Source organism: Frankia sp. Mgl5, from assembly GCF_023242985.1.
GTDB classification, from domain to species: domain Bacteria; phylum Actinomycetota; class Actinomycetes; order Frankiales; family Frankiaceae; genus Parafrankia; species Parafrankia soli.
On record NZ_JALKFY010000006.1, the window covers coordinates 1 to 57,671 of the forward strand.

Consider the following 57,671-nt stretch of genomic DNA (forward strand, 5'->3'; position numbering starts at 1 on the left):
ACCTACGTGTACCGGGCGGTTGACCAGCACGGCCAGGTCATCGACGTCCTGGCCAGCACCCGCCGCGACCAGGCCGCCGCCCGGCGGTTCTTCGTTCGGGCGCTGTCCCACGAGCGCCGGCCGGTCGAGGTCACCACCGACAAGGCACCTGTCTATCCGAGGATCCTTGACGAACTGCTCCCCGAGGCCTGCCACGTCGACGCTGCCCGGGAGAACAACCGGATCGAAGCCGACCACGGCCGGTTGAAAGCACGGCTCCGGCCGATGCGCGGACTGAAACGCCTCCGCTCCGTCCAGACCGTCAGCGCCGGGCACGCCCTGGTCCAGAACATCCGCCGCGGCCACTACGAACTCGCCGTCAACACCAACCCACAGCTGAGGCTGGCAGCCGCATTCACCGAACTCGCCGCCGCCGTCTGACCGCCGATCACCGAGGCCGCTGGCCTGCCCGTCTCCTCGGAACGCAACAGCGCCCAGCGGACCGCCAGCACGATCACCTCGGGTGGAACCGGAACCGGTGAACTCCGAGACCGGGACCGGCGGACGGGCAGCACGTCGATGCACCATCCGATCATGACTGCTCAGGCGCCCAGACCGCCAGACCTCGCCTATGCAACGGCCCCGGTGCACGGCCCGCGGGCATCGACCACCCCGGGCGGGCGGCGGCACCGGCCTGCTTCTTGCGTACCCCGCGCCTGGTCCGTCGCACCGCCACCGGAACGGCCGCCACCGGACGGGTGGCCGCAGCGGGCAAGGACTTGACCGAATGCGCAGAGACAGCCACGTGCCGACCTCGGATCATCGGAACGACGAGGAACGGTGGCGGGCGTGCCGGGGACAGAGACCTGCCTGTCCGGGAACATTCAGGAGAGCATCTCGGCCGGGCTCGGGCATGTTGGGACGGAAATGCGCCGGAGATTCCGCGGGAGAACGCGGCGCGACTGTACCGGATCAGCGAATCGCCGGGTGGACGAAAGGACGACGATGAGCGAGGACCCGAAGACAGTCTTAGCCGGGCTCCGGACGCGGACGATGTGGCAGGCCCTCGTCGCGTCGGCGGAGCGAGTCCCAGATCGCGCCGCACTCGTTGCCGCCGACGACGGTGGCCACGCGCAACGGCTGACCTACGCCACGGTGGTCGAGCGGGCGCGGGCGCTGTCCGCCGGCCTGGCGAGCATCGGAGTCCGGCGTGGAGACCGCGTCGTGCTGTGGCTCACGAACACGCCGGAGTGGGTCATCTCGCACTTCGCTTGCATGCGGCTCGGCGCGGCGACGGTACCCGTCAACACCTTCCTCAAGCCGGCCGAGGTCGAGTACGTCATCACCCAGTCCGGCGCCCGCCACGTGATCATGCTCGACGGCTTCCGGGCCCTACGCATGCCCACGATGCTCGCCGAGATCTGCCCGGAGTTCGCGACCGCGGACACGCCCGGGCACCTGCGCGGCTCAGGGACGCCGGACCTGCGCAACGTGGTGATTTTTCACCGCGGTGGCGGTCAGCACGGCGGGGCCTTCGACCTCGCGGCGCTGGAGGGGCTCGGCCGTGACCCGAGTGCCGCGGATGCACGGGCGCTCGCCGATCGCATGGAGCGGCAGGTGCTGGGCAGCGACCTCGCGATGGTGAAGTACACGTCCGGCAGCACCGGGTTCCCGAAGGGGGCGATGCTCGAACAGGGCGGCATCGTCGCCAATGCGACGCTCCACTCCCGCCGCATCGGCATCCAGGACTCGGACGTGTGGTTCAGCATGATGCCGTTCTTCCACGGCGGCGGCAGCATCTATGGCCTCATGACGATGCTGGTGAACGGCGGCACGCTCATCTTCACCGAGGCGTTCAACGCCCGCCTCGGCGCCGAGCTGATTGAGCGCGAGCGGGCGACGATCCTGTTCGGGGTGCTCGGAACGGAGGTGGCCAGGGCGGCGGTCGACGACGGCCGCGACCTGTCGTCCGTCCGCATGGCCCACGTCCCGGACGAGGAGACCCGTACGGCGATGCCCAACGCCAGCTGGACGTTCGTGCCGTTCGGGCTCACGGAGACGTACGGGCCGGCGTCGGTGACGGCTCCTGACGATCCGCCCGACAAGCAGCGCACGACGGGGGGCCGTCCTCTGCCGGGTAACGAGATCCGTGTCGTCGACCCCGAGACCGGCCTCGACGTCCCACCGGGGGCTGTCGGCGAGGCGTGGGTGCGCGGCAACGTCATGCGGGGCTACTGGAACAAGCCGGAGGAGACGGCGCGGGTGCTCGACCTCGACGGCTGGCTGCACAGCGAGGACCTCATCGCCATGGACGCCGACGGCTACATCACCTATGCCGGACGGTTGAAGCTGATGCTGAAGGTCGGCGGCGAGAACGTCTCGGTGGAGGAGGTCGAGAAGGTCGTCGCCAGCCACGAGGCCGTCGAGTACTGCGCTGCCGTCGGTGTGCCCGACCGGCGCAAGGGCGAGGTGGTGCGGGCCTACGTCGTCGTGCGCCGTGGTCATCACCTCGACGCCGACGCCCTGCGCTCGTGGCTCGAGACCCGGCTCGCGCGGTTCAAGATACCCAGGGACATCGTGTTCCTCGACGAGCTTCCACGGTTGGCGAACGGGAAGCTCGACCGGGTCGGCCTGGCCGAGCGCGCAAAAGAAGAGGTGACGGTGTGACCGGTACGACCGACCTCGCCGATGTGACCGAGGACGCCGTCTTCGCCGCGTTCCCCGCGGTGCTGATCGACCGGGACAACGTCGAGCACTACCGGGGCCTGCTGGCGCGAAAGCTACTGATCAATCGTTGCTCGGCCTGCGGCTACTGGGTGTACCCACACCGCCCGCTGTGCCCGGAGTGCTGGTCGTGGGACGTCGTGCCCACCGAGGTGAGCGGCGAGGGCTCCGTGTTCCTCTGCACGCTGATCCACCAGGAGCGGGATCCGAACGCCGCGCTGTCGGAGCCTGTGCCGGCCGCCGCCGTGGAGCTCGTCGAGCAGCCGGGGTTGCGTTATCTGGCGCCGATCGTGAACTGCCCGCTCGAGGCGATCCGGCTCGACATGCCGGTGCGCCTGACGTGGGTGGATCGCGACGGGCTCGCGTGGCCGGCGTTCGAGCCGGCGGACCCGGTCGAGAGCGGGAGGTGACAGGGCAATGGCACGCAACCCGTTGAAGGACACCCTGGCCGTGGTCGGCGTCGGGTCGACGCCCTACGGCCGTGACCTGAAGCGCACCGAACTGTCGCTCGCCCTCGAGGCGGCCGTCGGCGCCATCGAGGACGCCGGCATCGACCGGCAGGAGATCGACGGTGTCTGCGGCACGGGCATGGACCCGCTGTCCATGGGCGGAGCCGGGTTCCTGACGCTGCAGGGCGCGCTCGGGATCGAGAAGACCACCTGGCAGAAGAACGGGTGGCTCGGGTCGTGCTTCGTCTATGCGGCCGAAGCGGTGTTCTCCGGCCTGTGCGACACGGTACTGGTGGTACAGGCCTACACCCGCAGACCCGAGATGTCCCGGTCCGCCGCGAGCGACCCGTTCCGCCTCCGGGCGGCGCAACTGCGCGCGGCGAGCCACGCGCCCATAGGCCGGGACGACTTCGCTCGCCGCTGGCTGCACTCCGGTGAGCCGTATGCCGCCTGGATGGCGCGCTACCTGCATGACTACGGAGCGACGAAGGACGTCTTCGCCCGCATTGCCGTGAACAACCGCACCCACGCGACGAAGAACCCCAATGCAGCCATGCGAACCCCGATCACGATGGAGGACTACCACGCCTCTCGCGTGATCTGGGAGCCCATGCAGATGCTCGACATGGACGTGCCCGTCGACTGCGCGGAGGCGCTGATCATCACGACGGCCGAGCGGGCGAGAGATCTGCGCCACAAGCCTGTGTACGTCCACGCCATGTCGCTGGGCGGTTCACGGGTCGGGGAGTACTACGACAACAGCCTGGGTTGGACCGAGAACGCTCTGTGGACCTCCCTGGCCGGCCTGTGGGAGCGCAGCGACCTGACCGTCAACGACCTCGACCTCTTCTTCCCCTACGACGGCTACACCATCGACACCGTGGGGTGCATCGAGGCAGCCGGGTTCTGCAAGCCGGGCGAGGCCAGCGACCTGCTGGCGTCCTCCTGGGACGCCGAGGCGAACATCCTTCGCCTCGGCGGGCACACGCTCGTCACGACCAACGGGGGTGGGCTGTCGCAAGGACGGGCGGGGGGCTTCAACTTCTACACCGAGGCGGTGCGACAGCTGCGGGGCACCGAGGGTGAACGTCAGGTTCCCGGTGCCAGGACGGCGCTGCTCTGCCCTGGCGCCAGCTTCTTCCACGATCCCGCGTCGGTCCAGTTGCGCACAGACTGAGCGGAGGAGTCGAGCGAGCGGAGTCGTCCCGTGAGGAACGAGCGGGGCGAGTGAGCGACGGAGCTCAGCAGGGAAAAGGAGCACAGCGATGGAGACCCGCACGCTCGTCAGCTTCGACATCGACGGCACCCTGGAGACGGGCGACCCGGCCGGGCCGCTCCGACTGGCCTTCGTGCGGTGGGCGCAGGCACAGGGCTACGTGATCGGTAGCTGCTCCGACCGCACCCTCGGCGAGCAGTCGGTGATGTGGGAGCGCGCCGGGATCGTCCCCGACTTCGTCAGCCGCAAGCACGAGCTCGCGGGGGTCCGAGCGGCCTTCGGCTGCCGGCGGTTCGTGCACATCGGCGACACCCATGTCGACAGGCACTTCGCTGAACGGGCCGACTTCGAGTTCATCTTCGTGCTCGACCTCGCTCGTCGGCTCGCCGGCTCCTCGGCCCGCCGGGGGTCTCTCCCTCCGGCAGCCCGAGGGCCGGCCACGCGAACCGCACGACGTGCGCCCTCGCCGCCGCCCGCTGCTGGAAGTGGGCCTCGTGCCGATCCGCGGCGGCGCTGACGAGGGCGAACAGGCTGTTCGCGTCAGCCTCCGGGGTCAGTGAGCGCAGAAGACCTGCCTCGTGGCCCGCGCGCAGTGCGCCGACGAGCGGCCGGCAGAAGACCCGTCGCATGTCCTGTAGCACGTCGGCCAGCGGGTAGGAGCCGCGAACGGCGGGGGACGAGAACAGCGCCACGCGGGCAGCCCGCCGGGGTTCGTAGAAGACGTCGAGGAATCGCTCCAGCCAGGCCTCGATGGCGGCGACCGGATCGGAGGCCGCGGCCACGGCGCGCTCCAGCGAACGTGCCACCGCCGCGGCGTCGCGTTCGAGGAGGGCCAGCAGCAAGGCCTCCTTCGACTCGAAGTGGCGGTAGAACGACCGGGTCGACAGCCCGGCGTCGGCGAGGATCTCGCCGACGGACGTCTGGGCGTAGCCGTTGAGCGCCATGAGCCGCATCGCCGCGTCCATGATCATGCCCCGTTCCGTGTCGGCGTCGAAACGGCGGGGTCGCCCAACCCGTGGTGTCGTCGCGGGGGTCGGCTCGGTCACAGCTCCCTCCAGGGTCACCCATCACTCTAATTTGAAAACGGGTCTTGCATATTGACGAGTTGTCTCCCTAGGCTGGGAACGACCCCGAAGAGGTTCTGATGACATCTCGGATCCAGGACGGCTCGCCATGAGCACGCTGGGCGCACACCCGGCATCCTCCACGCCGGCCCGTCGACCGGGCTCAGTGCGACGGACCACGACCCACGACTCCCTACGGCCGGACGGGCTCCTCGGACCGGTCACCGTCGTGGCGCGGGGGCGAGATCTGCGCACCGCGCTCGACGGCGCAAGCACCGTCCTCGGCACGGCGCGCCTCGATCTCCAGGTGGACCACCCGGAGCGGCTCGTCCGCCGGATCACCGGCGACCCGTCCCATCCGGGTCTGGCGGCGCTCGTCGGTATGGCGGCGTCCGCCGGCTTCCGGAAGGCCGTCGATGACGCCATGCCGGGCGAGCGAGTGTCGCGCTCCGTGCGGTTCCAGCTCCTCGACGACCTGCCGACGGCTCTGCTCGTGGGCGGCTACGCGGTGCAGGTCGGCGGTGCGGTCCGGTCTCGTCCGAAGCTCACGCTGCAGCACCCGGACCTGTGCGCCGGGTGGGTGGCGGGAGGCACGCTCGTGTCGGGGTTCGCCCGGACGGGGATGCCACCCACCCACACCGGTCCCGAGGCGCCCTCCGTCGAGTCCACCGACGACCCGCTCGGCTGGCACGCGTTCGACTCGCTCCCGCCGCACGGGATGCGCCGACGTCGCCGGCTCGACGTGTGGAAGGACGGCGAGGTCGCCCTGGTGGAGTGCTTCTTCCGCGACAGCCACATGGACGGCGGCGGCGTCGAGACGATCGTGCACGAGTACACGGTCCACGCCACATTCGACCCTTCGACGCGGCGGTTCCTGTCGGGTGAGGCCGACATCGGTGCCCTCCCGTGGCCGGAGTGCCCCAACGCGGCGGCGAGCGCCGGCCGCCTGGCCGGCGCGCCGGCCGAGGGCCTGCGTGGCTGGGTGCGCGGCACCTTCGTCGGCCCGTCCACCTGCACACACCTCAACGACACCCTGCGCTCGCTCGAGGACGTGAGTGCCCTGGTGGAACGAGTGGACGAGGGGAAGCCGACCGTTCGATGACCACCACGAACCGTACGGCAACCGGTAGGTGTCGACGACGAGGTTGCGGCCCGTCGTCGACGAGAAGGAGGTAGGAACCGTGGCAATGATCTGGGCCAACTCGGGTGACTCACACCTCGTCGAGCCGGACGATCTCTTCGCCAGCAGCCTGCCCTCGTCGCTCGCGGCGCGGATGCCGCGCAGCGTCAAGGACACCGACGGCGGCTGGGAGACGATCCACGTTGACGGGCAGGAGTTCCGGCGTCGCCTGCCCCGGCCGGGCCGGCAGCTCACCGACGAGAACGGCCGCACGGTTCCCGAGCGGGCGCCCGGCGCCAACGACAAGGAGCTGCGCCTGCTCGATCTGGACACCGAGGGCATCTGGGCCGAGCTCATCTACCCGTCGCTGGGGATGTGGACCTCGTCGATCCGTGACCCGGAGCTGCTCGCCGCGGGCGCCCAGGCGATCAACGACTGGGCGATCGAGTACCAGCGGTTCTCGCCCCGCTACGTCTGCGCCGCGACGATCCCCTTCCTTACCGTCTCCACCGCCGTGGCCGAGGTCGAGCGGGCCGCCGGGCTCGGCTACCACGCCGCGTCCCTGCCAGTCACACCACTCGTCGACGGGGACGACTGGCATCGCGAGTCGTGGGAGCCGCTGTGGGCCGCCCTCGAGGAGACGGATCTCGTGATCGCGTTCCACATCGGCAGCGAGCCCCACGACGCGTCCACCCGCAACGGCGTCTACTACCGCGGCCCCGGCGGCGCGCTCCTGAACTACCTGGAGACGACCTACGGCGGCCAGCGGGCGGTGGCCAAACTGATCGCCGGCGGCGTGTTCGACCGGCACCCGTCCCTGCGGGCGATCGTGTCCGAGGGCGGCGCCACCTGGGGCCCGTTCATCGCCGACCGGCTCGACGAGGCGTACCGGCAGCACGCGTCAGCCGTCAGTCCCCGCCTGCGACGGCTCCCCAGCGAGTACCTGTACGAGAACGTCTACGCCTCCTTCCAGCACGACCGTTCGGCCGTCGCCGCGGTGACGGCCATGGGCTGGCGCAACGTGTGCTGGGGCAGCGACTACCCGCACATCGAAGGCACCTTCGGGCACACCCAGAAGACGCTCCAGGAGCTCGTCGGCGACCTCGATCCCGCCACCCGGCACCGCATCACTCAGGGAGCCTTCCGGGAGTTGTTCCCCCACGTGCCGCCGGCCCCGGACGGCGGGTCGTCGACCGAGTCGGTGACATACCGGGAGTAGATGTCGAGGATGACGTAGAGCTTGTACCAGATTCCTTTCTCCGGGCCTTTCAGATACGCGGCCGCCGCGCTGACCCACGCTCTGGGTGACCTGCCGGTCCGGACCCTCGTGCGCATCGGAGCCTGTCAAACGTGGTGAGACATCAGGCGGCTTGGTTCGTGTGTAGCGTCTCCTCGGTCTCGATGATCGCTGGGGGCTGGTTGATCCACGCCTTGGTCGGTAGCGCAGGCGGAGTTGGTCGGCGGTGGAACCGCTCGGGGCTGGCGATGTAGACGGCGTCGAGGACCTGGGCGCGTCGCGCCTGGATCTCGTGGGCGGTGCCGTCATGGACGCTGGCTGGGGTGTGTAGAGCGACGCCTGTACCGCCAACTCACCCCCCACCTCCTCGCCGCCGCTTCCTCGTCCTTCTCTATGGAGAGTGCCGCGTTCCGCGCCGCTCTGCATCGCCTTACTTCCTATCTGCACCGCTCCGGCCAAATTCGGCTTGCGCACAGATCGCCGCCCGCGCCCGCAGCCACCACCGTCAGCTCCTCCGCGACGACCACCCGGACACCCTCACCACCGTTAACGATCTCGCCAACACCATGCACCTACTCGGCGACTACCAGGCGGCCCGTGCTCTGGACGAGGACACCCACGCCCGCCGCCGGCGAGTCTTTGGCGACGACCACCCCGAAACCCTGCGCTCCGCCAACACCCTCGCCACTTACCTACGCCAGCTCGGGAACTGGCCGGAAGCACAAAGGCTCGAAATCGAGATTCGCAGCTCTGTTAGATCTGGCGGCGGCTGATGACTTTGACGGCAAACCTCGCCGGCCGCGAGGGGTCTGTTGCATAGGCCCGGGCGGTCTGTCCGTTTCGGCACCACCCCGCCAAACGAGCCATAGCAGCGAAACCACCGAGCTCCCGAAGAGCGGAATCCGTTGGATCACGGCAGGACCGGCAGTCAGATCCATCGCGATCGAGGACGATCGAAGATCCACAACCGTCCCGCACGTCCGCCCGGTGTGCACATCGTGAACCCATACGACGAAGCACTACCCGGCAGTACCCGACACCCCGCGACCCACAGAACCCGCCGCGACCTGCACAAACACACATAGGGCGGCACCACGCGGCACTCGCCGGCACGTCGACCCACCGGCTTTCAACCGCTGGCTCGAGGAGGACTGGGGCTTCGCCTACCGGAACCTGGGTCGGCCCCCTGCTCCACGGGCTCGAACTGCTGGCCGCGCAGAATCCGGGTACCTTCCGGACGTCACCGGTCGACCAGTTCGTCGAGCACTGCTGGGTCGCCCCCTTCGTCGAGGACAACGTCGAGGAACTGGCCGTCCACCTGCCCGCCGAACGGATCCTGTTCGGCTCGGACTGGCCCCACGCCGAGGGCCTCAGCCAGCCGAAGGACTTTCTCGCCGGTCTGGGCGGCTTCTCGGCGCAGGCCCAGCGGCGGATCATGCTCGAGAACGCCCGGGAGCTGACACTGCGCTGAATGCGCACCGGTCGCGGTGCCTGCCGACCCACGCTGCGCCGGATCGGGTGCCCCTGAAACCTGTAGAACGTGGTGGTGGACAGCACCAACCCTGCGACGCAGGACGTCGGCCAGACGCCCAGGCATGAGCGTCCCCGCCGCCGTCCTGGCCGGCCACCGCGCCTCAACCGGCAGATGGTCATCGACGCCGCGATCGCCCTCGATCCGGACAGCCTGACACTCCAGGCGGTCGCCGACCGTCTCGGAGCGGACCGTAAGGCAGTCAGTTACTACGTGTCCGGACGAGAGGAGCTCCTCGAGCTCGTCACCGCGCAGACCCTGGCAGCCGAGCTGGAGCACCTGCGTATCCCCGAGGACAGCTGGCAGGAGGCCGTCCGCGTCTACGCACGCGGGGTGCGCCGTGTGCTGCTGCGCGAGGCCTCGCTGTCGCTCCTGATCGACAGACTTCCCGGAGCCGGCGTCCTGGTTCCGGCCGACGCGCTGCTCGCCAGGCTGCTCGACGCCGGCTTCGACGAGACCGGTGCCAGCCATGCCCTCGCCCTGATCACCCGCGTGGTGTTCACCAACGCCAAGGACATTCTCTTCGCCGCACGCTTCGCCCGGCACCCCACGCTCACCGAGGTTCAGCGCATCCTCGCCGAGCTTCCCGACGACCGGCTTCCCCACCTGCGGCGGGTCCTCGCCCGGGAGCAGTCCCCGGACGACCCGCAGGAGTCACCCTTCGAGCTTGAACTCGAGTTCATCGTGGCCGGCCTGGAACGCCTTCTTGCCGGAACCCCGTCACCGGGCGGGAACTCCTGATCCGGGTGGCGAATCGGCGTCGCTGTCAGCTCCGGCGTCGGCGTCGGTAACAGGTCGGGCGGTCTCCTCGCCAGGACCATGATCGCTGTGGGATGGGCCGGGCGGGTCCGGTCCCGCTGGCCCTGGAAGGACGCCGGCCATGCCGACGGGGTGACTCGCGAGGAGGTCGGCCCGGGTTACCGCCGCCGCGGCCAGCGAACCACCGACCGCGTTCTCCATGCGGACCTCGCAGCCGCCTTCCACCAGCGTCACCCCAGGCCGGCAAGGGCAGCGCGTTCGACTCCCCGAGTCTCCGGACCTGCGGGAGCGAATCATCCCGGTCTGGCCGCTGGAGTGACTGCGGTTGACTGGCGCGGCACTCCGCCCGCAACCTCGTGTCCGGGACGGGCGCGGCCGGGAACTGCCGCTGCGGGCATCGGTGCCACGCGCCGGCGACTCTGTCGCCGTCGATCCGCTTCACGACCTCTCCGTGCTCCAGCACGGCCACTCGATGCGAAGCGTGCCGCACCACCGCGAGGTCGTGGGAGATGAACACGTAGGCGACGCCGGTGGTGTTCTGGAGCTCCACGAGCAGGTCGAGGACCGCCCACTGGGACGGCGGGTCGAGGGCCGACACCGGGTCGTCGCAGATGATCAGCTCGGGGGAGAGGGCCATCGCGCGGGCGACGGCGAGGCGCTGACGCTGGCCGCCCGAGAACTCGCGTGGTAGCCGTCGGCCAGCACTCGCCGGGAGGCCGACCTGGTCCAGCAGCTCCCGCACCCGTCGGGCAGCCGCGGCGACCGGGACCCGCTGGGCGCGCAGTGGCTCGGCAAGGGACGTCTCAACCGTCAGCGCCGGATCGAGCGAGCTGTACGGGTCATGGAGAACAGCCTGGATCTTGTCTGCGAGGCGCTGCCGCCTGCCCCGGGACAGCCGGACGATGTCCTGCCCTTTGAGGCGGATCGAACCCGAGGCCACCGGTGCGAGCCCCAGCACCGCACGGCTGAGCGTGGTCTTACCGGATCCGGACTCGCCCACGATGCCTAAACACTCGCCGGGGCGGACGTCGACCGACACGCCCCTCAGTGCTCGGACCGGGCTCTTGCGAAAACCTCTGACCGGATAGTCGACCACGAGGTCTTCGACATCGAGCAGTGTGCTCACGTCTCGGCCTTTCGGATGCGCGGATCTTAGGTCGTGGAGAGCGGGTTCCCGGGACCGCACTTATTCCCTGCCGGGAGAAATTAAGGTACACGCAGCCGTAGGTCAAGGGACACATCGGTACCCGAGGGCCTCGCCGGGAGGCCCCTCGGTGTGGATGCGTCGTTCAGTCGTCACCCTGTGCTGTGGATGGGGTGCGCGTGGGTCTGTCGTCGCGGTTACGCCCGGGGAAGGCTGAGGAGTTGCCGGCCGATGATGCCGCGGATGATTTCTGAGGCGCCACTGGAGATGGTCAGGGCGCGACCCCAGAGATGGTTGTGATACCAGCGGTCGGTGACCTCGTGGCCGCTGTCGTCGATGGACGTCGACGAGGTGAGAAGCTGCATCGCGAGCTCGGTCAGCGCTACGTTCGTCTCCGTGTAGGCGAGTTTCGCGACGGGACCGTCGCTCGGATGCTCGTTGTCGGCCAGAATCCGGTCGACGGTGTCGCGCACGATGAGCTTGACCTCCTCCACCCGCGCCAGGGCCGTCGCGAGCTGAGCCTGGACGTCTTCGTGCTCGAGGGCTGTTGTGCCGTCGGGCTGGCGGGCGGCGGCTGCCAGGGAGACCAGGTCGGAGAACATGCGCTCGAGCTGAACCGCGTTGGCGCCGACGAAGGCCCGCTCGGACGCCAGGCCCGAGGTCACGACCTTCCAGTCGCCGTTCACCTCGCCCAGCACGTGCTCGCGGCCGAGGCGGACACCGTCGAGGAACACCTCGCAGAACTGAGCGAAACCGGTCATCTCGCGGATAGGTCGGACCTCGATGCCGGGCAGGTTCATCGGGACGACGAACGCGGTGATCCCGGCGTGGCGCTCGACAGCCGGATCCGTGCGGGCGACGAGGATCCCCATGTCAGCCCACTGGGCGTCGGTGCTCCAGATCTTCTGGCCGGTCACGACGAACCCGTCGCCGTCGGGCTCGGCGCGCGTGCGCAGTGCGGCGAGGTCGCTGCCGGCGTCCGGCTCGCTGAACAGCTGGCACCAGATGTGCTCGGCGGACCGGATGCGGGGCAGCAGCTCCTGCTTCCGGTAGACCGTCGACCAGCAGCGCCACCCGACCGTCACGACTCAGGTGCCCGAAGGCGCAGACACGCTCACCGGCCAGAACGCCGGCCAGGACATCGTCGGCAACCGGATCATCAGCCAGTGCCAGGACGCGGGCACTCGCCGCCAGTCCGGCGTACGGGCTGCCGTGAAGCGCGGCTCCCAGCTCCATCGCCACGGCCACCGCCGCGTCGGGCCGCAGGCCGATTGGGCCCGGAACCTCAGTTTCGACGTCGACTTCGACATTCTGAGGCGATGTTGAGCCCACCGTCAAGCAGCGACCACGGACCCTGGACACGGGGTCGGTGCTGCCCGACGGTCAGACGCGTCGGCGAATTCCGAGCGCGTTCGTCCAGAGGATGGTGAGCTGTTGCACCGCCGTGTCGAGATCGAAACGGGAGCTGTTCTCCGTGTTGAACAGGAGGTCCGCGAAGTAGGCGACCATGCCGCCGAGCGCCTGCGCGGCGTACGCGGGGTCGACGTTGCGGTCGGCGAAGTCGGCGTCCTGGAGTATTCTCACCCGTCGCTCGATGGCGTGAGCGAAAACCTCGTGGCGTTGCAGGCGAATCTTGAGGACGTCGTTGTCGAAAGTGGCGACCTGCTGGATGACCTGCATTATCTTGGCATTTGCGGCATACGTTTCCAGATAATGGCGGTTGGCCGCGCGGATGCGTTCGATGGGATCGGTGGCGGAACCAGTCGGCTCGGGAGTGAGGAGATCGAGCTCGACAGAGTCGACCACTTCCCGGAAGATCTCCTCCTTGGAGACGAAGTACGTGTAGAACGACCCGTGGGAGAATCCGGCCAGATCACAGATGTCGGCCACCCTGGCATGGAGGAAGCCGTCGCGCTCGAACACGACGCGGGCCGCATCGACGAGCTGGCTCCGGCTCTGACGACCTCGGCGGGTGCGCCCGGTACCGCGACGTTTGCCTACTTCGACCTCTTCGCGTCGCGCACGAGGGGCATTGGGCAGCGCGGTCCCGTGTTGGGTACGTTCAGGCACGGTGGATCCTCTCGGCGCGTGTCAACCGGCTCTGCTGGCTCGCGCCGGAACCTGATGAGCGGTGACGGGTCTGAGGGGCACTGCCGGCACCTCGTGGCGCCGTCGGGCCCGGTCGCTGCCGCTCTCGCTCCAGCCGTGCAGGCCGGACGGCAAGTCTGCCACGCCTGCGGTCCCGCGCCACGCTCGCTCCACCTCCACGATGCCTGCGCTGTGTTCCACGCTCCGCCAACATCTAGCTTGACGTCGACCTCGACATCAACCTTGACATCGATATTTCCGATGTGACGATGTCGTGGATGTGATGCCTGCCATGGTGGGGGCTCGCCGGGCAGGTGATCGCGATGGTGTGAACCCTCGACCGCCAGAAGGCGGCATGCGGGTCGAGGGCGATGTGCACCGGTTGGGCCGCGGGGCTTTGTGACCCAACCGGCGGTCGTGGTGGTCAGTGATCCCGCAGCCGCGCTGCCAGGTCGCTGTCCTTCGCTGGTGACTCCATGACGAGCCGGGATCGGACGACCTTCCCGGATGCGGTGCGGGGGAGCGGGCCGTCCCAGCGCACGAGTTGCTCCGGCAGCTTGCGCCTGGCCATCCCCTGGGTGAGCAGATGCGCCACGACGTCGTCGAGCGTGACGATGCCGCCGTCCGCCGTCCGCCGTCCGCCGTCCGCCGCCGTCACCGCGACCGCGACCGCGACCGCGACCCGTTCGCCGGTCGACGGATCGGGGAGTCCGAACGCGGCGTGCTTGAGTGCTCCCGGCAACCCCGCCAGGGCGGTGTCGATCTCGCTCAGGGAGATCTTGAGGCCGTTGCGGTTGACGATCTCCTTGATCCGTCCGGCGACGGTCAGCCCGCCCTGGTGCGCCTCGATCTGATCCCCGCTGCGGTACCAGCCGTCCTGGAACGCGGCCTCGTCATCCGCCGGGTCCAGATACCCCAGGAACACGCTCGGCCCGCGCAGGAGGCCTTCCCGAGGGTGAGCGGTGGGGCCGGTTCGACGTCGAACAGTTCCAGCGGCAGAACCTCGGCGGCGGCCCGGTGACGGCGCCGGTGGCGGGAAACTCGAAATTGACATCGAAGTTGTATACGGGCTATGGTCCGCGCGTGCCAGTGCCGAAGGTCGCGCTCGGGCTCAGCCTTGCCGGAATCCACGGGGACGCGGCGTCACTCGCCGATGTCGCCCGGCGGGCCGAGCGGTCGGGATATGACTCCGTGTGGACGGGTGAGGCGTGGGGGAGCGACGCGTTCACGCCGCTGGCCTACGTCGCCGCGGTCACCAGTCGTCTCAGGCTCGGTACCGCCATCGCGCAGATGCCGGCGCGTACTCCGGCCACCACGGCGATGACGGTGCTGACGCTGCAGCAGCTTTCCCAGGGGCGCGTCCTGCTCGGGCTCGGTGCGTCCGGGCCACAGGTCGTCGAGGGGTGGCACGGCGTGCCCTACCGCCCTCCGGTGCGGATGACGCGTGAGTACCTCGCGGTGTTGCGCAAGGCCCTGGCCGCGACCGAGCGGCTCGAGTTCTCCGGCTCGGTCTACACCGTTCCCTACACCGGCCCGGACTCCACCGGGCAGGGGCGTCCGCTGCGCTCCACGATGCCGGCCGCCGCGGACACTCCCATCCTCATCGCCGCGCTGGGGCCGAAGAACGTCGCCATGGCCGTGGCGGAGGCCGACGGCCTGCTCCCGTACCTGTGGAGCGCGACGCGCTGGAGCGGTGCCTGGGGGGAGGCACTGGAGAAGGCACCCGAGGGATTCCAGGTGGCACCCACCGTCCTCGCCTGCGTCGGGGACGACCTCGACGACTGCCGCGACCAGGTACGCCCGCGTATCGCGCTGCACATCGGGGGCATGGGCTCCAGGTCCAGGAACTTCTATGCCTCGCTGGTCTCCCGCTACGGGTACGCCGACGAGGCCAGCCGCATCCAGGACCTCTACCTGGGCGGCGACCGCGCGGCGGCCTGCGCCGCCGTTCCCGACGAACTGGTCGACGATCTGGCGCTCGTGGGTCCGCTCACCCGGATCGCCGACCAGCTCGCCGCGTGGCGGGACAGCCCGATCACCACACTGATCGTGGAGCCGACCGACCTCGCCATGGTGGAGCCCATCGCCAGCCTGTGGTGACGGCCGAAGGAGCGAAGGGGAGCGCCATGGCCGACCTTGCGATGACGACTGTCGCCGACCCGCTGCGGCGGCGGTCGGAGGACGATGGGGCAGCTCTGCTCCTCGGCGACCAGCGGTGGAGCTACCGCCAGCTGGTCGAGGAGGCGTCCCACCGGGCGGCGCTGTTCGAGGAGCTCCGGGACGGGGACCGCCCACCGCACGTCGGTGTGCTGTTGGACAACGTGCCGGACTATCTGTTCTGGCTGGCCGCGACGGCTTTGTCGGGGGCCGTGGTCGTCGGCGTCAACGCGACGTACCGGGGTGATCAGCTCGGCCAGCTCATCCGGCACACCGACTGCCAGTTACTGGTCACCTCGTCCGGCTACCAGCCGCTGTTGGACGGGGTGGACACCGGTGTCGTCGCCGACCGGGTGCTGGTCGTCGACGGGCCGGACTACACGGCACGGGTGGCGCGGCAGCGGCCGCTGCCGCCCGACCGGCCGGTGCGGGCCGAGGACCTCTTCCTGCTGATCTTCACGTCGGGATCGACGGGCCTGCCGAAGGCGGTGCGCTGTACGCAGGGGCGGTTCGCGCGTACCGGCGCCCACGTGGCCCGGATCGCCGAGCTGGGCGACGGCGACGCGGTGTATTCGCCGCTGCCGTTCTTCCACTCCAGCTCGTTGTTCACCGGGTGGTCCTCCGCGCTGAACGCGGGGATCCCCATCGCGACCCGGCCGAAGTTCTCCGCTTCGAACACCCTGCCGGACATCCGCCGGTTCGGCGCCACGATGATCACCTACACCGGCAAGGTCCTCAACTACATCCTCGCCACGCCTGAGGGCCCCGACGACGCCGAAAGCCCGTTGCGGCTGGCGATCGGCAACGAGGCGTCGGTGCGCGACATCGGTGTGTTCGCCCGCCGGTTCGGCTGCACCGTCCGGGACAGCTACGGCTCCACCGAGGGCGTTGTCATCGTCCGCCGTGAGCCGTCGATGCCCGCGGGCGCCCTCGGCGCCGCCGATCCGACGGTCCGGGTGCTCGACGCGCAGACCGGGCTGGAATGCCCGCCGGTGACGTTCGGTCCGGACGGGCGCCCGACCAATCTGGACGAAGCCGTCGGTGAGATCGTGGAGACCGTCCCCACCGGCGGGTTCGAGGGCTACTACCGCAACGAGGAGGCGACCCGGTCCCGGTTCCGGGACGGCCGGTACTGGTCCGGGGATCTGGCCTACCGCGACGCCGACGGCTGGTTGTACTTCGCCGGCCGGTCGAACGAGTGGCTGCGGGTCGACGGCGAGAACTTCGCGGCGGCGCCGGTGGAGGCCATCGTCGCCCGCCATCCGGACGTGCGTTCCGTCGCGGTCTACGCCGTTCCCGACGATCCGGTCGGGGACCGGGTCATGGTCGCCCTCGAGCTGCGGGGCGATGCCGGGTTCGATCCCGCGGCGTTCGACGCCTTCCTCGCCGAGCAGCCTGACCTCGGTCCCAAATGGTGGCCGGCCTTCGTCCGGGTCACCGGGGAGCTGCCGAAGCTGGCCAGCATGAAGATCGACAAGATGCGGCTGCGGCGCGAGGCCTGGCGGGCGGACGCCGTCCTCTGGCGGCCCGCGAAGGGCGAGGCCCTGCGTCTGCTCGACGACGCCGACCGCACCCGACTCGACCCACTTCTCGGATGAGCGACGCACCGGTTCCCGAACAGGCAGGGAACTCATGGACGACCCTCCGGGTCCTCGTTCCTGGGGCCGGGCTGCCCTGAGGGCGCTCAGCGGGGGAGGCCGAGTCCCCGTTCGGCGATCGTGTTCCGCTGGATCTCGTCGGTGCCACCGCCGAGGCGCAGGCCCGGGGCGAACAGCAGCCGTTCGATCCATGGCGCGGCCTGCGGGTCGTCGACGAGCGTCACCGCCATCCCGAGGATGGTGGTCGCCGCGTCGGCGCTGAGCCGGGCGTGCTCGGAGTAGAGCAGCTTCGTCGTCGGTCCGGCCGCCGGGACGGCGTGCCCGGCGGCGATCCTGGCCCGGAGCAGGTCCAGCGTGCGCTCCCGGATGACCGCCTGGGCCAGCAGATCCCGAACGCCCGGGTCGTCGGAGCAGCCGAGCTGCCTGGCCAGCCCGACGAGCTGGGTGGCGGAGCGCGCGCTCGTGCCGCCGCCGATCGCGGCCCGCTCGCTGGCGAGCATCGTCCGCAACACGGCCCACCCTTCCCTCGGGCCGCCGATCAGCCCGTTCTCCGGCACGAAGGCGTTGTCGAGGAAGACCTCGTTGAAGTGGTAGGCCCCGGACATCTGACGGAGCGGGCGGATCTCGATCCCGGGCTGCTCCATCTTCATCGCGAAGCACGACAGGCCGGCCCGGCCCTCCTCCCGGCTCCCGGTCCGGGCGATGAGCAGGGCGTAGTCGCTGCAGCCCGCGTTGGAGGTCCACACCTTCTGACCGGTGACCGACCAGCCTCCGTCCACGGGGGTCGCCCTCGTCTGCGCGCTGGCCAGGTCGGAGCCGGCGCCCGGCTCGGACAGCAGCTGGCACCAGCCGTGCTCGCCCCGCAGGATGGGCGGCAGGTAGGCGACGCGCTGCTCCCGGGTGCCATGCCCGAACAGCACGGCGGGGACCATCTCCAGCGCGACGGCGAACATCTTCGTCGACACGCCCCACCTGGCTTGTTCCTCCGCGACGACCTCGTCCTGCCAGCCCGGGGCACCGTGGCCGCCGCACTCGGTCGGCCAGGACCGGCCGGCCAGGCCGGCGTCGAACAGCCGGCGCTGCCAGGCGCGCGTGACGGTGATCGCGTGCTGTTCCTGCTCGTGGTACTCCTGCGGGGTCCGCGCGCTGACGACGTGCACCGCGGAGAAGTCCTCCGGCGATCCCTTGCGCGGCGCGTTGGCCACGAACCACTCGCGGACCCGAGCCTCGAACCGCGCTCGTCCTTCGACCCGCGCTCGTCCTTCGCCGCTGCGCCCGGGTGCCGGTGCGGGTGAGTGCTGCATCGGGTCTTCGCCTCCACACACGTTCGTAGCGACTCGGTTCACGATCACTTCGGGATACCCGCGGCGGTCGGGCCGCCGGCCGGGCCGGCCCGCCGGTTCATTCGGACTGCTCGGCGAGCACGTACCGGGCGAGTCGCTGCCGGTGGTGGGCCGGGTGGCCGAAGAGCTGCCGCGAGCTGTGCGCCCGCTTCAGGTACAGGTGCGCCGGATGCTCCCAGGTGACACCGATGCCGCCGTGGACCTGGATGTTCTCGGTGGCAGCCGCGACGAAGGCGTCACCGCAGCACGCCTTCGCCAGACTTGCGGCCAGCGGCAGGTCGGGCAGGTTGTCGGCCGCCGCCCACAGGCCGTGGTAAGCGGCCGAGCGTGCGGACTCGACGCCGAGATGCATGTCGGCGAGCTTGTGCTTGACGGCCTGGAACGAGCCGATCGGTCTGCCGAACTGGACCCTGGTCCTGGCGTGGTCGACCGCCATGTCGAGTACCCGCGCCGCCCCGCCGACCTGCTCGGTGGCGATCGCGACCGCCGCGAGGTCGAGCACGTGCTCCAGCACCGGCCGGGCCGCGCCCGCCTCGCCGAGCAGCCGGGCCGGCGCCGCGGTGAAGGTGATGTCGGCCTGCCTGCGGGTCTGGTCGAGGGTGGCCCGCGGCACGCGGTGCACGCCCGGGGCTCCCGCGTCGACCGCGAGGACGCTGAGGCCGGCTCCGGTGCGGGCGACGACGAGCAGCAGCGACGCCGCGTGCCCGTCGAGCACGAACGCCTTCTTCCCCGAGACCGTCCACCCGTTGCCGTTGCCGTTGCCGTTGCTGTGGCCGTCGAGGGTGGCTGTGGTGGTGATGCCGTCGGCACCGGCCCAACGGCCCGCGGATTCGGTGAGCGCGAGCGTGGCGACGGTCGTGCCGGCGGCGATCCCGGGCAGGTAGTCGTGGCAGGCGGCGCCGTCACCCAGACCGAGCAGGGCCGAGGCGGCGAGAACCACGGTCGACAGCACCGGCGCGCACAGCAGCGAGCGTCCCGCCTCCTCGAGGACGACCCCGAGCTCGACGAATCCGCAGCCCGCGCCGCCGTATTCCTCCGGCAAGGTCAGACCGGCGATTCCGAGCTCGCCGGCGAGCTGGCGCCAGAGACCGGGGTCGTAGCCGTCGACCGTCTCCATGAGACGTCTGACCTCGGCTTCGGGCGAGGTCTTGTCGAGGAAGTCGCGAACCGTCCGCCGGAGTTCGTTCTGCTCTTGGGTGAAAGCTAGGTTCACGTGGCCTTCCTCAGGAGATGAAGACAGTCCGTGCGCGTGGACCGCTCGCCGGCTCGCGCGGGGATCAGCCTGCGGTGGCCAGGCTCAGTTCTTCTCGGCGAGACCGAGAACGCGGGCGGCGTTCTCCCGGAGGAACTTCGGCCACACGTCCTCCTTCAGCGGGAGCTGCGCCAGTTCTGTCATGATCCGGTCGAGGGACAGGCCCATGGGGAAGTAGCCGCCGTACAGGATCCGGTCCGCGCCGCGGGTGTTGGCGTAGTCGATGATGTTCGCCGGGTAATAGCGCGGCGAGAAGGCGCTGGTCGAGTAGTACAGGTTGGGCCATTTGATCATCAGTTTCACGGCGAGGTCGGTCCACGGCTCCGCACCGTGCCGCATGACGAACACCAGCTCGGGGAAGTCGTACATCACCCGGTCCACGAGCTCGACGTGCTGGACCATGGACGGCACCCGGGGGCCGGCGATCCCGACCGTCACGAACACGGGGATGCCCAGCTCGACGCACTTGGCATAGATCGGATACATCTGTGGTGCGTCGATGGCCACCTGCGGCAGCACTCCGTGCGGAAAGAGGGAGACAGCCCGGACGCCCCACTGTTCATGGACGCGGACGAGGGTGCGAATTCCCTCCATTCCCCGGTTGGGATCGCAGCTCCATGAGCCGACGAACCGGCCAGGGTGTTCGGTGAGCGCGCGCTCGGCGGCCTCCGTGTTCGCGCTCAGGCTGATCAGAGCGATCTCGACGCCGTATCGGTCCATCTCGCCGAGTACGAGCGCGACCGGATCGACGTCGTCGGCGAGGTGGCTGGCAGGCACGTCGTGGAACATGTACGCCGCCGGCATCACGAATTCGTCCCGCGACTCCTTGTCGCGTAACGAGGCCCTTATCTGTCTGTACAGTGCGGCCGGATCCTGGGGGAATCCCACCATTGTGTCGATCACACCGATGTCGAACGGCCGGAGTGGGCGGTCGGTCGTGGCGGGGGGTGGGAACGTGGGAGCCACCTTGGGTACCTTCCGTGACACTCGCGCCGCGACGCCGCCCCCACAACGGCGGTGGCGGTGTCCGGCCGGGATCGGCGGCGGTCGCCGTCGGTCGGACCGGGCCAACGATAGCCCGCGATTACCGTCGATGTCGACATCGATATCGACATGGGTTACGCTCGCCGCACGGCGGTGGATTCGCCATCAGGCCCAGGGTGATCCGGCCTCCGGGGAGTGGCCGGGCGGGGCCGGACCCGCCGACGAGGTCGGTATCGCAGCTCAAGGTCAAGATCCCATTCCGAGCTGGTCGCGTCCATGGCGACTGAGGACCCCGCGCGCGGTCCTGAGGCTGGAGGGCACATGTATCCCGGCACCCACGCGGCGTCCGCTCCGGACCGGCCCGCGGTCGTCATGGCCCGCAGCCGGAAGATCGTCACCTACGATGAGCTGGACAGTCGTTCCGCCCAGCTCGCACGCCTCCTCCACGCCCGCGGGCTGCGCGCCGGCGACGTCGTCGCCCTGTTGGCGGAGAACCATCCCCGCTTCCTGGAAGTGCTGTGGGCGGCGGTGCGCTCGGGCCTGTACCTGACGGCGATCAACCGCTACGCCACCGCGGACGAGATCGCCTACATCCTCCGCGACTCACAGGCGTCGGCGCTCGTGGCGACCGTGAAGCTCGCCCCCGCCGCCGGCACGGCGGTGGCGGACGTGGCGGGGTGCGAGACCCGCCTGATGATGGACGGGGCCGTCGAGGGTTTCGAGCCGTACGAGGAGGCGATCGCGTCGTTTCCGGCGCAGGCCCTTCCCAGGCAGCCGTGTGGTGAGCTCATGCTCTACTCCTCGGGCACGACCGGGCGTCCCAAGGGGATCAGGCGGCCGCTGCGCGGGATCGAGGTCGGGGACCCTGTGGCGGCGGGCGGCGCGCTGATGTGCCAGCGGCTCGGCGGCATGGATCAGCGGTCGGTGTACCTCTGCCCGGCGCCGCTCTACCATGCGGCCCCCCTCGGCTGGGCGCGGGGAGCGCACGAGCTGGGCGCCACCATTGTGATCATGGAGAAGTTCGACGCGCGGGAGATGCTCGAGCTGATCGAACGGGAGCGGGTCACCCATGTCCAGGCGGTCCCGACGATGTTCGTCCGGCTGCTGAAGCTCCCGGCCGAGGTCCGCAAGGGCTACGACCTGTCGAGCCTGCGGCGGGTCGTCCACGCGGGTGCTCCGTGCCCCGTCCCGGTGAAGCGCGAGATCATCGAGTGGCTGGGCCCGATCGTGACCGAGTACTACTCGGGAACCGAGGGCGCCGGCATGACGGTCATCGCGTCGGCCGAATGGCTCGACCATCCCGGCTCCGTCGGCCGGCCGGTGCTCGGCACGATCCGCGTCTGCGGGCCGGACGGCGCCGAGCTGCCCACCGGTGCGACGGGCTCGATCTACTTCGAGCGGGACGGCACCGTCTTCGAGTACCACAACGATCCGGAGAAGACCCGGTCGGTGCGGCACCCCGAGCACGAGAACTGGCTGTCCTTCGGCGACCTGGGCTACGTGGACGACGACGGATACCTGTACCTCACCGACCGGAGCGCGTTCACGATCATTTCGGGCGGAGTGAACATCTACCCGGCCGAGATCGAGGCGTGCCTCGCCGTGCATCCGTCGGTGGCCGACGTCGCCGTGTTCGGACTGCCCGACCCGGAGATGGGCGAGTACGTGCACGCGGTCGTGCAGCCGGCCGAGGGCGTACGGGCCACGGCGGAGCTGGCCGAGGCGCTGCGGGCCCACGTCCGGGAGCAGCTCGCCGGGCCGAAGGTTCCCCGGGTCGTCGACTTCCAGGCGGAGCTGCCGCGCCTGCCCACCGGCAAGCTCTACAAGGTTCCGCTGCGGCAGAAGTATCTGGATCGCCTGGCGGCCCGCCCGCCGGCGGACTCGCGGACCCCTCCCGCCGCGGCGTCGTCGGGTTTGCCGGGAGGAGCGCGGTGAGCGGGCACGACGAGCTCTACATCGACGGGCGCTGGACCAGCCCTGCCGGCTCCGAGCTGTTCGAGCCCGATGGAGGTCCCGTGGGAAACCCCTTCAGTTACCAGGACAAGCGGGTCGTCGTCACCGGTGGCGCCTCCGGTATCGGCGCCGCTCTGCTCGAGCTTCTCGGTGACCTCGGCGCGCCGCACGTAACAGTGATCGACCGGAAGCCGCCAGCCGCTGCGGTGGATCGTTTCGTCGAGGCCGATCTGTCCTCCCGGGCGGGCGTCGACGCCGCCGCGGCGGCGATCGAAGGTCCGGTGGACGTCCTGTTCAACAATGCCGGGGTTGCCGGTACGCAGCCCGCGCCTGTGGTCTTCAGCGTGAACTACCTGGCGGTCCGGCGGCTGTCGGAGCGGCTCGCGGGACGGATACCGGCCGGCGGGGCCGTCGTCATCACCTCGTCGATGGCGGGGATCGGCTGGCAGGCGCACCAGGACGAGCTGGGCAGGCTGATGGCGATCGACGACTGGGACGAGGCGCTCACCTGGCTGGACACCCACCCCGAGCGGGCCGGCGACCCGTACGCGCTGTCCAAGGAGTGCACCCAGCTCTACACGCTCCGCGCGGCCCGCGCGGCCAGCCGGGCGGGGACCAGGATCAACAGTGCCTGTCCCGGCGCCACGAGCACGCCGCTGCTCGGAGACTTCCGGTTGACGATGACCGACGAGATCATCGACTGGTCGGTCCGGCAGGGCCTCGGACGGCCGGCCTCGCCCCGTGAGGTCGCGCAGATCCTCGCGTTTCTCGGCTCGGACGCCGCCGGCTACCTCAACGGCGTGAACCTCCCGGTGGACGCGGGCCTGCAGGCGGCCCTCGCGACGGGCCAGACCGACTAGCCGGGACGGGACAGACCGACTGGCCGGGACGGGCCGCTCGGCCCGGCGGGCAGCCGCCAGCCGAAGCCGCGGTTCAAGGGTCGATATATCTCGACATCGGTGTCGACTTCGATATTCTGGCGACGCCGCGTCGGGCGTCAGGCCGCGTGAACGACGATCGGAATGCGAGACGGACGTGACGAATCGGCCCACCAAGCCGTGGATCTTCGACTTCGACAACCACTACTACGAGGCAGAGGACGCCTTCACCAGGTACCAGGACCGCTCGCTGCGTAACCGCGGTGTCCGGTGGGCCGAGGTGGACGGCCGGCGCCGCCTGCTCGTGGGAGGGACGCTCAACTCCTACATCGCCAACCCGACCTTTGATCCCGTTGCGAAGCCGGGCGCGCTGTACGACTGGTACCGGGGCAACCCGCGCCAGCAGCAGATCAAGGAGGCCTTCGGGGAACTCGAGCCGCTGCGGCCGGAGTACCGCGACCGCGCGTGTCGCCTCCAGCTGATGGACGAGCAGGGGCTGGCCGGCATGCTGCTGTTCCCCACGCTCGGGGTGGGCGTCGAGGACGCGCTCAGGCACGACCCGGAGGCCGGGGGCAAAGTCTTCCGGGCGTTCAACCGGTGGCTGGACGAGGACTGGGGCTTCAACTACGAGGGCCGGCTGTTCGCCGTGCCCTACGTTCCCCTGCTCGACCCCGCGGCCGCCGTCGACGAGCTGCGACGGGTGATCGAGGCCGGAGCTGTCGTGGTGAACGTCCGCAACGCGCCGGTTCCGGTGCCCGGTGGCTTCCGCTCACCGTTCGATCCGGTGTACGACCCGTTCTGGGGGCTGGCCGCCGAGGCCGGGATCGTCGTGGCGACCCACGCCGGCCTCGACGGCTACGACACCCTGGTGCAGATGTGGGAGCCGGGCGGTGCGGAGAGCTCGCTGTTCCGCTCGCCGTTGCGCGGCATCGTCACGAAAGGCCGGGCGGTCAGCGACTTCTACGCCGCCGCGGTCTGCCACAGGATCTTCGACCGCTTCCCCGCGCTGCGGTTCGCCAGTGTCGAGAACGGTGCCGCGTGGGCGCCCGAACTGCTGCACCGCCTGGACGACGCCGCCAACCGGAACCCGGGCTACTTCCAGGACCACCCGAGGGACGTCTTCGGCGAGCACGTGTGGATCACTCCCTTCTGGGAGGACCGCGTCGACGAGCTCGTGGCCGATGTGCGGGTCGACCGTCTGCTGCTCGGGTCGGACTGGCCGCACGCCGAGGGCACCCGCGCGCCCGCCGACTTCCTGACCGAGTCGCTGGGCGGGCTGCCCGACGCCGACATCCGGCGGATCGCCCGCGAGAACGCCCTCGAGGTCATGCGGATCTCGCTCGACTGACCCGGCCGGAGCTGCGCGGCCGGCCTCGCGAACGGACCGACCTGCTTTCCGCCTGGCGTCAAGCGCCCTGCCTGATCGACGACTTCGGAGGAACCAACATGGACATCGCGGCAGCGGCCACCGTCTTCACGGATCCGCGGGCGTACGCCGACAACGAGCGCTTCCACACCGCCACCGCCCTGCTGCGGCGTGAGTCACCGGTCCACCGTGTCGAGCATCCGAACTTCAACCCGTTCTGGGCCGTCACCAGGCACGAGGACGTCATGGCGATCTCCCGCGCCTCCGACATCTGGATCAACGAGCCCCGGCCCGCGCTCGGCCCCAGGCCCAAGGACGCCGACCGGGAGAACATCCCGATCCGGTCGCTGGTCCAGATGGACGCCCCGGACCATCCGGTCTACCGCCACGTGAGCGCGGACTGGTTCAAGCCGGCCGGTGTCCGGCGGCTGCGCGACCGCATCGCCGAGCTGGCGAAGCGCTTCGTGGACCGCATGGCCGACCAGGGCGGCGAGTGCGACTTCTTCGCCGACATCGTCTCGCACTACCCGCTGTACGTGATCCTGTCCCTGCTCGGCCTGCCCGAGGAGGACTTCCCCCGGATGCTCAGGCTGACCCAGGAGCTGTTCGGCGCGGACGACGAGGACCTGGCCAGGAACCAGGACAAGCAGGCGCAGATGCAGACCCTGATCGACTTCTTCAACTACTTCCAGGCGCTGATCCAGGACCGCCGCGCGAACCCCACCGACGACCTGGGGTCGGTGATCGCCAACGCCACGATTCGCGACGAACAGATCGGCGAGCTCGAGGCGGCCGGCTACTACACGCTGATCGCGACGGCGGGGCACGACACCACCAGCGCCGCGCTCGCCGGCGGACTGCACGCCCTGCTGGAGAGCCCGGGTCAGTGGCAGCGCCTGGTCGACGACCCCAGCCTGGTGACGACCGGTGTCGACGAGATGATCCGGTGGGTCTCCCCGGTCAAGCAGTTCATGCGTACCGCCCGCGAGGACACGGTCGTACGCGGCGTGGAGCTCGCGGCGGGGGAGTCGGTCCTGCTCTCCTATCCGTCGGCCAACCGGGACGAGGACGTCTTCGACAACCCGAACACCTTCGACGTCGGCCGGACCCCGAACCGGCATGTCGCCTTCGGGTTCGGCGCCCACTACTGCCTGGGCACCCACCTGGCCCGCCTCGAGGGCCAGGCGCTCTACGCGGAGCTGGTCCCCCGGGTGCGGTCGATCGAGCTGGCCGGAACGCCCGAGTACATGGAGGCCCTGTTCGTCGGGGGGCCGAAGCGGCTGCCGATCCGCTACACGATGGCCTGACGTGGGCGGCTCCACGCTTGTCGACGAGCTCGCGGTCCAGGCGACCCTCGCCCGCTACTGGTGCCACGACGAGCTGGTCAGGCTCGACGGCGAGTGGCGGATCGCCCGGCGTGACGCACTGCGGATGGACAGGCCCGCGTGACCGCCGCGGCGCACCACTTCGCCCGGCTGCTGGCGCTCGCGCTGGAGCCGGGCGGCCCGCCCGTGACAGCCACGGCGCCCGTGCGCCCGGAGTCGTTCGCGCCCGGGACCACCCGCGTCCGGGCCTCGGTGCTCCTCGCCATGGTGGACATCGTCGCCGGGCAGACGCCGGACGGGCCGGGCAAGCCGGCGGTGGGGGCCACCATGGACCTGCGACTGGTCCTCCTCTCGTCCCCTCCGACCACCGGCCACCTGCACTTCCGGTGCGAGCCGCTGCGGGTGGGCCGCCGGTTCGTCGTCGCCGAGACCGAGCTGTTCTCCGACGGTTCGCCCCTGCCGTTCGGCCGGGCCGTGTCGACCTTCGCGGTGCTCGATCTCGGAGCCGGGATGCCCGTGGGCGCCTCGCGGGTCGTACCGGTCGAGGGAGGTTCGTTCGACGCGTTCCTGGGGGCCCGCGTGCAGGACGAGCACACCCTTGTCCTCGACTCGTCGCCGAGGCTGGCCAACGGCCCGGCGGGCACCCTCCACGGCGGCGTCCAGGCGCTGGCCGCCGAGCTCGCGGCGGAGCGCGTGGTGGGTGGGCGCGATCGTGGCCTCGCGGTTACCGACCTGGACATCCGCTATCTCGACCGTCTCCGCGTCGGCCCGCTCACCGCGTCCGCGCGGCAGGTGCCGTCCCGGACCGGCGCCCCGGTAGCAGTCGTCCGGCTTGGCGACGCCGGTTCCGGTGACCGTCTGATCGGCCACGCGACGGTCTCCTTCGGACAGCTGTGAGGCACGCCCGTTCCCGACGTCGTCCGCCCTCGAGCTGAGGGCGGCCAGGAGGAGTTCTGATGCTTCCCGCTCCGGAGGACCAGGTGGCGATAGCCGACCTGCTGGCCCGGTACTGCCTGACACTCGACCTCGACGATGTGGCGGGCTGGGTCGGTCTCTTCGTCGAGGACGGCAGCTACCAGGCGTACGGGCGTTCCTTCGACGGGCATGAAGGGCTGCGCGCGATGATGGCCGCGGCGCCCGGTGGACTGCATCTGGGCGGCTCGCCGGTCATCGAGATGCTGAGCGCCGACGAGGCACGCACCTCCCGGAACCTGCTGTTCGTCAGCCGCGCGGACGGCGTCTCGCGCAGTGCCGTCTACACGGACGAGCTCGTCCGGACGGCTGACGGCTGGCGTATCAGACGCTGCAGGTGCCGGTTCATCACGGCGGCCGGTCTCGCGGACCGGCCTGAACGCTAGCCGTTGCGGTCAGCGGCCGGTCGCGCGTGGTGCTTGCCCCGCGCGCCGGCAGGACGGGCGAGGATGGCCATCCCACAGTCCGCACAGGACGCCGGTTGTCCTGGACATCCGGCCCGAGGACGGAAGGCGGAACTGCATGCGGATCGGAATGCCGCTGGACTACAGCGGTGGGTTCACGGAGGCGGTCGCGGCGCTCGGCGACTACGAGAAGGCGGGACTCGACATCGTCTCCGTCCCGGAGGCGTACTCGTTCGACGCGGTCAGCCAGCTCGGATTTCTCGCCGCGCGCACGGAGCGGATCGAGATCGCCTCGGGCATCCTGCCCATCTACACCCGCACGCCCACGCTGACGGCCATGACCGCGGCCGGGCTCGACTTCCTGTCCGGTGGGCGGTTCACCCTCGGGCTCGGCGCGTCCGGGCCGCAGGTGATCGAGGGCTTCCACGGCGTGCCGTACGACGCTCCGCTCGCCCGCACCCGCGAGGTCGTCGAGATCTGCCGGGCGGTGTGGCGGCGTGAGAAGGTCGAGTACGCGGGCCGGCACTACACCCTGCCGCTGCCACCTGAACGGGGCACCGGCCTCGGCAAGCCGCTGAAGATCATAAATCGGCTGGTCCGGGAGCGGATCCCGATCGTCCTCGCCGCGATCGGCCCGAGGAACGTCGAGCTGACCGCGGAGATCGCCGAGGGCTGGGAACCGCTTTTCCACCACCCGGAGAAGGCCGGCGAGGTATGGGGGCGGGCGCTGGCCCAGGGCAGGGCGAAGCGCGCCCCGGAGCTCGGAGAGCTCGACGTCGTCGTCGGCGCGCCGCTCGCGATCGGCGAGGACACCGACGGCCTGCTCGACCTGATGCGTCCCATGTATGCGCTCTACATCGGCGGGATGGGCGCCAAGGGCAGGAACTTCTACAACGACCTCGCTCGGCGGTACGGCTACGTCGCCGAAGCAGAGCTCATCCAGGAGCTCTACCTCGCCGGGAAGAAGAAGGAGGCCGAGGCGGCGGTCCCCGGCGATCTGCTGCGGGCGACCGCGCTCGTCGGCCCCGCGGGCCACGTCAGGGAGCGGTTGGCCGCCTACGCGCAGGCCGGTGTGACGACGCTGAAGGTCACCCCGCTCGCCGCCGACCACCGTTCGCGGGTGGCCGCGATCGAGCAGCTGCGCGAGTGGGCCTCCTGACACCTTGGCCCGCCGGCGCCACCGGCTCTCGGGAGCGCGGCCCCCACCGATGCGGAGGGTTTCCAGGCCGTACCGCGCATCCCGCCGGGTACCGGGAAGTGAACCCCGCCGACGGTGGTCCGTCCCATTGTAGGGAGCCCGGTCTCCGCTTCGTCGCAGGTCAACGCCGCACCCTCGCAGACTATACACTTGAAGTATATCTCAAGAGTATAGTCCTCTCATGAGTGTTCCTTTGACCCTGCTGGGGCTGTTGGAGCGGGAGCCGAGTCACGGCTACGACCTCAAACGTGACTACGACGCGTTCTTCGTCCGAGGCAAGCCGCTGCCGTACGGGCAGGTGTACGCCACGCTCAGCCGGTTGGCGCGGGACAACAAGATCGTGGCCAGCGAGGCGGAACCCGGCGACGGGCCCGAACGCAAGCGCTACGTCATCACCGAGGCGGGAGCGACAGAGTTCGAGATCTGGCTCACCGAGCCGGTGGCACCCGAACCCACCCTGCAGACGGTGCTGTTCACCAAGGTCGTACTGGCCCTGATGCTCGGCCGCGACGCCCAGCAGTACCTCGACACACAGCGTGCCGCCCACCTGCGGCGGATGCGCGAGCTGACCGCGCTACGGCGTACCGGCCCGCTCGTCGACGCTCTGCTCGCCGACCACGGACTGTTCCACCTGGAAGCCGACCTGCGCTGGATCGACCTGACTACGGCCCGGCTGGACGCGCTCGCCGAAGTGGTGCGCTCATGACCGTCCTGATCGAGGCCCGCGATCTCACGCTCGCTTTCGGTGCGACCCCCGCCCTGCGCGGCACCAGCCTGACCGTCGATGCCGGCGAGGTGCTCGCCATCATGGGCCCAAGCGGCTCCGGTAAGTCCACCTTGCTGCACTGTCTGGCCGGCATCCTCACCCCCGACTCGGGTGAGGTGCACTTCGACGGCCGGCGGATCGACACCATGAACGAGGCCCAACGCAGTGCGCTGCGCCGCAGCGTCTTCGGCTTCGTCTTCCAGTTCGGCCAGCTCGTCCCCGAGCTGACCGCCGAGGAGAACGTCGCTCTGCCATTGCTGTTCAGTGGCACCCGCCGGGCGGCCGCCCTCGTCGAGGCCCGGCTCTGGTTTGCCCGGCTCGGCTTGGACGGCCTGCAGCGGCGCCGATCCGGCGAGCTGTCGGGAGGCCAGGCACAGCGCGTCGCGCTCGCCCGCGGCCTGGTGACCCGGCCCCAGGTGCTGTTCGCCGACGAGCCGACCGGCGCACTCGACTCGCTCACCGGCGAGCAGGTGATGGAGCTGCTGGTGGGCACGGCCCGCGAGCAGGGCACGACCGTCATCCTGGTGACCCACGAGCCCCGCGTCGCCGCCTACGCCGACTGGGAGGCCGTCGTCCGGGACGGCAAGGCCAGCACGCTGGCGGCCGAACGGATCGTCTCGTGATCCCTTTCGCGCTCCGCCTCGCCGTCAGCGGCGGCCGGGAGGCCGTCGTCCGGCTTGTCATGATCACTGCCGCCGTCGCCATCGGCGTGGGGCTGCTGCTCGCCACGCTCGCCAGCCTCAACGCCGTCGGCCGGTCGAACACCCGGCAGCTCTGGTACAACACCGGCGCTGCCAGCCGGACCGGGACGGCCCCGGTGGACCCGCTGTGGTGGTGGGCCCACAGCGACTACTACGACGGCAGGTCGCTCATCGAGATGGACGTCGCCGCCACCGGGCCGACCTCGCCCGTACCGCCGGGCCTCACCAGGCTTCCGGCCCCTGGTGAGTACTACGCCTCGCCGGCGCTTGCCACGCTGCTGCGCGAGACCCCGACGGTCCAGCTGGGCGACCGCATCCCGGGCCGGATGGCCGGCAGGATCGGTAAGGCCGCGCTTGCCTCCCCGGACTCGCTGGTGGCGGTCATCGGCCGCACCCCGGCCGAGGTCAAGGGCGCGCCTGGGGCAAGAGCGGTCACCACCATCGCCAGCACGCTGCCGCCCGCCTGCGACAACGACTGCTTCGGTGTGGGCGTGCGCGGTGACGCGATGACACTCGTTCTCTCGGTGGTGGCCGGCGCGCTGATCTTCCCGGTGCTGATCTTCGTCGGGACCGCGACCCGCCTGTCCGCCGCCACGCGGGAGCAGCGGTACGCCGCGATGCGGCTGGTTGGCGCCACTCCTCGGCAGATCTCGTTGATCGCAGCGGTCGAGTCCACACTGGCAGCCGCCGCCGGCACAGCCGTCGGCTTCGGCCTCTACCTCGCGCTGCGCCCGGTACTCGCCACCGTGCCGTTCACCGGCAGCCGCTTCTTCGCCGGGGATCTGACCCTCACCGCGTCCCAGGCCCTGGGGGTCGCCCTGGGCGTCCCGGTGGCAGCGGCGATCGCAGCTCGTATCGCGCTGCGCCGGATCATCATCTCCCCGCTGGGCGTGACCCGCCGGGTGACCCCGCGTCCGCCCCAGGCCTGGCGACTGGTCCCGTTGCTGGCCGGTCTCGGTGAGCTCGTCTTCTTCGTCGGCCGCCGTCCGGCGACCGTCAACGGTCAGGCGGTGGCCTACCTCACCGGCTTTCTGCTGGTGATGCTGGGCCTGGTGATCGCGGGACCGTGGCTCACCATGGCCGCCGCCCGGGTAGTCGCACGGCGTACCAGCCGTCCGGCCACCCTGATCGCGGCGCGCCGGCTCGCGGACGACCCGAAGGCCGGTTTCCGCTCGGTCAGCGGCCTGGTCCTGGCCCTGTTCGTCACCACAGCGACGGTCAGCATCATCGGCACCATCAACCACAACCGTGGCGTTCTGAGTGGTGATCCGCAGACCCGGGTCGCGGTGGCGCACGGCGCGCAGATCGGCGACCCGCCGATGACCAACGCCGTGCCGGACCGGCTCCTCACGGACATCCAGGCGATCCCGGGCTTCCGGGGCCTCGCGATAGTCCACGCCAACCCCCACAGGATCGGAATGGACCCGACGGATCCCCGGCCATGGGCGCCCGGCCTGGTGGTCTGCTCCGATCTGGTGCGGGTCCCGGTCATCGGCCGCTGCCCGGCCGGGGCGAGCGTCGCGGCCGTCCCGCTCTTCGCCTTCCTCGACGTCCGATCGAACAGCGCCGAGCAGTGGCCCGCCGCCGCGATCTCCCCGGCGGAGGCCGCCACACTGCCCGTACAGATGCTCTACGTGACCACCAACGGGTCGACGGTGGCCATGGAGCAGACCCGGACCCTGCTGACCAGGACCTACCCGGACTACATGGCCCGCACGGTCAGCGACTGGGGCTCCAACCAGCAACAGGAACTAGCCGGTTGGCGCCAGCTGGCCAATGTGGTGCTGCTGACCACCCTGCCGATCGCGGGCTGCAGCCTCGCGGTCAGCATCGTCGCGGGCCTGTCGGAACGCAGGCAGCCCTTCGCGGTCCTGCGGCTCACCGGCGCGCCCCTGCGGCTGTTGCAGCGAGTCATCGGTTTGGAAAGCGCGCTGCCGCTGCTGGCAGTGGCCGCCCTCTCGATCGGGACAGGCTTCGCGGCGGCGGCCATGTTCCTGAAATCGCAGATGAAATACGACCTGATCTTGCCAGGTGGAGCGTATTACACGCTCGTCGTCCTCGGTCTGGCTACGGCGCTGGGAATCAGCGCCTCGACCCTGCCACTGCTCAAGCGGATCACCGGCCCGGAGGTAACGCGTAACAACTGATGCTTCCTTCCGCGCCCCCACCGCGACGGCGCCCAACCTCGGCCTGCTGGGCTTCAGAAGGGAGACGGTTCCGGAGCCGCGCCGGCCTGGCCGCCGCGCGGTCGTGCTCTCCGAGCCCTACGCCGTGGTCGTCACCGCCCACACCACCACCACCATCGCCGCCGCGGCCGGCCTCGGCGAGAAGACCACCGCCCACGTCCTACGCCACACCTTCGCCACCAGCCTCGTCCGCGGCGGCACCGAGCTCGTCACCGTCGCCGAACTCCTCTGCCACACCCGCCTCGAAACCGTCCGGATCTACACCCAACCCACCGAAGACGACAAGATCCGCGCCCTCGACCACCTCGCCAGCCGGTCCCCGGGTTGGGTCCTTAGCTCTGTGACCTGCCCCTGCGGCCCATGCCGATGGCCGAGACCCGCAGACCCTGGCCGAGCGTCCGGTGTGTGCATCATCAGCCCGTCCTGGTGATCGTCGCCGCGGCGGAGGTGTACTGCTCGTCGGTGACGTGTTCGAGCCAGGTCGCCCCGTCCCCGTCCGCGGTGCCCTCGTAGAGCGCGATGTGGACCATGAAGTCCGTCGGAGTCGCGCCGTGCCAGTGCTCCTCGCCCGGCGGGGTGTAGACGACCTGCCCGGCCCGGGCCACGATGACCGTGCCGTCGCGGGTCCCCAGCAGGGCGATGCCTTCGGTGATGTACAGCGTCTGGCCGACGGCGTGCGAGTGCCAGGCGGTCCGGGCGCCGGGGGTGAAGTGTACGCAGCCGCACGCCAGGCGGGACGGCTCGGGCTTCCTCGTGGCGATCGGGTCGATGTAGACGTCCCCGGTGAACCACGCGGCCGGGCCCTTCACGGTCGGCCCCTTCGGCTCGAGGTTCATCTGTCTCCTTCGTCATCCGTGCGGCGGCGTGTCAGCTCGGTGGTCGTCCACGCGCCCATCACGTCTCTCCTTCTCGTAATGCCCGGGGTTGAATCCGCCGGCGGCCGGGGACCATGCGGCCACCGGGCCGGACCCCTCGTCGCAGCGGGCACGCGGGCCTCGGCGGATGCGGTCATGGCACCAGAGAACAGGTGCTCGCGCGGACGCGACAGGTCACGCTGTTCCGGGTTCCGGCAGAACCCCCCACGTCTCCGGGGGCGGCCCTGGCCCGAGGACGTGAACACGAACAGGCGGCTGCTCACGGTTCAGTCGAAGGACTCCAGCGTCGGGTCGGTCCAGTCGCGGTTCTGGTTCGACCAGCAGGCGAACGGCTTTTGCGCCGTTCCGCCCACGAGATTGAACTTGCCCCCCTTGATCTGCACAAAGCTGGCGCATTCCTGGGCGGGTCCGTGCGACTTCGGGTCGGCCTGGGTCGGGCTGTCGTGCATCCGGGTCCAGTCGAGGGGCGGCACCAGGCCGCCCGCGGTGAAGTCAGTGATCTTGTTCGTCGCGTCGATCACACTCTGCCGGGTGAACGAGGGCCCGGCCGCCAGAATCCCCTGGTAGGCGATGTCCGCGTCGATCCAGCCGATCATCGCGACCTCACTGATCTCCGCACCGGTCTCGCCCATCCACTTCCGGAAGTCGGCGAGGCTGCTGTCGCCCGGGGCCGCCTCGAAGGGCCGGAAGGAGACCTGCACGATGTCGCCTTCGAACAGGTCGCCGGCCTCCCGCACGAACTTCGCGTCGTAGGTGTTCGGGTGAAGGATCTTGACGTCCGGCATGCCCTGTCGCTGAAGCTCCTGCGCGAGCGTCTTCTGACCGTTCAGATCGAAGCAGCTCACAACCATGTCGACGCCCGCGCGCTTCATCGCCGACACCTCGGGCCCGACGCCGTTGGGCAGGCCGAAGGCGAGTGCGTCGTTGAAGTACGCCACCTGCTGGCCGGTCTGGGGGGCGTACAGCTTGATCGAGTCCCGGACGGACTGGGCGCACCGCTTCGAGGAGTCGGAAACACCGTAGCCAATGGCAGCGATGTGCGTGGCGCCGACGAGCGTGGCACCGTAGGGGTAGTACCGGGCGGTGCACTCAAGGCACGTGATGCCGGCGTTGCCCCAGATGTCGTCGTGGCCGACCATCGCGGCCGGTTGGATCGCCCACACGTACTGCGGGATTCCCGCCTTCGCCAGGTCGCCCCACCCGGTGGGAAGCTGCGCGGCACTGAACGTGCCGAATGTGTCGTTCGCGGTGATGATCTGCAGCGCGCCCTGCTGGTTCTGGCCCAGCTGGTCGTCGATCTTCCTCGTCAGTTTCAGCTGTCGGCCGTGCACGCCGCCTTCGCTGTTGCGGAAGGCGAAGTACGCCTCGATTCCCTGGGCGAAGCAGTCGTAGATGCAGGCTCCGGTCGGGTTGTTCGTCTTTGTCGCCAGCATCGAGAAGCTGACCGCGTTGGCGGTGACGCCCGGCGCCCCGTTCGCCGCCGGGGCCGGTCCAGCGGTGCCACCGCCGTCGACCGAGTTCCCCCCGCCGGAGTTCGAACAGGCCGCTGCCGTCGCGATCGCCAGCGCGACCAGGAGTACCGACAACCGACGTAAACCGGCATGTAATCGCTTCATGAGAATCTGGTAGTCCTTCGGATCGGGCGCCTGAAAACTCCGTCTCCGAGCGCCATCTTTTTCTGACAGAACGTCCGGACGATCAGACCGAGTGTTCATCCCGGTCGTCGTTCGACTCGGATCACTCCACCCGGAGCCGTCTGGTCAGGTGGACGCGGGTACTTGCCGGGCGCACGGACTCGTACCCTGCGGTGCGGTGGATCTCGGTGCGGGATCCCGGTTCAGCGCAGCCGGGCGACGACTGTCTCACCGAACGCCGCGAGGGTCTCCGGGGGCGCGAAGTCGCAGAACCAGGCGTAGATGCGTTCGACCCCCCGCTCGGCGAGCGCGCCGAAGTGGTCGACGAGCTGGTCGCCGTCACCGACGACCACGCCCGTCGTTCCGAACCGTCGTGTCGCCAGCGCCGCCACCTCGGCGCGTCGCGCCTCCGACGGGACGAAGGCCACCATCTGTTCCATGGACAGCCGCGCCTTGCCGGCACGCGGTCGCATCTCGTCGAGCTTGTCGAGGATCGCGATGTGCAGGTTCCACCAGTCCGCGTGCGCGGCGACGAGTTCCATGGTCCTCGGCCCGGCTCCGCCAATCGTGATCGGGATGCGGTCCAGCGGTGTCGGAGCCTGTTGGGCCCCGCGCAGCCGGAAGAACTCGCCGTCGTAGTCGACGGGCTCCCCTGTCCACAGGGCCCGCAGGATTTCGAGCGTCTCCTTCAGCCGTCGCACCCGCTGCCTGCCGTCGGTCATCGCGAGGCCGAACGAGTCGATCTCGTCGGCGAGCGAGCCCGATCCGAGGCCGAGCTCGTAGCGCCCTCCGGACAGGTGGTCCAGGGACACCGCTTCCTGGGCGAGGACCGTCGGGTGGCGAAAGACGTCGCACATCACGAGCGATTCCACGGTCAGCCGCGAGGTGTGCGCCGCCAACCACGTGTTCGCGACCGTCGCCGCAAACATCGGCTGGTTCGGAGCGAGCGGCGGGGAAAGGTGGTCCATCCCCGCGATGCCGTCGAACCCCGCGGCTTCCGCCGCCCGGGCGCGTTCGACGAGTTTCTGCGGGCTCAACCGCATCTGCGGCAGGTACAGATGAAACTGCACGTCGGTGTCCTCCTACGGTCTCGCCCGCCGCGGCTGCCACAGCCGGACGTACGAGATCGCGCCCCAGTCTCCTTGCTGCGCCTGGCCCGGGTTCCCGGTCGAGGGATGGTTCGGGTGACCGGTCACGCGACGACGCCGCGGATTCGCAGGTCGATGACGGCTTCCATGTCGAGGCCGATGTCGGCGAGGATCTCGTCGCCGTGTTCGTTGAACTCCGGGGCGCGGCCGGCCGCGGCGGGCTGCTCGTTGTACTGCATGGGCGCGGCCACCAGCTCGAACGGAGCGCCGGTCGCCGACTCGCACGGCTGCAGGTAGCCGTTCGCGGCGGTCTGCGGATCGGCGGCCGCCTCGAGGGTGTCCTGCACGACCGCCCACTGCCCGCTGAACGGTTCGAGCCTGCGGCGCCATTCGTCCACCGGCCGCTCGGCGAACGCCAGGGTGAGGTGGGCGGCGACCTGCCTGTGGTTGGCCATGAGCGACCCGTGGTCGGCGAAGAGCGGGTCGGTGGCCAGCTCCGGGCGGCCGATCACCGCACAGAGCTCGGCCCAGTACCTGCCCGCCTGCAGGCAGCACAGCATGAGGCCCCGGCCGTCCTTCGTGCCGTACGTGGCGACCAGCGGGTTCCTGCTCATGTCCTCGATCGGCGGAGCCTGCCATGGCCGCTTGAGCAGCAGGGACAACGCGATGGCCTGCCCCATCGCCCACATCCCGGTGTTCAGCAGGGAGATGTCGACGGTCGTGGCCTCGCCGGTGCGCTCGCGGTGGAACAGCGCGCCCATGATTCCGCCGGCGATCGTCACGGCGCCGATCGAGTCGCCGAACCCGGGGCCGGGCGGTGGCGGGTTCAGGCCGTCGTACTCGGGCCGGGTCGTCCCGACCGCGACTCCCGCCCGGGCCCAGAACGCCAGGGCGTCGTAGGCGCCCTTGTCAGCGTCCGGTCCGCGTTCCCCCTGGCCGGTCCCGCGGGCGTAGATGATGTTCGGGTTCGCCGCCCGGATCTCGTCGAGACCGATGCGGAGCTTGGCCCGCACGCTCGGGAGCTTGTTCGTGAGAAACACGTCGGCCGTCGCCGCGATCCGGTACAGCAGGTCGAGACCGTCGGCGGAGGTGAGGTCGAGCCCGATACTGCGCTTGCCCCGGTTCGAGTGTTCGAGCAGGGCGTGGACACCGCCGCCGACGGCCGCCATCCCGGTCGACTCCAGGCCGCGCATCGCGTCACCCCGCACGACGTGCTCGACCTTGATGACGTCGGCGCCGAGATCCGACAGCAGCGCCGAGGCCGCCGGGACGAACGTGTGCTCGGCCACCTCGAGAATTCGGACGCCTTGCATGACTGAGGTCATCGGTCCCCCACGAGCCCGTTGATCGCGTGTTCGGAGTCGGCATCGGACGGGTGAGCTGGTGCACGGATGACCGGGCCAGGACCGCAGGCGTGGCTCACCGCTTCGCGCCCAGCGCGTTGTGTTTCTCGGGGCGACCGAACGAGATGTAGGCGGTCGCGTCCCGCAGCTCATAACGCACTGTCACAGGGCATGCTCCTCTCGTTCGAGTGCCGTCGCCCGGCCGAACGGGCCGTCGGCCGGGCTCACGGCCGACTCTCGAACGGGCACGTCAGACTTCCTTGAAGAAATCCAGTAATACGGGCGCGGCGAGCACCCAGGGGTCGAACAGGTTGCCGGTTCCGGCGAACGACGCCTCCAGCGCGCGTTCCCAGGCGTCCTCGGGCCACGGCGGCTCGATCAGCCGGGACCCCGCGATCAGCGAGTGCACCTCCATCGACGTCCGCTTCGGGTGGTCGAAGTCCCGCTCGCCGCCGCGGATGATCAGCGTCGGAACCTTGATCCCCTCGAACTCCCAGTCGCTGACCCCGGGGATGGGCTCGTTCGGCTTGGGAACGAACGCGTCCAGCCAGCGGTTCATCGCCCGCTCGAAGCCGTCGGTCCCCAGGTCGAGTAGCCGCTCCCGGTTGCGCGGGTTCGCGGCGACGAGGTCGGCCCAGCCGCCGGCCGGGCCCGACATCTTCAGAACACCCTCGATGCCCTCGGACCGGACCACCCGCAGCTCGTTCAGGACGTACACGCCCGCCAGCGTCATCGTGCTGAACGTGCCACCGACGATCGACCACACCGCCAGCTTGCGCACAAGGCCGGGCCACATCATCGTGAAGACGATCGAATCCCGGGCACCGCCGGAGCCACCCGCCACCAGGACGTGGTCGACGCCGAGCTGCCGCAGCAGCAGCCCCAGTGTCTCGGCCCGCATGTGCGACTCCGAGCGCCCGTACAGCTGCACGTCGGACTTCCCGCAGTTCGGCCTGTCCCACAGCAGCACCCGCTTGCCGCCCTCGGCCAGCGCCCCGGCGAGCTCGTGCAGGCCGCCGACGTCCTTGCTGAAGCGGCCCCCCGGGGTGATGACAACGACCTCGCCGTCGTCCGGGCCGACGAACTCGTAGACGACGACCCCACCGTTGATCTCGGCTTCCCGATCAGGCATGCCTCTCCTCTCCGCCGCGGCGCGTGCCAGTCAGCTCTGGCGTTCGACAGAACCGACCCGTCCTCCTCCGCGTGCGGGGACCATCGCCCGTGGTCCGGCCCGGCGGGAATCGCAACGGCGACTCGGCTCCGGCGCGCCGGGGGCGCTCGTGCGGCCATCGTAATGCGGATGTGATGCAAGTTACAATCTCATCCTATAGATGATCCAGACTTTGTGTCATCAAATATCTTAATCATATAGACATAAACGGTCGGATCGTGCTACGGTCGACTCCTTATGGGGCGAGGCGACAAGCGGCAGGACAGTGACCAGTCGGCACCCGGGGTCCACGTGCCGAAGGTGGCCGAGCTCGTGGCCGCTCAGCTCCGGTGGCGGATCGTCACCAGAGAGCTGCGTGACGGGGCGGAGCTCCCGCGCGAGTCGGACATGCTCGCGGAGTTCGGCGTCAGCAGGCCGAGCCTGCGCGAGGCGTTGCGGATCCTGGAGACCGAGGGTCTCGTGCGCATCCGGCGCGGGAAGATCGGCGGCGGAGTGGTCAGACGGCCCACCGTCACCAGCGCCGCCTATCACCTCAGCCTCACACTCAGGACGCATGAGGTCACCCACACCGACCTGGCGACCGCGCGGCTCGCGATCGAGCCGGTGTGCGTCGCCCTGGCCGCCGATCTACCCGACCGGGAGGAGATCGTCGCCGAGCTCACCCGCCTCGTGGACGACGCCGAGGCGTGCGAGTCGCCCGCGGAGTTCAACGCCGCGGCGCACGCCTTCCACCTCCGCCTCACCGAACTGTGCGGCAATACCACCATGATGCTGATCGCCGGGACTCTCGAGGCTGTCTGGAGCGCTCAGGAGGACCACGCGCTGCAAGCCGACTACCGCTCGGACCCACGCGCACGACGGATGTCCATCGCGTCGCACCGACGCATTGTCGCGGCGATCGAGGCGGGAAAAGGCGACCAGGCAAGTCGCGAGATGCGCAAACATCTCTCCGACATGCAGCAGGTCATGACCGGCGCATACGGGTCCAGCGTGATCAAGCTCGCGACAACGCCGGCCGGAAGCCATCTGCGCGCCGTCCCCGGGTCACCCGGCGCGGGCCCGACGGCTCCCGGCACGAACTGCGGCGGGACGCCGACGAAGAGAAGTGAACCATGAGCTACGAGGTCGTGATCCGGAACGTCGAAGACGCGCAGAAAGGCGTGTGCCAATGGGATCGATTACGGTAGGGCCGTTACAGGACGACCTTCCGTTCGGTGCGCGAATCACAGGTGTGACGCAGCGGGCGCTCGAGGACCAGGCCGTCCGGCAGGAGATCAACGAGGTCTTCGAGGCCCGCGGCATGATTGTCTTCGAGGGCCTGGAGTCATCCACCCAGTTACAGGTGACCCTCAGTGAGGTATTCGGTCCGCTGAAGGACCATCCGAGCAAGGACGTCGCTCGGGTCGATGCCGACCGGTGGCCGGGCGTGATCGAGATCGCCGCCGGTCCGGACATGTGCATCGTCGAGATCGACGGCAGGCCGCTTGTCACCTGGCAGCCATGGCACTTCGACCACTGCTACAACGACGAGCTCAACCGCGCGGGAGTGCTCCGGGCCGTCACGATCGCACCCGACGACGGGCTGACCGGGTTCGCGGACGGCATGCAGATCTGGAACGACCTGCCCGCCGACGTGCGCGAGATGATCGACGACGTCGAGATCATCTACACTCTCGACCTGCTGTACTCTCATCAGCGTTTCGGCCTTCCGGCCTCGTTCCGCGAGATCCGGCCGCACAAGAACGAGGACCAGATCCTCGCGACCGCGAAGACATTTCCGCGGGCCATCCATCCGGCCGTGTGGATCCGCCGTACCGGCGAAAAGGTCGTGCACATCTCCCCGTACATGGCGGTGGGTATCGCGGGGGAGGAGAACCCGCGCGGCGAGGAGAAGTTCCACCACGTCTGGGCCGAGGTCATGAAGGTGATACGCCCCTATCACCACAGCTGGCGGCCGACGGACATGCTGATCTGGGACAACTGGCGGATGCTCCACGAGGCGGGTGGGTGCGACCCGAAGCACGAGCGCGTGATGCACCGAACCACGATCAAGGGCGACTACGGTTTCGGGCGCTTCGAGAACGCCGCGAAGGTCGGCGCCCCCGCACCGGGCGCGATGTAGCGGTCGGCCATGCCGGGATGTCTACTCCGCTGGACGGCGGGCCCGCGGTCGCGGGCCCGCCGTTTCGAGGCGGATGGCTTCGTGGCTGATGTCGCTGTTACAGGCCCAGGAGCTCCTTCACCGAATCCCAGACGTAGCCCTTGCCGGGCATGTCGATGTAGGGGATCACCTCGGCGTAGCCCAGGCCGGTGACGGACTGGCCGTTGATCGTGCCGCTGACGCTCGAGGTGCCCTCCCAGTACTGGCCGACGGGGACGAGGTCGCTCCATACCTCCTGGTCAGCCAGTTGCGGTGTGACGGTCAGTGAGCCGCCCGGGATGTCGACCTTCCAGCCCTGTGGATACGTGATCCCGGTGTGTGGACTGGTCCAGGTGCCGAGCGCGGTCTGGCTGAGCTGGGCGGCCGGGAGGTTGGTGGTGCTCCCGTCCGGCCTGACGAGCGTGCCGACCGTCTGGACATAGTTGTTGTTCTTGTCGCGGATGAAGTAGAGCATGTACTGGGTGTTGTTGGAGAGCTGCAGGCTGAACCATTCCCAGCCGCCCTCGCCCGGGTTCCAGTTGCCCCACTGGTGGTCCTGCCAGGCGGTGCCTGTGACGTTCACGGCCATACCGTGGTCGAAGAGGACTCCGCTGGCCTTGAGGTTGGTCTGCGAATAGTAGCCTGACTGTCCGAACGGTCCGTAGCCGATGACACCCGAGTCGCCGTGCAGCGCGGCCGGGGTCGACTGGCTCAGCGTGAGGCCGCCGAAGCTGTAGCTGAGGTCGGGGAATCCGCCGGAGACGTGGTTGACGCCGTTCTTCCCGTCCATGTGGACGGTGCCGACGGTGAAGTTGTAGCCGCCGCCCGGCGGGACCACGTCCGGCTGGATGCTGTAAATCTCCTTGGTTCCCTTGTAGGTGCCCCGGGTGAGGTCCGAGATCGCGAAATTGACGTTGTAGATCACCGCTGCCGGCGCCGTGGCGAGGCCGTCGTTGCGGACGACCATGCTCTCGAAGCCGTAGGCGTGGCTCTTCCCGAAGACGTCCTTCCCGGTGAGGTGGCCGGTGAAGTACCACCACTCCATCCCGGCGTCGACGTGCGCGGATTCGTCTTTCGGCAGCGACACCGGGCCATACGTGAGTGCTGAGGCCGCGGGCGTCTGAACCGCGAACAGCAACAGCAGGCCGGACAGCGCCCCCAGGACCAGGCCGGACACCTTCCTTTTCCGTAATCGCCGCATCCGGGATCCAGTTGACGAGGTCATCGTTCGCACCACCCTTTCGAATGGATAAGATGAGCACGGAACGGGTGCTCCGCACGTGGTCGGCCAGATTTATGGGGCTTCACGGCGCGGCCGAGCAGCATCCGTCTCCGGACGATGTCCGGTCGTTTTTCGAGGCTCTCGGCGACAGCCGAAAAGGACCGGCCGGCGTCGAGAGGAAAATTCGCGCGGGCGTGGATGAAGGCGACCTTCTCATGGTTCCGGTCAGGGTGGCGGCTGAGCGCGAAGCCTGCCTGTTCGTCCTTACCGTCGAACCAGAGTTGGTCGTAGGGGTCCGGATGGTCATCGCCGGCATGCGAGATCATCCGTCGGGATGGACCCTAACGGATACATCTAGATTTTTCAAGGAGGTTCGGGAGTCCTTGATCCGCCGCCGCATGGATCACCGGCGGGCCGGGGGCGCGGCACAGGCCACCCGCTACCGGCGTCAGGTGCCGCCCGCATGCTGGCCGGCCAGCCAGGAGGCGACCTTGCCCCGGGAGTGGAACCCGAGCTTGGTCAGTACCTGCTGGACGTGGGTCTCCACGGTGCGCAGCGAGATCACGAGCCTTGCCGCGATCTCCTTGTTGGTCAGCCCCTGGGCGACGAGGCCGGCGACCTGGCGTTCCCGGCGGGTCAGCCCGGCCGCGGCCAACCGGTCGCCCGCGGCGACGCCGATCACCGGAGCCGGCTGGCCGTCCGCGTCCGCGTCCGCGTCCGCGTCCACGGTTGCGGTTGCGGTTGCGGACGGGGTGATCTCGACGTCGCCCAGGCCACAGGCGCACGCGCCCTCGAGCGAGAGCTCGGTGCCGCGCGTCCAGATGGCCTCGAACGCGTGGTGACCGAGCACCCGCCGGGAGTCGGCCTCGCTCTCCCGGCGGAACCGGAACAGGCCCGGAAACGCCGTGGTGGACGTGCCCATCCGTGCCCACAGCCGATCAGCGGTGCCGAGCAGTACCGCGGTCGTCGCATGCCGGCCGCGGCTGGCCTCGATCCAGGCGATGGCCTCCAGGCACAGCGTCAGGCTCAGCTGGTCGGACCGGCTGCTCGTGGCGGAGAGGGCGTCCCGCGCGATCGACAGGGCGGCTTCGGGATCGCCGGCGCGCCAGGTGGCGATGGCGTAGGCCCAGGCAGTGTACGAACGTAGGCACGGATCGTGCTGCAGTTCGGCGATCTCGGCGCACTCGGCGTGGTAGGCCCGCGCGGTCTCGGGGGTCGCGCTGAGCGCGGCGGCCACCGTGAGCAGCGCCAGCGTCTCGAGCTGGCGGTTGATGTCGCCGGCGAGGCGGAACTGCGCCAGCGCCTGTTCAAGGTGGTCGATCGCGCCGGACCGGCCGGTGTACAGCGCGTCCATCCCGCCGAGCTGGATGATCAGCGCGGAGGCCGAGAGATCGCGTGTCCCCGAGACCAGGTCGGCGCCCTGCCGGAGGATCCGGGCCGAGGCCGCCGGGTCGCCCTGCAAGGTCGCGAGCCAGCCCGCGGCGTGAACGGCCCGGATGCGGTCATGGATGCTTCCGTCGCCCTGGTCGAGGAACCGCGCCAGCCAGGTCCGTCCCTCGTCGAACCGGCCGTCGGCCACCCAGTAGCGATGCAGCGACCCCGCCAGCGCGAGTCCGCGACCGTGGTCGTTCGCCTCGGCGCAGTACTCCATCGCCCGCTGCAGGTTGGCGTGGTCCCGGCGAAGGCGGCTCAGCCACGCCCGCCGATCGGCCCCGAGCAGCCCGGCCTCCGCCCGGGTCGACAGATCAAGAAACCAGTCGCGGTGAGCCCGTCGCAGGGCCGCCTCCTCCTCGCCGCTGCTCTCGAGCCTCTCCTGCCCGTACTGGCGGAGCATCTCCAGGAGCCGGAAGCGTGCGTTCTCCGGACCCGCCTCGAGGGTCAGGATGGATTTGTCGACCAGCGACAGGATCAGGTCCAGCACGGGTTCGGTGAGCCCGGAAGCCCCGCAGACCCCCTCCGCCGCGTCCAGCCCGAAACCGCCGGAGAACACCGAGAGCTGGGTCCACAGACGCTGTTCCGGCCCGGTGCAGAGCTCGAAACTCCAGTCGATACAGGCGCGCAGTGTCCGCTGCCGCTCCGGGACCCGACGGCCGTCGCGGCGCAGTATCCGTGTGTTCTCGGTGAGTAGTCGCAGGACGTCGGCGGGCAACAACGCGCGGATCTTGACGGCGGCCAGCTCGATGGCGAGGGGGATTCCGTCCACCAGGCGGCAGATGCCCCAGACCGCGGCGCGGTTGTCCCTGGTGAGGTCGAATCCGGAGCGCACGGCGCGGGCCCGCTCCAGGAAGAGCGTGACCGCGTCACAGCCGGACACGTCGACTCCGTCGAGGTCGGTCTCCGCCGGCACCGGGAAAGGCGCGACCACATAGGTGCTCTCGCTGTCGATTCGCAGCGACTCCCGGCTTGTCGCGAGAATGCGGAGCCCCGGGCAACCGCGCAGCAGGCTGTCCACCAGGTCGGCGCACGCGTCCGCCAGATGCTCGCAGTTGTCGAGCAGGATCAGCAGTTGCTTCTGGGCGAGATGGCCGCGCAACGTCTCCAGCACGCTCTGATCGGTCGGAGGCGGGCAGCCGAACGTCGCCGAGACCAGGTGCGCGAGCAGGCCCGGATCACGCAACTGGGCCAGCTCGACCCACCACACCCCGTCGGGGAACGCGTCACGGACGTCCGCGGCCGCGCGCAACGCCAGCCGGGTCTTCCCCACGCCCCCCGCTCCGACCAGCGTCACGAGCCGGGACCCGCCGAGTAGCCGCCTGAGCTCCGCGCGTTCGGCCTGCCTGCCGACAAAGCTGGTCAGCTCGGCGGGTAATCCCTCGTTCGAGGACCGCGGCGGCGCGGGCATGGGCCATCTTTTGCAGGCGCCGCGCGGGACGTCAAGCCGCCGAGTAATCCCCGTAGTAATTCCCGTAGTTCCACTGAAGACGTCCCCGCGACGCCCGTCGATTCTGGTTCCTGCGGCCGGGTCCGGCATCCCGGCGGCGCTGCGGCAGCGAGCGTGAGCCCGGCGGTCCCGGTCCCGGCCGTCGGGAGGCCGGACAACCGGCGTACGGAGAGGAACCTGTCGATGCTCACCCCGTTCGACGACTACCCCGTCCACCAGACGCCGCTGCCAGTCGCGCACGTCGAGGGCGGGCACCCCGATCACTACGATCGGTTCTGGTTCAACGGTTACGACGGCGAGATGTACTTCGCGCTCGCGCTCGGGCTCTATCCCAACCGGGGAATCATCGACGCGGCCTTCAGCGTCGTTCACGCTGACGTCCAGCGGTCCGTGTTCGCGTCGGGACGCATTCCTCTGGACCGGACCGAAACCCGCGTCGGACCGATCTCGGTGGAGATCGTCGAACCGCTGCGGGTCAACCGCATCCGCGTCGACGCGGCCGAGCACGGTCTGGTCGCCGATCTCACCGCCGTCGCCCGCACACCCGCCTACGAGGAGCCGCGGACCACCCAGCACGACGGGACGCGGCTGCTGACCGACTCCACCCGTGCCACCCAGATGGTCAGCTGGACCGGGCAGCTGACGGCCGGTGGCGAGGACGTGCGGATAAAAACCGGAACGTACGGTACGAAGGATCGCTCCTGGGGAGTCCGCGGTCTCGTCGACCGGATTCCTGGTGCGCCGCGTTCCGTCGCCCCGCAGGTGTTCTTTCTGTGGGCCCCCTTGAACTTCGCCGACGAGTGTCTGCACTACATGGTGATGGAGGACGAGGCCGGAAACCCCTGGACGGACACCGCGGCGGTGTTGCCCGTGCTCGCCGAGGGCGGGTCGGTCTTCGGACCGGACACCGGCATCCGGCGCCTGCGCGGAGTCAGGCACCAGGTTCGCTGGGCCCCGGGGCTGCGACGATCCAACGGTGCCGCCCTCATTCTCGGGGAGGGCGAGGCGGTGGAGCTGGAGCCGCTGCTCACCTTCCGGATGAAGGGCGCCGGCTACCTCCACCCCACCTGGGCCCATGGCCGGTGGCACGACGAGCTGGCCGTCGGCGGTGAGGCGCACAAGGTGGCGGAGCTGGATGTTCTGGCCATCGACTGCGTACACGTGCAGCAGGTGGTGCGGGCGACGTGGGGTGGCCGGGTCGGCCTCGGCGTGTTGGAACAGGCCGTCATCGGGCCCTACCGGCCGGGCGGATTCCGCGACCTGCTCGACGGTGCTCCCAGCGCTCCCGGTGTCTGAGTCCACCGTTCTCCCAACGAACCCCGGAGACCCAGGTGAGCACAATGACCGAGCCTCCCGCACTGGTGTCCGACCCGCGCGACGTCACGGCCGGCTGGCTGACGGACCTGCTGAGGCACGCGGGAGCGCTCTCGGCCGGCGGCCGGGTGGCCGACTTCAGCGCGGTGGCCATCGGGACGGGCAGCGTCGGGGCGACCCTTCGCTACCAGCTGCGGTACAGCGGGGACCGCGCGTCGATCGCGCCTCCTCCGTCGATCGTCATGAAGTTCGCCTCGGCCGAGGCGAACAGCCGGGCCGCGGGCGTGGCCACCCGCTCGTACGAGAACGAGGTCGCGTTCTACCTGCAGGCCGCCCACACCGTCGACGTCCGCCGGCCGCACTGCTACTTCGCCGCCGTCGAGCCCAACACCGCCAATGTCGTGGTCGTCCTGTCCGATCTCGCGCCGGCGGTGCCCGGGGACCAGCTCATCGGCTGCGGTGCCGACGACGCGGAGCTCGCGGTGACCGAGGCGGCCCGGTTGCATGGTCCCCGCTGGGGCGACCCCGCGCTCCTCGACCTGAGCTGGCTGGCCAAAGCCGAGCCGGTGATCTCGGTGTCCGATGTCTACCGGGCTCTCTGGGACGGTTTCGTGGAGCGCTACCGGACGACGATCGAACCCGACGTCATCACCCAGGGCGAAGCCCTCGGCGCCGGAATCGATCGGTGGCTGGCGCATCGCCCCACTGCCGTGACCATAACCCACGGTGACTTCCGGATCGACAACATGATGTTCGAGGGAGCCGGCCGGAACAGGCACGTGACGATCGTCGACTGGCAGACCGCGCGCCTTGGCGCGGGTCCCGCCGACATCACCTACCTCCTCGGTGGAAGCCTGCCGCCCGACATCCGGCGCGCGCACGAGGTCGACCTGGTGCGCCGCTACCACGACGCCCTCGGCGGCTACGGGGTGACGGGTGCCTACCCGTTCGAGGAGTGCTGGGACGACTACCGGCGCTTCAGCTGGAACGGGCTGATCATGTCCGTGATCGCGGCGATGATGGTCCGCCGCGACGCCCGCACCGACGCGATGTTCGCGACGCTGGCCAACCGGCACGCCACCCAGACCCGGGACCTCACCGCCATCGGCTACCTGCGCTGAGCCTGCGCGGCTGTGCGGCTGTGCGCTCGAGCGGCTGGACGGCCCTCAGTAGTCGTGCTGCATCAGGTCGATGACGTTCTTCGCGCGCTGCGCGAGCATGACCCGCCCGACGATCTCCATGTGCTCCGCCCAGTGCTTCTCGGCCGCCGGGGCGTCACCGTCCTCGATGAGCGCCGCCAGCCGTGCCTGGGAGCGCAGGCCGCGCAGCCGGGTGGCGCTGGTGTCCTTGCCCTCGCCGGGCTGGCTGACCGCGGCGACGGCCCGGGCGACGATCTCGTTGAGCATCTCGGCGATGATGCTCAGGGTCTGGTTCTCGGCCAGCTCGACGAGGCGGGCGTGGAAGCGTGAGTTGGCCCGCCCGAACGCCTCGGGGTCGTCGATCACCTCGAGCTGCTCGGCACTGAGTCGGCGCAGCTCCGCGGCCGAGGACCCGCGTGAGCGTGCCCCGGCCACCAGCCGCGCGGCCACCGGCTCGATCGTGCCGCGGGCGTTGTAGACGTCCGCGAGCGGGACGTTGCGCGCCTGGAGCACGAGCGCGGCCGTGCGCGCCGTCATCCGCTCGCTGGGCTGGTGGGCGATGACGCCGCCGAGTACTCCGCGCTTGACGGAGATCAGGCCCTCCGCCTCCAGGATGCGCAGCGCCTCCCGCAGGGAGGGGCGGGAGACGCCGAACCGGTCGACCAGGTCGGGCTCGCGGCCGAGTGACTCACCCTCCGCCAGGTCGCCCCGCACGATGAGCCGCCGGAGCTCGTCGGCGATCTGCTGGGGCTTCTCGCGAAGGGTGGGCCGCTCCCCACCGCGAGATCTCCTTGGCTCGGTCACCTAGCTCGACCTTCTCTCCGTCGGCCGCGTCCAGCCCCCACCGCGACGGCTCGCGCGCAGCGCCGGACGAAGCGCTGGCCATGGTCTGATGCCCGTGACGGCTGGGTGAATGCGATCTGCCCAGCCTACCGGCGAACATCTCCGGGACCAGCGCCCGGATGGTGCTTTCCCTCTAGATGTTTGAACGTGCCTACGGCGTCTCCGGGTGCGGCTCGCCATGCCGGGGGAGGCAGTCACGGCTACCGCGCCAGCTGGTCGTCGGCCCCCGGGTCGGGGAGGTCGAAGTGCTCGTCGCGTAGTTGGAAGGCTCGTTTTGTGCCGTGCTCGGCGCGGGTTTTGACGAAGTTGAACTCGTCGTCCTCGAACTGGAGGTTGGTGCCGAAGGCGTGGAAGAGGTAGCTGGCGACCTCTTCGCCCTGGTAGCCCTGTAGTTGCTCGACGAGGCGGAAGGCCTCCTTGGCGATGACGATGCCGTCGGCGGGCATCCGGGAGAGCTTGCGTGCCCACCAGTCCGCCCGCGCGGACACGTCGGCGCCGTCGATCACCTCGGTGAAGACCGAGAGGTGGGCCAGTTCGCTGGCGGGGATCATGTCGCCGGTCAGCAGCAGGCGGCGTGCCAGCACCGGGCCGAGCCGGTAGAAGAACATGTGCAGGGAGCCGAGGGCCGGGCCGAGGAACCGGGTCGCGGGCATCCCGATCCGGGTGTCGCCGGCGACGACCGCGATGTCGGCCATGAGCGCGAGTTCGAATCCGCCGCCGAGCGCGAAGCCCTGTACCTCGGCGATCGTGGCTTTCGGGTAGCCGAGGAAGTTGTGGTAGAAGCTGAACGACTTGCGGTCGACGGACAGCCGGCGGCGCTGGCTGGGACGTCGCTGCCGGGAGTCATTCGCGGCGTCGCCGTACCACCCGTAGGCGTTGGCCATGTCGGCACCGGTGCTGAACACGCCCCCGTTCCCGCGCAGGACCACCACCTTGACCGCGTCGTCGGCCGCGAGCTCATCGAGGTAGGTGCCGAGCTGCTCCCGCATCGCGGGGTCGTACGCGTTCCGGCGGCTGGGGTTGTCGAGCGTGAGGCGGGCGATCCCGGTTCCCTCGTCGCGTTCCAGTAGCACACGGCCCTCGCTCACTGGCTCTCCCTCTCGCTGATCGGACAGTCACGCCATCCGGCCACGCCATGCTATATCTCTAGATATTTTACGGCCTCGAGAGTTAGCATCGTAGCGATGCGTGTCACCCTGGGCGAGTCCCCCGCGGCGGGGGCCGGGGGTCTCCGACCGCTGCGAGTGCACGCGAGGAACGGGGTTGTTGTGGACATGGAGGCGGGCGTCGTCCTCGATCGGGACGGCGGCGTGCTGCGCATCGGCCTCGACCGGCCGCACCGCCGCAACGCCCTCGACGCCGCGGCGGTACGACGGATCGTCGGCGCGCTCGAGAACGCGGCAACCGACGACACGCTCCGGGTGGTCCTGATCGAGAGCCGCGGCCCGGACTTCTGCTCCGGCGCGGACTGGGTCGCCTCGAACACCGCCGGCGGCGCCCGGCCGCGCCCCGGCAGCGTGCAGCGGCGCATCGCGTTGCAGGCACACCGGCTCGTCCAGCTCATCACCGAGGTGCAGCTGCCCGTCGTCTGCGCGGTCCGTGGCCACGTCGCCGGCCTCGGCTTCCAGCTCGCGCTCGCCGCCGACTTCACCGTGGCCGCCGAGGACAGCCGGTTCTGGGAGCCGTTCCTGACCCGGGGCTTCAGCCCGGACAGCGGCGCGACCTGGCTGCTGCCCCGGCTGGTCGGCATCGCCCGGGCCAAGGAGCTGCTGCTGCTCGGCCGGCGGCTGTCAGGTGCGGAGGCCGCCGAGTGGGGGCTCGTCTACCGGGCCGTGCCCGACACCGAGCTCGACAAGGCGGCCGCGGAGCTGGTCGGGACGCTCGGGCAGGCCGCCACGGTCGCCGTCGGGCTCACCAAGCGCCTGGTCAACCGCGGGCTGGAACTGGGGCTGACCGAGGCGATGCAGGACGAGGCGTCCGCGCTCGAACTGGCGTCCCGTACCGCCGACTTCCGGGAGGGGCTCGTGGCGTTCAAGGAGCGGCGGTCGCCCGACTTCGGCGGGAGATAAGACGAACCAAGTTACACTCAAATCCCTGGCGGGATATCTGTACATCCTTGGAGCCGTCTGTGTCCGAGCAGGTCGCCACCCGGCTCGGTTCCGGCCGATCGCGAGGGCGCCCAGCGCGCCGTTTGGCCCTACGCCTTCTCTCGGCGTCCCTGGTCCTGCTGCCGGTCATCGCCGCGCTCTTCACCGGTCGGTACCACGCGAGATTCCACACCTGGCCGTGGTCCTCCAGCCTGCCGGACAAGGTGACATACTGCGACCGCGATTACACCGGCCCGGGCCGTCCGGTCACGTGGGCCGAGGCGGGAGCGCTTGAGAACGGCACTGTACGGGACGTCGGCCGCACCAGGGCCGGCGTTCGCGAGCGGTCGATCTACGCGAACCCGCTCTCGGAACAGGCCCGGGAACGCTACAACCCGCCTCTTCCCTGCGCCATGGCCGTATACCTGCGGACCGAGGGCGATCGAGTCGCGCCCTACGTTCTCAGCGGCGGACCATGACACCGAACTTGTCGTCATCTCATCGACCGGACGCCGTCCCGGGTGGCGGAACCGTCGCCTGCCCCTAAACTAAACGGCATGCGAATGTACTTGTCCTCCTTTCGTAACGGCAATAAACCTGACGAGCTGCTGCGGTTACTCGGCGATGGCCGTCGAACGGCGCTTATTCTCAACGCGCAGGACTGGGAGGCGCCCGAGGATCGCGCTACCGATCCTGCGCAAGAGGTCGAACGCTTGGAATCTATTGGCCTGCAGCCCGAAGAGGCGGACCTGCGGCAATATTTTGGCAGGCCGGATGAATTGAGGCAGGCGTTAGTCGGCTATGACTTGATCTGGGTGCGGGGTGGCAACGTCTTCGTGCTACGACGCGCTTTTAGACAGAGCGGCGCAGACCGCGCAATTCCCGAGCTGGTCAACGGTGACGCGGTTGTTTACGGTGGTTACAGCGCCGGCGTGGACATCATGCAGCCACATTTGCATGGAATCGAACTGGTGGACGATCCAAGCGTGATCCCGGAAGGCTACGACGAGGAAATTATCTGGGACTGTCCCGGTCTGATTCCATACTGTGTCGCGCCACATTACAAGTCCGACCATCCCGAGTCCGCCGACATCGACAAGGTGGTTAGTTACTACATCGACAACCACATTCCCTTTGTAGCGCTTCGTGATGGCGAGGTAATCGTTGTCGATGGCGATGAACAGAAGTTCGTTGGTTAGGGTTGGGGAAATTAGTCCGGTTCACCCACCGCCGCCGGTCGGAGGGACCGTCCGCGCTGCCGGTCCTGTCGGGTTCGCGCGCCTTCTTCGCCGGCGACCCGTCCTGCCGGCCCGAAGGTGAGCACGTTCCGGCCCCGCGACCACTGTTCGGTTCCCCTGACGGCCTGTGGGTCGACCCCGACGGCCGGCTGTTCATCGAGCCGGCGCCGGAGAACCCGCGTGCCGTCAGCAACCGGCCCGACTTCGACCCGGCCGGCCGGCCCCGCCCGGCGACCGTCGTGATCCACCGGAAGGGCGGCGGGAAGACCGGCACCTGATCCCGCCCAGCCACCCTGCTACGTACCGGCCCGCCCACCCCTCTACGCAGCGTTCCACCCGCTGCCCGTCGAAGCACCCGGTCCCTGACTCCGATCCTGGCCGACGCGACCCGTCCGGCCGGGGTCGGAGTTCGCCACTTTCGCAGCTCACGGGCTCGGCGGGGAATGCCCGCGCCCGAGCTTTCGCGGCGCGGCCGCCGAAGACCGGCCCGGCCGGCCCGGAAGGACCGGGGATAACTTTGCGTGACTTTCCGCAAATGGCTCCCCTTCGGAGTGAGGGTTCCTTAATCTGTTGTCCAGAGGGTTCCCGTTGATCCTCCTGGGTGTGGTGTGCGCACCCGTGGCGAACCCCTCTGTGTGTAACGGGAACTGTCGCCGTCCCGCCGGTTGCCTGAAAGCAGATACCGGCGCCGAGGGCGTGTCCCGCGTTTCATCCTGGCGGATCGTGGCTGTACGGGGGATATATCGTGGCGCCGGAAAAATACAACCTGAACTTGAAGGGCAGGACGAACAACCCGCTCGGCGGTCTTCCCAGCGACAAGATCTCCGGCAAGAAGGTCGACCTCATGTACCACCACATAGTGCCGCTCAGCAAGCTCAGGGAATTCTGGAACAAGATCGTCGAGAGCGGGAGAACCGAGAATCTCGAGTTCCTCCTCCAACTCCACGACGGCATCACAGAAGGAACTTACGCCGAGCTTCTGTCTCCCGTTGGGAAGATCCACAAAGACGACGCCCTGCAGGCCGCGGAACTGGCCTCGAAGATCTATAATGGTACGGTTTCCCACGACCCGAAGGCCAAGTTGCGCCCCTCCCCGTGGGACGATTTCATAAGCGTCTACACCTGGATTCCCGGAAATCTCTTCATAGGCCCCAAGGACCGATGCGACGACCCCGATAACAATCTTGACAAAATAGCCTCCCACATAATCGGGAGCGACAGGGAGGGACGCTACGACAAGATTTTTAAAGCCTTCACAGAGATCTCGAAATACCTGGACGACAAGTCCGATCAAGCGTCGGCCGAACTCGCTTCGAATGCGCTGCGCGAGGTGGCCGCGTGCATAGGAGTTCAAGCGTACAACGCCAAGAACTGGACCTGGATCGACGGCAAGAGTGGGCCGGAGTTCCAGGTATGACAGCGAGCGGACGGGTGTGACACCGTCCGTCGGTCCCGGTGCGGCGACGGATGCGCACCGTACCGGCAGGGAAGTGTCCTGCCGCGGTTTTCGAACGTGCCCGGAAGTGGAAGTCCGTGATCCGAGGGAGGGGTTCAGTGGATCTCGACGCCCTGAAAGCGCATCTCCTGAGCCTGGGTGATCCACCGACACTGCGGGCCGCGGACACCGCGCTCCCCGCGCAGCTGAGCGCCATGCTGGCCACCTTCCCGGACGGTGTCTGCCAGGGTGCGGCGGGCAGCGGGCGGCCGGAGGTGGACACCGGGCGGACGACGCTCTCACTCACGCTGACCTGGGCGTCGCCTGCCTGGCCCGTCGGCGCCGCCGTGACCATGGCGGTGACGGGCGTGTCGGTGGCCGTGACGAGCCAGGGCCTGGTCACCCTCACGCTCGACGGCACGTTCGACACGGTGGAGGTCGTGTCGACGGTCACCGCGGACGACCTCGGGCGGCTGACCGCCGCCGTGCGGCCGGTGCGTCCCGGCGCGTTCGCCGCCGAGCTGGAGAAGCTCGGCAGGCGCCTCGGCGGTGACACCGTCTGGCAGCAGGCGACGGCCGGGCTGCGCGCGTTCGCCTTCGACCCCGCCGATGTCGCCGGCATTGATTACCGCCTCATCAAGAAGGCGGCTGCCGGACCGGCCACCTATCAGGTGGACGCCATGGCGATCGTGGCCTCGCTCACTATCAGGGCGCTGCCGCTCGATGTCGCCGTGTGGCTTCCCCATCTGGCCCTCGCCGGCACGCTGACGGACGCGCGACCGATCCCTGTCCGGTCCCTGCTGGAGTCGTTCGGCATACCCGGGGGGGAGGTACCCGAGGACTGTGCCGTCAGTGAGCTGTCGTTCGCCGCCGTCCTCGGGGACGATTATCTCCTTCGGATGACGGTCTCCGGTGACTGGCCGATCGGCCCCCTCGCGATCCGATCCCTGTCTCTTTACGTCTACTACGCGAACGGCGCGGGATTCACGGCCCGGGTAGGGGGCACGGTGTCGATCGGCTCCGCGCTGAGTATCGACATCTCGGCCGGGAGGATCGGCGGCGCGCAGGGCGGCTGGGCCTTCAGCGGCGGCCTCACGGCGGGCGAGACCCTCGGCATGGCGGAGGTGATTGACGCACTCGGGCTGACCGACGTGCCCGGGCCGGTCAGGTCCCTCGAACTCACCACCCTGACGCTCTCGTACACCACCGGTTCGGCCGCCCTCGACTTCGTCTGCGAGGGAGACGTGACCATCGCGGACGGGGTGACGGCCGCGCTCCGCGTGACGGTGACCCGCGACGGCTCGGATACACGGTACGGCGGGACGCTGTCCGTCGACGGCTTCGCCTTCGACGTCGACTTCGACGAGGAGAAGTCCGGCGCCGACATCCTCGTCGCCACCTATCACGGTGCTGCGGAGGGCACCGAGGTCGTTCTGCGGGACTGGGTCGCGCATTTCTCCGCCGACCTGGCGGCCGACGTCCCCGACAGCCTGCGGATCGGGCTGAAGGACGCCAAGTTCGTGCGGGTGAAACCCGCGGGCGGCCCGGCCCGGTTCTGCGTCGGTGTGGACCTCTCGGCGGGTTTCGACCTTTCCCAGCTTCCGCTCGTCGGCGGGTTCCTGTCGACGATCGGGACGGTGAGTGTGGAGAACCTGCAGGTCCTCTACAGCTCCGGAGCCTTCGACACCCAGACGGTCGCCTCGGTCAACCGGCTGCTCGGGCCGGCCAAGGTGGTGGCCCTCCCGCAGGCCGGGCTGGCGGCGGGCGTCGCCGCGCTGGCCGATCTGCGGATCGGGAAGGAGAGCACGTCGGTCGCTCTCGGCGTGCCACCCTCGAACGCCGGCGGCGGCGAGCTCCCCGGACCCGACACCCCCAGTACCCCGGGCGGTTCCAGCGCCCCCGCTCCGTCCGGTGCCCCCGCTCCGTCGGGTGCGCCTGACACCTCCGGGACGGGTGCCTCCAGCGTCCACTGGGTGTCGGTGCAGAAGCAGCTCGGGATCGTCCACATCGACCGGGTCGGGGTGATGTACCAGCACAACGTGCTGCTGTTCGCGCTGGACGCGTCGGTCGCCCTCGGCCCGCTGGCCCTCTCGCTCGACGGCCTGGCGGTCGGCTCCCGGCTGGACAGGTTCGCGCCGACGTTCCGCCTCGACGGCCTCGGGATCGGCTACAGCGCCGCTCCGGTGGAGATCTCCGGCGCGCTGCTGCACCTGCCCGACGACCAGCTTCCGGACACGGTGGCGTTCCAGTACGACGGCACGGCCACGGTCGGCCTGCAGAGCTTCTCGCTGGCGGGTCTCGGTTCGTACGCGCAGCTGAAGGACGGCGCGCCCTCGCTGTTCGTCTTCGCCCAGCTGGAGGCGCCACTGGGCGGGCCGCCACCGGTCATCGTCACCGGGCTGATGGCCGGGTTCGGCTTCAACCGGGAGCTGACGCTGCCCAGCCCCAGGGAGGTCTCCGGCTTCCCGCTGCTGAGCCTGCACAAGCAGGGCCCCGGCTCCGGGCACAAGCCCTCCCACGTGCTCGACGTCCTGGAAGGGCGTGAGCCGGCCGTGGCCGGCAGCCAGCCGCGGCGGTGGATCGCCCCCCGCGAGGGCTCGTACTGGCTGGCCCTCGGGGTGGAGTTCACCGTGGCCGAGGTGGTGAACGCCAAGGTGCTGCTGGCCGCGGAGATCGGCGCGGAGCTGGCGCTGGCCGTGCTGGGCCTCGCGACGATCCAGCTGCCACTGCCCACCGAGTCCGCCACCACCACCTACGTCTACGCGGAGCTGGGCGTGGAGGCCGTCATCCGGCCCGTCCAGGGCAGCGTCGAGATCGCCGCGCAGCTCTCCCCGGCCTCGTACGTGCTGACGCCCGCCTGCCACCTCACCGGCGGGTTCGCCGCGGCGACCTGGTTCGGGAACAACCCGCACGCCGGGCAGTTCGTCGTCACCCTCGGCGGCTACCACCCCGCGTTCCGCCGGCCCTCCTACTATCCCGACGCGCCGCGGCTGGGGATCGACTGGGCGGTCAGCGGCAACGTGTCGATCAAGGCCCAGGCGTATCTGGCCGTCACGCCGTCATGCGCGATGGCGGGCGCGCGGCTGGAGGTCCTCTTCCACGAGGGCCCCATCCGGGCCTGGTTCACGGCGCAGGCCGACGTGCTGCTGTCCTGGCGGCCGTTCTTCTTCGACGCGCGCATCTCGGTGAGCATCGGCGCGTCCGGCAGCATCAACCTGGGGATCCTGCACGTCACGATCAGCGGTTCGATCGGCGCGACCCTGCACCTGTGGGGGCCGCCGACCGGCGGTTCGGTCACCGCGCACTTCCCCCTCATCGACGTGACCGTCAGCTTCGGCGGCTCCCGCGGGGGAGCCGAGACCGAGGCGCTGGGGTGGGACGTGTTCGCCAGCCTGCTCCCGAAGCCGGCGGACGTCGTCACCATCGCGCCGGTCTCCGGCGTCGCCGGCGCCGAGGAGGACCCCGGCGCGGGCGGCGGCGCGGGCGACAAGGTGTGGCAGGCGCGGGCCCGGGACCTGCGCCTGTTCACCCAGTCCGCGGTGCCGGCCAGCCACCTGCGGACGGGCGACGCGCCCCTGGCCTCGTCCGAACCCGGGGACGGCCCCCTGGTCGACGTACGTCCCATGGACCGCGCCGGCCTGGTCGGTGAGCACCGGCTGAGACTCTTCTACGAGGACAGGCCCGCGTCGACGGACGGCTGGACGTTCACCGCCCGCACCCGGGCCGTGCCCGCGTCGCTGTGGGGTGCCCCGCCGACCCCGTTCAGCCACACGCCGTCGGGACCCAGCGCCGAGGTGCTGCCGGACCGGCCGGTCGGCTTCGACGTCCAGGCCCCCCGGCCCGAGCTGGCCGCCTCGCGCGGGGTCTTCCCGCTCAGCGAGTACAGCGAGGACGAGCTGCCGCCCGGCCTGTCGCCGCTGCCCCGGGAGCCGGTGGTCAACCGCGATTTCGTCGGCGCACCCGACCCGTCCTGCGTGGATCTGCTCGGGCGCCTCGACCGTGGCGACGCGAGGAGCGGGCGCGACGAGATGTACGCCGCCCTGGCCGACGCCAAGCTGCTCACCGACCTCGGCGACAGCGCCCTGGCGGGCCTGGCGGCGGGCGCGGCCCACTTCTACAGCGAGGCGCCGATGGTCCAGCGCGCGCAGGAAGCGAGGAGCCGCGGATGAGCCCGAGCCCGCCGCACCCCGCCCGCGACACGATCCCCCCGGGGGACATCGAGCTGCACGACCACTATCTGCCCGCACTGCCCGCCGGCGACTACCGGATCGAGGTCACTCACACTCTGCGCGCCGGGCCGCGCGACGGCGCACAGGTCGTCGGCGGGCCGTTCACGGCCGTGCAGAGGTTCACCGTCCGCGGCCCGCAGGTGCGGATCGACGCCGACGCGGTGGTCGCCGAGCAGCCTCCCGACGCCTCGAGCGGCAGGTTCGCGGAGGTCCTGCCGCACGTGGTGCTCGGTGACCCCATGCTGCCGTGGGAACGTCCACTGACCGGGGCGTCGCGCGACACCCCGTGGCTGGCGCTGCTGGTGCTCACCGACTCCCAGCTCGTCGGTGGCACCACCGCCCCGACCCGCACCATCTCCGCCACCGTGGCGGACTTCCTGGCCGACGACCCCGCCGCGCTCAAGCCCGCGCTGACCGTGGAGTCCGACGTCGGCCCCGGCGACCCGTGCGTGTACATCCAGGTCGCGGCGGCCGAGTTCCAGGCCGTGGCGCCCCGGCTGGACGAGCTGCGCTTCCTCGCCCACTGCCGCGGTGCCAACACCGGGGACCGGCCCATCCTGGGCCTCCAGGAGGACGGGCTGTTCTCCGTCATCGTCGCCAACCGCTTTCCGACCGCCGCCCCACCCGGCTCCGACCCC

The 57,671-nt window shown here is 69.8% G+C and carries 53 protein-coding genes (1 of these 53 running past the window's edge); 35 read left to right on the forward strand and 18 right to left on the reverse strand.

Annotated elements, in window-relative coordinates:
* From MXD62_RS04290 to MXD62_RS04305, 4 genes are all read left to right on the forward strand, one after another.
* Positions 1 to 420, forward strand: a 420-nt coding sequence (locus MXD62_RS04290) for a transposase (RefSeq protein ID WP_248828124.1), incomplete at its 5' end; no start/stop codon positions are given.
* 564 nt (positions 421 to 984) lie between these two features.
* Positions 985 to 2,646 carry a class I adenylate-forming enzyme family protein gene (locus MXD62_RS04295; RefSeq protein ID WP_248828125.1) on the forward strand — a complete coding sequence of 554 codons (1,662 nt, stop codon included), beginning with the start codon at positions 985 to 987 and terminating at the stop codon, positions 2,644 to 2,646.
* Positions 2,643 to 3,113, forward strand: coding sequence for an OB-fold domain-containing protein (locus MXD62_RS04300; RefSeq protein ID WP_248828126.1), 471 nt, complete (start codon positions 2,643 to 2,645; stop codon positions 3,111 to 3,113). The genes MXD62_RS04295 and MXD62_RS04300 overlap by 4 nt, the downstream gene beginning before the upstream one ends.
* Positions 3,114 to 3,120: 7 nt before the next feature.
* The gene (locus tag MXD62_RS04305; RefSeq protein ID WP_248828127.1) at positions 3,121 to 4,329 is read left to right on the forward strand and encodes a thiolase family protein; all 1,209 of its coding nucleotides are present in this window, start codon (positions 3,121 to 3,123) and stop codon (positions 4,327 to 4,329) included.
* A gap of 392 nt (positions 4,330 to 4,721) precedes the next feature.
* On the opposite strand, the gene MXD62_RS04310 is transcribed toward MXD62_RS04305, so the two are convergent.
* Positions 4,722 to 5,414, reverse strand: coding sequence for a TetR/AcrR family transcriptional regulator (locus tag MXD62_RS04310; RefSeq protein ID WP_248828128.1), 693 nt, complete (start codon positions 5,412 to 5,414; stop codon positions 4,722 to 4,724).
* 184 nt (positions 5,415 to 5,598) lie between these two features.
* Between MXD62_RS04310 and MXD62_RS04315 the strand changes: the two genes are divergently transcribed.
* The 5 genes from MXD62_RS04315 (at position 5,599) to MXD62_RS04335 (ending at position 10,061) form a co-directional block, all read left to right on the forward strand.
* Positions 5,599 to 6,534 carry a DUF2889 domain-containing protein gene (locus tag MXD62_RS04315; RefSeq protein WP_248828129.1) on the forward strand — a complete coding sequence of 312 codons (936 nt, stop codon included), beginning with the start codon at positions 5,599 to 5,601 and terminating at the stop codon, positions 6,532 to 6,534.
* A gap of 79 nt (positions 6,535 to 6,613) precedes the next feature.
* Positions 6,614 to 7,771 (forward strand): amidohydrolase family protein, encoded by a 1,158-nt coding sequence (locus tag MXD62_RS04320; RefSeq protein ID WP_248828130.1) that lies wholly within the window; start codon positions 6,614 to 6,616, stop codon positions 7,769 to 7,771.
* Positions 7,772 to 8,112: 341 nt separating this feature from the next.
* Positions 8,113 to 8,562, forward strand: coding sequence for a tetratricopeptide repeat protein (locus tag MXD62_RS39080; RefSeq protein WP_308301190.1), 450 nt, complete (start codon positions 8,113 to 8,115; stop codon positions 8,560 to 8,562).
* 563 nt (positions 8,563 to 9,125) lie between these two features.
* Positions 9,126 to 9,260, forward strand: coding sequence for an amidohydrolase family protein (locus tag MXD62_RS39620; protein ID WP_308301193.1), 135 nt, complete (start codon positions 9,126 to 9,128; stop codon positions 9,258 to 9,260).
* 75 nt (positions 9,261 to 9,335) lie between these two features.
* Positions 9,336 to 10,061 (forward strand): TetR/AcrR family transcriptional regulator C-terminal domain-containing protein, encoded by a 726-nt coding sequence (locus tag MXD62_RS04335; RefSeq protein WP_248828132.1) that lies wholly within the window; start codon positions 9,336 to 9,338, stop codon positions 10,059 to 10,061.
* Positions 10,062 to 10,086: 25 nt separating this feature from the next.
* Here the strand turns inward: MXD62_RS04335 and MXD62_RS04340 are convergent, their stop codons facing one another.
* The gene (locus MXD62_RS04340; RefSeq protein WP_248828133.1) at positions 10,087 to 11,205 is read right to left on the reverse strand and encodes an ABC transporter ATP-binding protein; all 1,119 of its coding nucleotides are present in this window, start codon (positions 11,203 to 11,205) and stop codon (positions 10,087 to 10,089) included.
* Positions 11,206 to 11,420: 215 nt separating this feature from the next.
* Positions 11,421 to 12,308 carry an acyl-CoA dehydrogenase family protein gene (locus MXD62_RS04345; RefSeq protein WP_248828134.1) on the reverse strand — a complete coding sequence of 296 codons (888 nt, stop codon included), beginning with the start codon at positions 12,306 to 12,308 and terminating at the stop codon, positions 11,421 to 11,423.
* A gap of 7 nt (positions 12,309 to 12,315) precedes the next feature.
* Here MXD62_RS04345 and MXD62_RS04350 point away from each other — a divergent pair, with 7 nt between their 5' ends.
* Positions 12,316 to 12,549: a hypothetical protein gene (locus MXD62_RS04350; RefSeq protein ID WP_248828135.1), complete on the forward strand. Its 234-nt coding sequence runs from the start codon at positions 12,316 to 12,318 to the stop codon at positions 12,547 to 12,549.
* Positions 12,550 to 12,606: 57 nt separating this feature from the next.
* On the opposite strand, the gene MXD62_RS04355 is transcribed toward MXD62_RS04350, so the two are convergent.
* Both MXD62_RS04355 and MXD62_RS04360 read right to left on the reverse strand, forming a co-directional pair.
* On the reverse strand, positions 12,607 to 13,293 hold the full coding sequence (locus MXD62_RS04355; RefSeq protein ID WP_248828136.1) for a TetR/AcrR family transcriptional regulator: 687 nt from the start codon (positions 13,291 to 13,293) through the stop codon (positions 12,607 to 12,609).
* 442 nt (positions 13,294 to 13,735) lie between these two features.
* The gene (locus MXD62_RS04360) at positions 13,736 to 14,236 is read right to left on the reverse strand and encodes a hypothetical protein (protein WP_248828137.1); all 501 of its coding nucleotides are present in this window, start codon (positions 14,234 to 14,236) and stop codon (positions 13,736 to 13,738) included.
* A gap of 164 nt (positions 14,237 to 14,400) precedes the next feature.
* Here MXD62_RS04360 and MXD62_RS04365 point away from each other — a divergent pair, with 164 nt between their 5' ends.
* On the forward strand, positions 14,401 to 15,411 hold the full coding sequence (locus tag MXD62_RS04365) for an LLM class F420-dependent oxidoreductase (protein WP_368862312.1): 1,011 nt from the start codon (positions 14,401 to 14,403) through the stop codon (positions 15,409 to 15,411).
* 26 nt (positions 15,412 to 15,437) lie between these two features.
* Positions 15,438 to 17,066 (forward strand): AMP-binding protein, encoded by a 1,629-nt coding sequence (locus MXD62_RS04370; RefSeq protein WP_248828139.1) that lies wholly within the window; start codon positions 15,438 to 15,440, stop codon positions 17,064 to 17,066.
* 86 nt (positions 17,067 to 17,152) lie between these two features.
* Here the strand turns inward: MXD62_RS04370 and MXD62_RS04375 are convergent, their stop codons facing one another.
* The 3 genes from MXD62_RS04375 to MXD62_RS04385 all read right to left on the reverse strand — a co-directional run bounded on the left by MXD62_RS04375 (position 17,153) and on the right by MXD62_RS04385 (position 20,627).
* Positions 17,153 to 18,370, reverse strand: coding sequence for an acyl-CoA dehydrogenase family protein (locus MXD62_RS04375; RefSeq protein ID WP_248828140.1), 1,218 nt, complete (start codon positions 18,368 to 18,370; stop codon positions 17,153 to 17,155).
* Between the two features lie 97 nt (positions 18,371 to 18,467).
* On the reverse strand, positions 18,468 to 19,622 hold the full coding sequence (locus tag MXD62_RS04380) for an acyl-CoA dehydrogenase family protein (RefSeq protein ID WP_248828141.1): 1,155 nt from the start codon (positions 19,620 to 19,622) through the stop codon (positions 18,468 to 18,470).
* Positions 19,623 to 19,706: 84 nt separating this feature from the next.
* Positions 19,707 to 20,627, reverse strand: a complete 921-nt coding sequence (locus tag MXD62_RS04385) for an amidohydrolase family protein (RefSeq protein WP_248828142.1) — start codon at positions 20,625 to 20,627, stop codon at positions 19,707 to 19,709.
* Positions 20,628 to 20,966: 339 nt separating this feature from the next.
* Here MXD62_RS04385 and MXD62_RS04390 point away from each other — a divergent pair, with 339 nt between their 5' ends.
* From MXD62_RS04390 to MXD62_RS04445, 12 genes are all read left to right on the forward strand, one after another.
* The gene (locus MXD62_RS04390; protein WP_248828248.1) at positions 20,967 to 22,580 is read left to right on the forward strand and encodes an acyl-CoA synthetase; all 1,614 of its coding nucleotides are present in this window, start codon (positions 20,967 to 20,969) and stop codon (positions 22,578 to 22,580) included.
* Positions 22,577 to 23,458 (forward strand): coniferyl-alcohol dehydrogenase, encoded by an 882-nt coding sequence (locus MXD62_RS04395; RefSeq protein ID WP_248828143.1) that lies wholly within the window; start codon positions 22,577 to 22,579, stop codon positions 23,456 to 23,458. The genes MXD62_RS04390 and MXD62_RS04395 overlap by 4 nt, the downstream gene beginning before the upstream one ends.
* Before the next feature lie 175 nt (positions 23,459 to 23,633).
* The gene (locus MXD62_RS04400) at positions 23,634 to 24,824 is read left to right on the forward strand and encodes an amidohydrolase family protein (protein WP_248828144.1); all 1,191 of its coding nucleotides are present in this window, start codon (positions 23,634 to 23,636) and stop codon (positions 24,822 to 24,824) included.
* 98 nt (positions 24,825 to 24,922) lie between these two features.
* On the forward strand, positions 24,923 to 26,149 hold the full coding sequence (locus tag MXD62_RS04405; protein ID WP_248828145.1) for a cytochrome P450: 1,227 nt from the start codon (positions 24,923 to 24,925) through the stop codon (positions 26,147 to 26,149).
* Position 26,150: 1 nt separating this feature from the next.
* Complete coding sequence (locus MXD62_RS04410) at positions 26,151 to 26,291, forward strand: hypothetical protein (RefSeq protein ID WP_248828146.1); 141 nt, start codon at positions 26,151 to 26,153, stop codon at positions 26,289 to 26,291.
* Positions 26,288 to 27,064: a hotdog domain-containing protein gene (locus MXD62_RS39625; RefSeq protein ID WP_131627095.1), complete on the forward strand. Its 777-nt coding sequence runs from the start codon at positions 26,288 to 26,290 to the stop codon at positions 27,062 to 27,064. The genes MXD62_RS04410 and MXD62_RS39625 overlap by 4 nt, the downstream gene beginning before the upstream one ends.
* Positions 27,065 to 27,123: 59 nt before the next feature.
* Positions 27,124 to 27,525 (forward strand): nuclear transport factor 2 family protein, encoded by a 402-nt coding sequence (locus MXD62_RS04420; protein ID WP_248828147.1) that lies wholly within the window; start codon positions 27,124 to 27,126, stop codon positions 27,523 to 27,525.
* Between the two features lie 136 nt (positions 27,526 to 27,661).
* A complete protein-coding gene (locus MXD62_RS04425; RefSeq protein ID WP_248828148.1) occupies positions 27,662 to 28,702 on the forward strand; it encodes an LLM class F420-dependent oxidoreductase in 1,041 nt (346 codons plus the stop codon).
* Between the two features lie 220 nt (positions 28,703 to 28,922).
* Complete coding sequence (locus tag MXD62_RS04430; RefSeq protein ID WP_248828149.1) at positions 28,923 to 29,447, forward strand: PadR family transcriptional regulator; 525 nt, start codon at positions 28,923 to 28,925, stop codon at positions 29,445 to 29,447.
* Complete coding sequence (locus MXD62_RS04435; RefSeq protein WP_248828150.1) at positions 29,444 to 30,130, forward strand: ABC transporter ATP-binding protein; 687 nt, start codon at positions 29,444 to 29,446, stop codon at positions 30,128 to 30,130. Before MXD62_RS04430 ends, MXD62_RS04435 begins: the two co-directional genes overlap by 4 nt.
* Complete coding sequence (locus MXD62_RS04440; RefSeq protein WP_248828151.1) at positions 30,127 to 32,355, forward strand: FtsX-like permease family protein; 2,229 nt, start codon at positions 30,127 to 30,129, stop codon at positions 32,353 to 32,355. Before MXD62_RS04435 ends, MXD62_RS04440 begins: the two co-directional genes overlap by 4 nt.
* A 103-nt stretch (positions 32,356 to 32,458) precedes the next feature.
* Complete coding sequence (locus MXD62_RS04445) at positions 32,459 to 32,824, forward strand: tyrosine-type recombinase/integrase (RefSeq protein WP_248828152.1); 366 nt, start codon at positions 32,459 to 32,461, stop codon at positions 32,822 to 32,824.
* On the opposite strand, the gene MXD62_RS04450 is transcribed toward MXD62_RS04445, so the two are convergent.
* The 5 genes from MXD62_RS04450 to MXD62_RS04470 form a co-directional block, all read right to left on the reverse strand.
* Positions 32,808 to 33,230, reverse strand: coding sequence for a cupin domain-containing protein (locus MXD62_RS04450; protein WP_248828153.1), 423 nt, complete (start codon positions 33,228 to 33,230; stop codon positions 32,808 to 32,810). The two genes, MXD62_RS04445 and MXD62_RS04450, sit on opposite strands and share 17 nt — an antisense overlap.
* A gap of 305 nt (positions 33,231 to 33,535) precedes the next feature.
* Entirely contained in the window at positions 33,536 to 34,885 is a 1,350-nt protein-coding gene (locus tag MXD62_RS04455; RefSeq protein ID WP_248828154.1) for an ABC transporter substrate-binding protein, read from the reverse strand.
* 221 nt (positions 34,886 to 35,106) lie between these two features.
* On the reverse strand, positions 35,107 to 35,973 hold the full coding sequence (locus tag MXD62_RS04460; RefSeq protein WP_248828155.1) for an LLM class flavin-dependent oxidoreductase: 867 nt from the start codon (positions 35,971 to 35,973) through the stop codon (positions 35,107 to 35,109).
* Positions 35,974 to 36,095: 122 nt separating this feature from the next.
* Positions 36,096 to 37,316 carry a CaiB/BaiF CoA-transferase family protein gene (locus MXD62_RS04465; protein ID WP_248828156.1) on the reverse strand — a complete coding sequence of 407 codons (1,221 nt, stop codon included), beginning with the start codon at positions 37,314 to 37,316 and terminating at the stop codon, positions 36,096 to 36,098.
* A 268-nt stretch (positions 37,317 to 37,584) separates the two neighbouring features.
* Complete coding sequence (locus MXD62_RS04470; RefSeq protein WP_248828157.1) at positions 37,585 to 38,466, reverse strand: alpha/beta fold hydrolase; 882 nt, start codon at positions 38,464 to 38,466, stop codon at positions 37,585 to 37,587.
* Positions 38,467 to 38,817: 351 nt separating this feature from the next.
* Here MXD62_RS04470 and MXD62_RS04475 point away from each other — a divergent pair, with 351 nt between their 5' ends.
* The gene (locus MXD62_RS04475) at positions 38,818 to 39,621 is read left to right on the forward strand and encodes a FadR/GntR family transcriptional regulator (protein WP_248828158.1); all 804 of its coding nucleotides are present in this window, start codon (positions 38,818 to 38,820) and stop codon (positions 39,619 to 39,621) included.
* A 52-nt stretch (positions 39,622 to 39,673) separates the two neighbouring features.
* Entirely contained in the window at positions 39,674 to 40,627 is a 954-nt protein-coding gene (locus MXD62_RS04480; protein ID WP_251081211.1) for a TauD/TfdA family dioxygenase, read from the forward strand.
* A gap of 97 nt (positions 40,628 to 40,724) precedes the next feature.
* On the opposite strand, the gene MXD62_RS04485 is transcribed toward MXD62_RS04480, so the two are convergent.
* The 3 genes from MXD62_RS04485 to MXD62_RS39085 form a co-directional block, all read right to left on the reverse strand.
* Positions 40,725 to 41,822: a lipocalin family protein gene (locus MXD62_RS04485; protein WP_308301191.1), complete on the reverse strand. Its 1,098-nt coding sequence runs from the start codon at positions 41,820 to 41,822 to the stop codon at positions 40,725 to 40,727.
* A 44-nt stretch (positions 41,823 to 41,866) separates the two neighbouring features.
* On the reverse strand, positions 41,867 to 42,193 hold the full coding sequence (locus MXD62_RS04490; RefSeq protein WP_248828161.1) for a hypothetical protein: 327 nt from the start codon (positions 42,191 to 42,193) through the stop codon (positions 41,867 to 41,869).
* Positions 42,194 to 42,315: 122 nt separating this feature from the next.
* Complete coding sequence (locus MXD62_RS39085; RefSeq protein WP_285223952.1) at positions 42,316 to 44,709, reverse strand: LuxR C-terminal-related transcriptional regulator; 2,394 nt, start codon at positions 44,707 to 44,709, stop codon at positions 42,316 to 42,318.
* A 222-nt stretch (positions 44,710 to 44,931) separates the two neighbouring features.
* Here MXD62_RS39085 and MXD62_RS04500 point away from each other — a divergent pair, with 222 nt between their 5' ends.
* Together MXD62_RS04500 and MXD62_RS04505 are read left to right on the forward strand one after the other, a co-directional pair.
* Positions 44,932 to 46,044, forward strand: coding sequence for a hypothetical protein (locus tag MXD62_RS04500; RefSeq protein WP_248828162.1), 1,113 nt, complete (start codon positions 44,932 to 44,934; stop codon positions 46,042 to 46,044).
* Between the two features lie 44 nt (positions 46,045 to 46,088).
* Complete coding sequence (locus MXD62_RS04505; protein ID WP_248828163.1) at positions 46,089 to 47,183, forward strand: ecdysteroid 22-kinase family protein; 1,095 nt, start codon at positions 46,089 to 46,091, stop codon at positions 47,181 to 47,183.
* Positions 47,184 to 47,228: 45 nt separating this feature from the next.
* On the opposite strand, the gene MXD62_RS04510 is transcribed toward MXD62_RS04505, so the two are convergent.
* Together MXD62_RS04510 and MXD62_RS04515 are read right to left on the reverse strand one after the other, a co-directional pair.
* Positions 47,229 to 48,005, reverse strand: coding sequence for a FadR/GntR family transcriptional regulator (locus MXD62_RS04510; protein WP_248828164.1), 777 nt, complete (start codon positions 48,003 to 48,005; stop codon positions 47,229 to 47,231).
* 239 nt (positions 48,006 to 48,244) lie between these two features.
* On the reverse strand, positions 48,245 to 49,132 hold the full coding sequence (locus MXD62_RS04515) for an enoyl-CoA hydratase/isomerase family protein (RefSeq protein ID WP_248828165.1): 888 nt from the start codon (positions 49,130 to 49,132) through the stop codon (positions 48,245 to 48,247).
* A 186-nt stretch (positions 49,133 to 49,318) separates the two neighbouring features.
* Between MXD62_RS04515 and MXD62_RS04520 the strand changes: the two genes are divergently transcribed.
* The 7 genes from MXD62_RS04520 to MXD62_RS04550 all read left to right on the forward strand — a co-directional run.
* Entirely contained in the window at positions 49,319 to 50,113 is a 795-nt protein-coding gene (locus MXD62_RS04520) for an enoyl-CoA hydratase/isomerase family protein (protein ID WP_248828249.1), read from the forward strand.
* 122 nt (positions 50,114 to 50,235) lie between these two features.
* Entirely contained in the window at positions 50,236 to 50,610 is a 375-nt protein-coding gene (locus MXD62_RS04525) for a hypothetical protein (RefSeq protein ID WP_248828166.1), read from the forward strand.
* Between the two features lie 84 nt (positions 50,611 to 50,694).
* Entirely contained in the window at positions 50,695 to 51,330 is a 636-nt protein-coding gene (locus MXD62_RS04530) for a Type 1 glutamine amidotransferase-like domain-containing protein (RefSeq protein WP_248828167.1), read from the forward strand.
* A gap of 2 nt (positions 51,331 to 51,332) precedes the next feature.
* Positions 51,333 to 51,647 carry a hypothetical protein gene (locus MXD62_RS04535; protein ID WP_248828168.1) on the forward strand — a complete coding sequence of 105 codons (315 nt, stop codon included), beginning with the start codon at positions 51,333 to 51,335 and terminating at the stop codon, positions 51,645 to 51,647.
* Positions 51,648 to 52,114: 467 nt separating this feature from the next.
* Positions 52,115 to 52,786, forward strand: coding sequence for a hypothetical protein (locus MXD62_RS04540; RefSeq protein ID WP_248828169.1), 672 nt, complete (start codon positions 52,115 to 52,117; stop codon positions 52,784 to 52,786).
* A 137-nt stretch (positions 52,787 to 52,923) separates the two neighbouring features.
* A complete protein-coding gene (locus MXD62_RS04545) occupies positions 52,924 to 56,973 on the forward strand; it encodes a DUF6603 domain-containing protein (protein ID WP_248828170.1) in 4,050 nt (1,349 codons plus the stop codon).
* A protein-coding gene (locus MXD62_RS04550) for a hypothetical protein (RefSeq protein WP_248828171.1) crosses the window boundary here: on the forward strand, positions 56,970 to 57,671 show its 5' end (the start). 1,650 nt of this gene lie beyond the right edge of the window; only the first 702 of its 2,352 coding nucleotides appear in the window; its start codon is at positions 56,970 to 56,972; its stop codon lies beyond the right edge, outside the window. Before MXD62_RS04545 ends, MXD62_RS04550 begins: the two co-directional genes overlap by 4 nt.

Bases quoted from the DNA above. Each gene is read 5' to 3' on its own strand.
- MXD62_RS04295 (WP_248828125.1), top strand. From the start codon at position 985: ATGAGCGAGGACCCGAAGACAGTCTTAGCCGGGCTCCGGACGCGGACG.
- MXD62_RS04305 (WP_248828127.1), top strand. From the start codon at position 3,121: ATGGCACGCAACCCGTTGAAGGACACCCTGGCCGTGGTCGGCGTCGGG.
- MXD62_RS04370 (WP_248828139.1), top strand. From the start codon at position 15,438: ATGGCCGACCTTGCGATGACGACTGTCGCCGACCCGCTGCGGCGGCGG.
- MXD62_RS04375 (WP_248828140.1), bottom strand. From the start codon at position 18,370: ATGCAGCACTCACCCGCACCGGCACCCGGGCGCAGCGGCGAAGGACGA.
- MXD62_RS04390 (WP_248828248.1), top strand. From the start codon at position 20,967: ATGTATCCCGGCACCCACGCGGCGTCCGCTCCGGACCGGCCCGCGGTC.
- MXD62_RS04405 (WP_248828145.1), top strand. From the start codon at position 24,923: ATGGACATCGCGGCAGCGGCCACCGTCTTCACGGATCCGCGGGCGTAC.
- MXD62_RS04420 (WP_248828147.1), top strand. From the start codon at position 27,124: ATGCTTCCCGCTCCGGAGGACCAGGTGGCGATAGCCGACCTGCTGGCC.
- MXD62_RS04425 (WP_248828148.1), top strand. From the start codon at position 27,662: ATGCGGATCGGAATGCCGCTGGACTACAGCGGTGGGTTCACGGAGGCG.
- MXD62_RS04430 (WP_248828149.1), top strand. From the start codon at position 28,923: ATGAGTGTTCCTTTGACCCTGCTGGGGCTGTTGGAGCGGGAGCCGAGT.
- MXD62_RS04435 (WP_248828150.1), top strand. From the start codon at position 29,444: ATGACCGTCCTGATCGAGGCCCGCGATCTCACGCTCGCTTTCGGTGCG.
- MXD62_RS04450 (WP_248828153.1), bottom strand. From the start codon at position 33,230: ATGAACCTCGAGCCGAAGGGGCCGACCGTGAAGGGCCCGGCCGCGTGG.
- MXD62_RS04455 (WP_248828154.1), bottom strand. From the start codon at position 34,885: ATGAAGCGATTACATGCCGGTTTACGTCGGTTGTCGGTACTCCTGGTC.
- MXD62_RS04465 (WP_248828156.1), bottom strand. From the start codon at position 37,316: ATGACCTCAGTCATGCAAGGCGTCCGAATTCTCGAGGTGGCCGAGCAC.
- MXD62_RS04470 (WP_248828157.1), bottom strand. From the start codon at position 38,466: ATGCCTGATCGGGAAGCCGAGATCAACGGTGGGGTCGTCGTCTACGAG.
- MXD62_RS04480 (WP_251081211.1), top strand. From the start codon at position 39,674: ATGGGATCGATTACGGTAGGGCCGTTACAGGACGACCTTCCGTTCGGT.
- MXD62_RS04490 (WP_248828161.1), bottom strand. From the start codon at position 42,193: ATGATCTCGCATGCCGGCGATGACCATCCGGACCCCTACGACCAACTC.
- MXD62_RS39085 (WP_285223952.1), bottom strand. From the start codon at position 44,709: ATGCCCGCGCCGCCGCGGTCCTCGAACGAGGGATTACCCGCCGAGCTG.
- MXD62_RS04500 (WP_248828162.1), top strand. From the start codon at position 44,932: ATGCTCACCCCGTTCGACGACTACCCCGTCCACCAGACGCCGCTGCCA.
- MXD62_RS04505 (WP_248828163.1), top strand. From the start codon at position 46,089: ATGACCGAGCCTCCCGCACTGGTGTCCGACCCGCGCGACGTCACGGCC.
- MXD62_RS04520 (WP_248828249.1), top strand. From the start codon at position 49,319: ATGGAGGCGGGCGTCGTCCTCGATCGGGACGGCGGCGTGCTGCGCATC.
- MXD62_RS04530 (WP_248828167.1), top strand. From the start codon at position 50,695: ATGTACTTGTCCTCCTTTCGTAACGGCAATAAACCTGACGAGCTGCTG.